Here is a 57671-nt window from a genome sequence, read left to right on the forward strand (position 1 = left end):
CGCCAGAGCCGATGGTATTGCCGTAACAGGTGGGAGAGTAGGTCGGTGCCTAATTTTATACTAAAAGCCCTTGCATAATCGCAAGGGCTTTTTTGCGTTTATAGGCTTACGTTTCTATATTCATATTCTATTCGAATGATAGTAGTTACTAGCTAAGGCATGTTACCCGTAACAGAATTTACGAGTGACGTAATTTCGAGTGAGGGAGTGATTAGCGATCAGTTATGGAAATAAAACGTGCTTACTTATCAAGGTTCCTGCGTAACTTGCTACTTAGTACGCAATATTCATATCTATTTACTAACTGCTAGTTCCTCATGACTTCGATACTCCTTGTATAACCATTTTCTATATGTATCTTTGCATCCGAAGATGGCAACACTATTAGATACAGGGATTAAACCTTACAATCATTACGGTGCGTACTTGAAAGAAAAGTACAACGGGAAGAAAGTTTTTAAGGTTATTGTGGATGGAAACTTTACTTGTCCGAATAGGGACGGGAGTAAAGGTTACGGTGGTTGCACCTATTGCAATGTGGATTCGTTTACGCCAGATACAGCGCGAAAGATTCCATCTATCCGTGAGCAGGTAGAAAATGGTATTGAGCGTGCGCGGAATTCGTACGGCGCCGAGAAATTTGTAATTTATTTTCAGCCGAACACCAATACCTACGCGCCGACGCATTTATTGAAAATGATGTACGATGAAGCGTTAAGTATTTGTCCGGAACACACCGTTGGTCTATCCGTTGGAACGCGGCCCGATTGCCTGGATTTTGAAAAGATTGCCTTGCTGGAGAGTTATACAGATCGCTATGATGTGGATTTGGAAATGGGCATGGAATCCATTTACAACGAAACGCTCGAACGAATTAATCGCGGATGCTTGCATGATGAATTTTTGGACATCATGAAGCAGTTGGAAGGTTCTAAGTTGGAGCTTTGTGTGCACACCATTTTCGGTTTTCCTTGGGAAACGGAAGAAATGATGTTGAAGTATGCGAAGGAAATCAATAAGCAACCACATATCAAGTTCGTTAAACTTCACCATTTGCATATCGTGGAAGGTTCGATTATGGGCGTGAAATTCAAAAAGGAACCTTTCAAGCTTTTTAGTTTGGAAGAGTATACAGAATTTTTAGCCAAGTTTATTCCTTTGTTACGACCTGATATTATTATTCAACGTATTTTCGGAATTGCAGACAAGGAATTGTTAATCGCTCCTAATTGGGATATGCCAAAATCGAAAATTCAAACGGAAATTGATAAGGGATTAGAGGCGAGAGGAGTAAGACAAGGATCAGCATATCAAGCGTAGCTTTTCAGCCGATCCTTATCGAAAGTTTTTAATCAGATTTTGAGAAAAGTCTGATTTTTTATTTTTCTGCCAAGATGGATGTCAAATCCGCTGGCGAATAGTTTACGGATTTCAATGTTTTGTGATCACCTTCGCGGAAAACCAAAAACAAATCATCCACTTTCTTATAATACGATTCTACCCCTTTTTCGAGATAATGTGCTTGTGTTTGCAACGCTTCTTCCTCTGTTTTGCAAGCTTTGCTCATGTTGGAACGTTGTACTTCTTCGAACAACGCATTGAACTTATTCTGCAGTCCGAATTCCAAGATTGCTCCCGATAATACATATTGGATATCACACAGCGCATCAGCTACTTCTACTAAATCTTTATTTTGAATAGCTTCTTCCAATTCTTTCAATTCTTCAGCAATCAAAGAAACACGTAGTGCACTGCGATTTTCTGCAGGAATTTGAGGTTCTTCCAAGATCGGATGTTGGAATGTTTTATGAAACTCAGAAACGGATGTTAAGCATTTAGGATCTATCATTTTTCTATTTTAATTTCTTCAAAAATACGATTTAACAATACAATTTGCCAACTCATAAAAAAGGCGCTTTGCAGCGCCTCGGGTATTTTATTTCATTAAGTGTTTCAACTGAATCAACTCGCGTTCGTCTAGGTAGCGCCATCTGCCTCGTGGCAAATCTTTTTTCGTCAAGTTCGCATAAACTACGCGATCCAATTTAACGACGTCGTAACCTAGATGTTCGAAAATACGTCTAACAATACGGTTCTTACCACTATGGATTTGAATGCCGATTTCTTTCTTGCTCGCTCCAGTTACGTAGCTCACTTCATCCGGTTTGATCAAGCCATCTTCCAATTCAATACCAAATTGGATTTTGTTCATATCTCCTTGCGTCAAACTTTTGTTGAGTTCTACGTGGTAGATTTTGCTCATGTTATTTCTAGGATGAGATAGTTTCTCCGCCAGATTACCATCGTTTGTCAACAACAATAAACCTGTTGTGTTTCTATCTAATCTTCCTACCGGATAAATACGTTCTTTAGTAGCTTTCGATACCAACTGCATCACTGTGCGGCGTTCCTGTGGATCATCCGTAGTGGTAATATAATCTTTCGGTTTATTCAAAAGTACGTACACCATTTTCTCGCGCTTAAGGCGCTCATTGTTGTAACGGATTTCGTCTTTTGCCGGATCTACTTTTGTACCTAGTTCAGTGACTACTTCACCATTAACCGAGATTACACCAGCCCCAATTAATTCATCCGCCTTACGGCGAGAACAAATACCGGAGTTGGAAATGTAGCGGTTCAAACGGATTGTTCCGTCATCTTTAACTTGTCCGCTCGCCGGTTTTTTCGCTTGTGCGAATTTTCTGTTTGGGAAACGTGGCTTATCGTCGCCGTTATCCTCGCGTTTTACGAAAGGCTTTCTATCTCTGAAAGATGATCTTTTGCCGTCTTGAGACTGCTCATCGCGATCTGTGAACGAACGTTTTTTGAAACCATCGCGTTGTTTGAAATCCGGGCGGGACGAATTGCTGCGTCCGAAACCTTCTTTCTTGCCGAATTTTTCATTGCTTCTGCCTGTTCCGCGCTCTTCTGAAGAACGGCGGTTGTCGCTTCCAAATGGTTTGCGGTCATCTGCCGAACGGCGACCTTCGCTATTATATGGCTTGCGATCTTCCGCTCCGCGGAACGATTTTTTTGCAAACCCATCCCCTTGACTTCTTGATCCGCGCTCTTCGCCGCGATTATCTTTGAATCTTTTGTCGGATGAAGAAAAATTTGATTTTGGACGATCAGAACCGCGGGATGGGCGATCCTCATTACTTCTACCTCTTCTGGTGCTGTCGTCACGACTGTTCCTTTTGTTATTGAATGGCATATTGAGTTTTTTATTAGCGTGCAAAGGTACGATTATTTTTGTATTTATCTATTATTCAATGGATTTTGTAACCTTTATTTGTAGTGCTACAATGACGCATCGTTTGTAACTGTTTGTAAATTAAATAAATCGTTCGTATATTTGTCGGCTCAATTTACCAAGTTATCATTTTCCCCTGCATTTTAGTAGTTTTTGGGGACGGGTAACATTAAGGAAGTGGATGATTAAAATAAAAGCTTTGGCTTGTAGTGTAGCTCTTGTCGCTATTGTTCTGACAAAATTATACTCAAGCTCAAATGTCGAAACGGCGCAAAAAGGGACCAATCCTGTGGCGTGGGAGTTCGACAAAAAACAAAAAGTTGAGGCAACGGAAGATTCTACCGAACGCGACTCGTACTGGAGCGACGTTACATTTGCCGAAGAGGAAGTACCATTGGACGATCCAGCTGTGAAAAATAAGCTGACTACTTACCTCAAAAGATTTTCCTACAAGAAAATTCAATCGTACAAAATGCATCGCAAAGCAGATGAATATTTGCCGCGCATCGCAGCGATTCTAGCATCGTACGGTATTCCAGATGATTTTAAATACATTCCGGTTGTGGAAAGTGATTTAGATCCGAAAACGTCTTCGCATAAAGGTGCCGGTGGTTATTGGCAGTTTATTCCGTCGACCGCAAGGTTGTATGGTTTGCGCGTGAATGCGCAGGTGGACGATCGTTTGAACTTGGATAAATCAACACACGCTGCTGCAAAGTATTTGAAGTATTTGTACAACCAGTTTGGCGATTGGACGTTGGTAGCTGCGGCGTACAATGTTGGCGGAGGCAGTTTAAAGCGCTCTATTCGTCGCCAAGGAACGGAAAGCTATTATGCGCTTAATCTGAACCGCGAAACTGGATCGTACGTGTACAAGCTGATTTCTGTAAAATCTGTGATCGAAAATCCCGATCGCTTTGGTTACAGAAGATTAGCAAAAGCAGATACAGAAACACAAACTGCTGCAAACGGAATGCTCTAAGCATCCCAACAACAAAAACGGAGAAAGTCCGCAAGCCATTGGTTTGTGGACTTTTTTTGTTTTCGGAGAATTTGTGATATAGATCACCTTTTTCGGTATACTTCATCATTAGCGCGGTGTGCGCGGATATCTACTTTTGGATACACATAAATACGTAGAACCATGCACATTCAGCAATTTGATTATGACAACAAAATTGTCCGAAACTTTGGGGTAGCGACCATTGTTTGGGGTATTGTTGGCATGACGGTTGGCTTGCTCGTTGCTTTGCAGCTGATCTGGCCGGCAATGAATTTTTTAACCCAGTACACGACCTTTGGTCGGGTGCGCCCCGTACATACCAACGCCGTCATTTTTGCCTTCGTCGGCAACGGAATCTTTATGGGTGTTTATTATTCCTTACAGCGCGTACTCAAAGCGCGTATGTTTAGCGACGTACTCAGCAAAATCCATTTTTGGGGTTGGCAATTGATTATTGTGGCTTCGGCGATAACGCTGCCATTAGGACTAACCAGTTCCCACGAATATGCGGAAATGGAATGGCCGATTGATGTTGCGATCACTTTGATCTGGGTTGTATTCGGTATCAACATGTTCGGCACCATTATCAAACGTCGCGAAAAGCATATGTATGTTGCCGTTTGGTTCTACATAGCGACGTTGGTCACTATTGCTGTGCTCCACATCGTAAATTCGATTCAAATTCCCGTTAGCTTTTGGAAAAGTTATTATGTATATGCCGGTGTACAAGATGCCTTAGTGCAATGGTGGTACGGACATAACGCGGTAGCATTCTTCCTAACGACTCCTTATTTGGGGATGATGTATTACTTCCTGCCGAAAATGGCCAATCGTCCGATCTATTCTTATCGATTGAGTATTCTCCATTTTTGGTCATTAATATTTATCTACATCTGGGCCGGTCCACACCATTTGTTGTACACCGCATTGCCGGGTTGGGTACAGTCTTTAGGCGTTGTGTTTTCCGTGATGCTCATTGCGCCTTCTTGGGGTGGTATGATCAATGGCTTGCTTACCTTGCGCGGTGCTTGGGATAAAGTTCGCAAAGAACCTACCTTAAAATTTATGGTAGTAGCGCTTACTGCGTATGGGATGGCGACGTTCGAAGGGCCGTTATTATCCCTAAAACAAGTGAACGCGATTGCGCACTTTACGGACTGGATCGTTGCGCATGTACACGTGGGCGCGTTGGGATGGAATGGTTTTATGACCTTCGCGATCTTATACTGGATTGTTCCAAGAATTTACAAAACCGAATTATATTCTAAAAAGTTAGCCAATGCCCATTTCTGGATTGGCACGTTAGGAATTTTGTTCTATGCTATTCCGATGTATTGGGCGGCGGTTGTTCAAGGCTTGATGTGGAAAGATTTTACGCCGGAAGGAGTATTGCGCAATCCAAACTTCTTGGCGACCACATTGGAAATTATTCCGATGCATATGATGCGTGCTTTTGGCGGAGCTTTATACCTCGCAGGTGCGCTGATGATGGCCTACAATTTGGTAAAAACTATGCGCGCTGGCAAGTTAGTGGCTAATGAACGTGCGGAAGCACCAGCATTAGATCATCATGCGCATGCCGAACGCTACCGTCACCGTCGGTTGGAACGTAAACCTATGCTGTTTATGGTGCTGGCATTGGTCGCTATTCTGATCGGCGGTATGGTAGAAATGATTCCGACGTTTACCGTCAGCAGCAACGTGCCAACGATTGCTTCGGTGAAACCATATAGCGCGCTCGAAATTCAAGGACGCGATTTGTATATCCGCGAAGGCTGTGTGAATTGCCATTCACAAACCATTCGGCCGTTTCGTTCGGAAACCGCGCGCTATGGCGAGTACAGCAAAGCAGGCGAATTTGTTTACGATCATCCATTCTTATGGGGATCAAAACGAACAGGACCGGATCTACAACGTATTGGAGGAAAGTACCCACATAAATGGCATTTCGATCACTTGCTCGATCCAACCATTACCTCTCCGGGAAGTATTATGCCGGCGTATCCTTGGCTCATTGAGCAAGAAATCAACTACGACGATTTATCCAAAAAATTGGCGGTTATGAAAACGCTCGGCGTGCCATACACGGATGCGGAAGTAAAAAATGCGGTTGCGAATGCTACGAAACAAGCACAGGAGATCACAACGGCGCTGGAAGCAAATGATGTAGAAGTGAGCAATGACCGGGAAATTATTGCCATCATCGCTTATCTACAACGATTGGGAACGGATATCAAAGCGAGCAAATAGCAGCGCAACAAAGAGAAGAGTAATTATTAATACTACAAAGACATGTTCAAGCAAATATCAAATCTTCACGGCGACGAAATCTATTTAATGGTTTCCCTTTGGATATTTCTCATCTTCTTCACAATGGTAATTGTGATGCTGCTAACCATGCGGAAGGATTTCACCAGTTATATGGAACAGATTCCATTGGATGAGGAGGATGCCGAAAAAGAGAATAATAACTTTTAGAACGTCGACTGATGATAACATATATAAACACGGCGATTGCTTGGCAAAGTTTGGCCGGCAACCTATTAAAAGGACAGGAAATTCACCATACCATATTTTTGATTTCTGTGGTGGTAGCCATGTTGATCATTTTGATTGCATTGTACATGATTCAGCGTGCCGTTCAAACGATGTACCGAACTACGTTTCCGGAAAGTTGGAAGGCGGAACAAACGAAGAAGATCGAAGCAACGCAGCAACGTGCGGAAAAGCGAAAACTTCAGTGGGCTGGATTGCTAGGCTTGCATAAGTTGGAAGAAGAGAAAGATTTAGTGATCGAAAATCACGACTTCGACGGTATTGCTGAGTTGGATAACCCGATTCCAATTTGGTTCAACTTTCTGTTTTACTCGACGATTATTTTCGGAATCGGCTATTTGTTTTCCTTCCATGTTTTTGGCTGGGGGCTTAATCAAGATCAAGAATACGTGCTTGAGGTGGCGCAAGCGGAGGAAGCGCGACAAGTTTATCTCAGTCAAGCAGCTAATTTGGTCGATGAAACTACGGTTACTGTGGATTCTACCGGAGCGTTAGCGGTTGCTGGAAAGGCAATCTTTTCTGCGAACTGTGCAGCTTGTCACGGTGGACAGGGAGAAGGCGGAATCGGACCTAATTTAACGGACAACCATTGGTTGCATGGCGGTAAAATTCGCGATGTTTTTAAAACGGTAAAATATGGTATTCCTGACAAAGGTATGGTGCCATGGGAACAAACCCTGACGCCAGGGCAGATTGCTGAAGTCAGTAATTACATCTTGTCTTTACGCGATAGCAAACCGGCAAATCCGAAAGCACCGGAAGGCATCGAAGTAACATACGAATAAAATAATCCAAGAACGCGTATATAATTAGTAGATCATGGATGCCGCAGCGAATACGACTAAGCGAAGTTGGATTTATGCGAAAATGCCCGCAGGAATTTGGTATAAACGCAGGCAATGGGTTGGCTATGGTTTGCTTGCTTTATTCATCCTGATTCCCTTCATCAAAATCGGACAATATCCGTTGCTGATGCTGAATGTGGTTTCGAGGAAGTTTGCAGTTTTCGGTATGTTGTTTTACCCACAGGATTTGTATCTGTTCGTATTCGGCATGCTGATCGCCATGATTGGAATCGTTTTCATCACGGCCAAATTCGGTCGGGTTTGGTGTGGTTGGGCTTGTCCTCAGACTGTATTTATGGAACTGATTTTTCGTCGAATAGAATACTGGATTGAAGGCGATTGGACACAGCAGCGTAAACTAAATGAAGGCCCGGATACCGATGAAAGAGCTTGGAAGAAATTTTTCAAACACAGTATTTTCCTCCTGATTTCATTCCTGATTTCAAATCTTTTTTTAGCCTACGTCATCGGCGTTGATGAACTTTGGCAAATCATCAGCGAGCCAATCGCAGCGCATACGGTTGGGTTTGTTTCCTTGCTCGTTTTTACGGCTGTATTTTATAGTGTTTTTGCGCATCTCCGCGAAATCGTATGTATTACGATCTGTCCGTACGGACGTTTGCAAAGCGTGTTGGTAGATGATTCAACGAAAACGGTGGCATATGATTATCAACGTGGTGAACCGCGAGGGAAAGTGCGAAAAGTGGCAACGGAAGCGAAAGGAGATTGCTTGGATTGTAAACTTTGCGTGCACGTTTGTCCAACCGGAATTGATATTCGAAATGGTTTGCAACTAGAATGTGTCAATTGTACAGCATGCATAGATGCTTGCGACGCGGTGATGGACAAGCTACAAAAGCCAATTGGCTTGATCGGATTTTACAGTGCAAATGAGTTAGAAACCGGCGTGCGGACGGAGAAGAAGTCAAATCGTCGATTGTGGGCTTATGCTGCTGTGCTCGTTGTGTTAACATCCGTCTTCGCCGCGCTAATGATTAATCGCTCTCCAATTGACGGCCGTTTGTTGCGCGCCAAAGGAAGTTCTTACCAAAAGCGCGAAGACAACACAGTCAGCAACTTGTATACCTTGGAGCTGACAAATAAGTCCGGCAATGCCATTCCTTTTACTTTACGTAGTGAAGATGAAAAGATGAAGGTACAAGTGATTAATCATATCGATATGTTAGCATCAGATGGAACCGCTATGATGAGTTTCTTCCTGATTTCGCCAAAGGCGAATATCAAAACCTACAAAACGGATGTGAAATTACAGCTTGTTTCAAATGGGGAGGTGGTTAAAACTATGAAAACAACGTTCGTCGCGCCCATTGCAAACGCGGTTACCAAACAGTAAAACAGACACAATTAAAATATTAAGAACATGAATTGGGGAAATTATTTGGTGGTAGGAATGATCGCATTTATGTCGTTCATTGTCGGCTCCGTGCTTTACATGGTCAATCAGGATACCGATTCTTTAGAACAAAGCGATTATTACGATAAAGGTTTGCATTACAGTGAAGAGTACACAAGAAAGGAAAACCTATCTCGCGATAAAGCTACGCCGATTTTAAGAATCAAAACGGACACCTTGCTGGTTCATTTCGCGAATTCCGAAAATAACGGTACAATGTGGTGGAAGCGTCCTTCTGACGGACGGTTGGATCGCGAAGAAAGCTTCCGTATCTCCGATGAAAATTTACTGATTCCAATTGCTACTTATGCCAGCGGTCACTGGCAAATTCAGCTCCGCTGGGAAAGTCATGGGGTGCAATATCAATCGGATCACAATCTATTTGTGCCATAAATCATTTCAGCGATGGGCTACGCTTATTTTGCTTTTTTCATGGGATTTTTTGGCAGTATGCACTGCGCGGTGATGTGCGGACCGCTGATGTTCAGCATCACGAGCCAAGGTAAAAGTGCATGGCACACTGCTATTTCTGTTTGCTTATATCATGTCGGCCGCGTTGTCGTTTACGGATTGTTGGGGCTGCTCTTTGGTGTGCTTGGACAAATTGGGAAGATGGCGGGATGGCAACAAGCGATTAGTTTGATAAGTGGAGCGCTGCTTATAGGAATTGGCTTATTTCAAGTACTTGGTATTAAATGGAACGAATTCCAAAAGATGCAGAATCGTTGGACACAACCATTTGTCAAGAGTGTTGGCAAGTGGATGTTTCGACCGGGCGGTTCGTTGGTTGTTGGTATGTTGAACGGATTATTACCATGTGGAATGGTTTATATGGCGCTCACTTCAGCGGTTAATGCCAATGGATTGTGGGGAAGCTTTCTATTTATGGTCGCATTTGGCCTAGGAACTTGGCCGCTCATTTTCCTCATGTCGGCAATCGTTCAAATCACTAATCGACGTATTAAGTGGCGCTTTTCATGGTTCCTGCCTAGTTTGTATATCTTGTTGGGCGTTTGGTTTTTGTTGCGCGGAGCAAATTTGGATATTCCATTTCTGAGTCCGATATTATTTCCTGAAGGATCATCGCATTGCGCTTAGCTTTTCAAATCGCTAAGATAAAATCCTTTAAAAAGTATTGACTATATTCGTTTGGTCGTCAGTTTCCAACTGATCGGATGAATAGCAGATGAAAGAAATAGTTTACCAAGTTTGGCCTTTTATACAAGAATGGTATTGGATACCGTTGTTCATCTTGTATCTCGGTTTAATTTCCACTATTCTTATCGAAAACAGAAACCCGACAAAAACCATCGCTTGGGTATTGGTTATCGTTTTTCTTCCGTTTGTTGGTATTGCGCTTTATTATCTGTTCGGACAGAAATTTAAAAAAGAGAAAAAACTCAAAAAAAGTAGTCAAATTCAATTGAAGAAAAATGCTGCTGCCATCCAGCGGTTAGCACCAAAAATCAATGCTTCCTTAAATCAACTTCGCGAAGATATCGGTGATTTGAGTCGCGTTTACGCATACCTGCGTAACGAACAAATCTGCATTCCATCGCTCAGCAACGATGTGCAATTAATGCTAAACGGCGAGCAGAAATTCGAATATATGTTGAAAGCATTGGAAAATGCGGAACATTCTATTCATCTAGAATATTACATTTTCGACTTGGATCAGATTGGCAAAAAGGTCATCTCGGTGCTCGAACAGAAAGCGAAAGAAGGGGTGAAGGTTCGTCTTTTAATAGATGCCTTCGGTTCGTCGGATGTGGTAAAATATCTCAAAAAGAGCGCTACAAATATCGAATACGAAGTTTTTCTTCCCGTCACATTCACGCAATTAGCAAATAGCAATTACCGCAATCACCGAAAAATCTGTGTGGTCGACGGCCGAACTGCTTTTGTCGGAGGAATCAATATTTCCGATCGATACATCAATCCTTATGCCGATGGAATGTATTGGCGGGATACAGCTGTTCGGATTGAAGGCGAGTCGGTTACGCTGTTGCAAGTGCATTTTTGGACGTTGTGGAATCAAGCTGGCGGAGCAGATTTTGCATTGGATGAGCGTGTTATCCAACCACCGAAATCGGATGTAGGCCATGCTGCTGTTTCTTTTGCTGTCAGCGATCCCGGATCCGACGCGCCATACAATATGGAGGCATTGCTAATTGCTATTGGCTCTGCGAAAGAAAGCATTCAGTTATGCACGCCTTATTATATTCCTAGCGAGGAATTAGAAACTGCCCTGATGATGGCTGCGGCGTCCGGTGTTCGCGTCGAATTGATGGTTCCGGCAAGTGGCGATTCGTGGATCGTGCAACATGCGTCATTTTCCTTTCTCAAACCTTTGCTACAACGTGGTATCCATGTTTACCTATACGAAAAAGGATTTTTGCACGCAAAAACGGTGTGTATCGATGGGACATTGAGTTTCATTGGAACCGTCAATTTGGATATCAGAAGCTTTTATATTAATTATGAAATTGCGGCCGTGATTGCAGATCGTGAGATGGGTAAGCAGATGAACGCACAATACGAAAAAGACAAAGCAGGTGGTCGATTACTAAGCTTAGCAGATTGGGCAGCGCGGCCGCGATGGAAGAAAGGTGTTGATTCGATTTGTAGGCTATTGGCGCCATTGTTATAGTATTTTTTAGTGTTAAAAAATGGTAAGCTTTCCCTCGATTCCATGAAAAAGCGATATATTTAGCTGTTCTGAATGCACAATACATGAAATCAAAGATCAGCTTCTATTTAACCGTTTTCTTATTTTCCGTTTCCATTTTATCTTTTGCGCAGCAAAAACCGACTGTTCCTATCAATGATGTGGTAGAAAAAGTACAAGGTTATTTCGGCGTCTATCCCGTGGAAAAAGTGCATCTTCATTTCGATAAGCCGTATTATGCTGTGGGCGATACGTTGTGGTTCAAATCCTATTTGAATTACAATTTGGGTAACTACGATCCAAGTAAAATCGTGTATGTTGAGGTGTTGAATAGCCGAGATTCGTTAATTCAAACCTTGCGCGTGCAGATGAAAAATGGTGTAGGTAAAGGGCAGTTGGTGCTGGATCAGGAATTCTGGAAGCAAGATAACTATCGCTTCCGTGCATATACCAAATGGATGGTAAACTTCAACCAAGATTATTTTTACAATAAAGTCGTTCCGATTGGAGATGCCATTAATAAAAAGCTTGGAGCGATCGTCAATTTTACACCGGACGGCAATAAAACAAAAGCAACTTTACAATTCCGCGATAAATCGGGTGCGATTTTGTCGAGAAAGAAATTGAATTGGGAAGCCAATGATGGATGGGATCAGTTTGATAAAGGGAGAGCGGAAACCGACGACATGGGTCGCGTCAGCATTTCACTGTCAGCGAAGAATAAGGAGCTGATGAAAACGGGACGATTGCTGATCCAAATTGACAACAACGAGGAAAAGCTCGTTGGACAGTATTCTTTATCATCCGCGATTTGGGATGTCGACGTGCAATTCTTTCCGGAAGGTGGTGATTTGATTTCCGGTTTAGCGAAAAATGTGGCTTTTAAAGCATTGAGCAACGACGGAAAAGGAGCGAAAGTTAAAGGAAAAGTAATTGACGGTAAGAAAAACGAAGTCGCTTCTTTCGCGGATTTGGGTATGGGGATGGGATATTTTTCATTCATTCCACAATCCGGTGAAAGCTATAAAGCGATTGTCACATTCGATAACGGACAAGAAAAAACATACGATCTACCGGCCGTGGTGGATGAAGCCGTGAACTTAGTTAGTTTGCCTGCCGATGATACGCACATGCAATTGGGAATTGTAACGAGCGATAATCATTATAAAAAGTTAGAAAATAGTGCTTTTTATGTGTTCGGACAATCGAACGGACATCTGGTGTACGCCGCACAAATCGCTATGAAGAACTCTTCCGTTTTAGTAAAAGTTCCGCGCGAAAATATGCCAAACGGCGTGGTTCAGTTCACGTTGTTTACTACCGATGGCACGCCGGTTAGCGAGCGTTTAGTTTTCTGCAATTCCACTACGGAAGATTTATTGGATATTGCGGTATCCAGCGATAAAGATTCTTATAGGAGTAAAGATCCTGTAAAACTAAAAGTTGCCCTAAAAAATGGAACGGATAGCGTTGCAAGCTCGTATTCAGTGACGGTGGTGGATGAAACGAAGGTGCCTTATGATGATGATCAAGAGTTAGGAATTTTAAGCAATTTGTTGTTGACTTCCGATTTGCAAGGATTTGTGGAGAAGCCAAATTATTATTTTAATCCGAAACACGAAAATAGGGCAGAAGCTTTGGAAGCTTTATTAATGACACAAGGTTTCAGCCGTTTTGATTATAAGAAATTATTGAAGGCGGAATACCCGCAGGTGATGTTTATGCCGGAGCAAGGTATTTCTGTTTCAGGAACGTTGAGAATGAATAACGGCCGCACGCAACCGAATGGTGGATTATTATTGTCCATTCCTGCTTTAGGAATGCGCAAAGATACCTACACGGATCAGCAAGGTCGCTTCTCATTTGATGAGTTGGTATTCCCGGATTCAGCGCAAGTAACGGTCAGTGCTCGAGGTAACGATAACTTCCGTTCGCTGGTTATCAATATGGATCAAACACATTTCCCGGAAATCGATGCAAATTCGCCTTTCAAAGGTTCGTTTATTCAGAATATTGATGAACAGTTGAATCCTTATTTGGCGAACAGCAAGAAGGAATTCCGTACTTCTATCGTCATCGATGAGGTGCAAGTGAATCGCACCGTTGTCAAGAAACAAAGCAGCCGTGATTTTGGTTCATTATCTGGATTAAACATGCCAGAACACCGCATTGAAGCAGATCGGATTACGGGATGTAACGTGTTAACGATGTGTTTGAACACCTTGCTGACAGGAATCACGTATGACAACAATACTTTGAAATACTACGTTTCGCGTAATTATAATCAAGGTAGTCGTGTTCCAGTGCAGTTCTTTTTGAATGGTATGCCGATAGATGAACCGTCGTTGAACTCAATTCAGCCAGCAGAAATTGAAGCGATTGAGATTTTCCTTCGTGATGAATTGGGAACAGTAAGCCGTACTTACCAGAATGATGGGGTGGTTTCCATCATCACCAAGAAAGATGATACGCCGAAACGTCCGCGTATGTCCTTAGCAGAGATCGAGGCGATTCTGCCAAAAACAAATATTGTCGATCTGTATCCATTAGGATACGTGAAGACTAGAACTTTTTACACGCCAAAATACGATACGCCGCAAAGCAAAAACACGTCGGATTTCCGTTCCACCATTTATTGGAATCCGGATGTGTTGATTGATGGTTCAGGCGAAATGACTTTAGATTATTTCAACGGCGACGGAAATGGTCGCTACAAAGTAATTGTCGAAGGTATGGATCGAATGGGAAGTGTCGGACGACAAGTGTATTACTATCAGGTAAAGTAGTTTTTGTTTGTGAGGTGGTAAGGTTGTTGATTTGTTATGGTTGAATTCGTTGAGTTGTTAATTCGCTAGATTACTTCAGCCTCGTTCCTCAGCTTCGTAATGACGTGTTGGCCGAGGTAGATGTAAAAACTACTCAAGCCGTCAGTGCGAGGAAGCATGAAGAAGCAGTCTATTTTTAGAGTTGATAGGGTGGAATTAGGTTGAGGAGGTTAAGGTGTTGTAAAGTCGTTGAGTTGTTAATTCATACAAGATTGTTTAAACCTCATTCTTTGGTTTTATAATGAAGTTCCAGTAAGAGCAAACAAAAAAAACGCTTCATCTTTTAATAAGATAAAGCGTTTTTTATATTACGAATTCTTAGCCGATCTATCTACCGAAATCATCTTGCACGCGAACGATATCGTCCTCGTCAGAAGGGTTTTCCGCATCGGTATGTTGCCAAATTTCTGCTAAAACGCCGTAGCCATCTAAACCTACCAAGCGGTGACGCTCGCCTTGGCTCAAACGAATCGTATCATTTGGTTTCAAAATTTTCAATTCGTGTTCTTCATCCGTTGGACTTGTAACCACGCCCACTTCACCTTGAACCACGCGCCAAATTTCAGCACGACGGTGGTGATACTGCCAAGAAAGTCTTTTGTTCGGGCTTACCACCAAAATCTTCGGACTAAGTTTACCAGATATTTTTAGCTCCTGTACGTCTAATCCATCGAAATAAGTATTCGCAAATTCCTGCGCCTGATCTTCATTGATCACAAAGAAACCTCCCCAAGGACGGGTTTGATCTTCCTTGTCGATGCCGAAGCCTTCGCCAGTAAGTTTTTCCTCAATTTGTTTAAAAAGTTCGCTTTTATCAATATATGTTGCCATCTAGTATTTATTTATCTAGTGAATATAGGGTTTATCAATAATACCGCCAAAATTATATGAAAACTCCCCGCTGGAATGATTTATTTGTAGCTTTGTAACTTATGGCCACACAAAGTTTAGATACCGAAAATCCATCTTTTTTACAGGCAGTAGCCTTTGTCAACCAAACCAATCAGCCACTATTCCTTACCGGAAAGGCAGGTACGGGTAAAACAACATTTCTAAAATACATTCAGCAGAATTGCTATAAAAAAATGGCGATCACCGCGCCGACCGGTGTGGCGGCGATGCACGCTGGAGGAACGACGCTGCACGCACTATTTTGGTTGCCATTCGGAACTTTTATCGAAGATTATCCCTTACTTTGGGATCAGGAAGATAGCCATATCTACAACAAAAGCAGGTTGTTCAGTACGATTAAGTTGACCAAACAACGTCGAGCTATTTTGCAAGAATTGGAGTTACTGGTGATCGATGAGGTTTCCATGGTGCGCGCTGATACGTTGGATGCTATTGATGTGATTTTGAAATCTGTGCGCCGAGATATGCGACCGTTTGGTGGCTTGCAAGTGCTTTTTATTGGCGATTTATATCAGTTGCCACCTGTAGTGCGCGATCATGAATGGCAGGTGCTTCGCGATCATTATTCCAGTCCGTTTTTCTTTGATGCGAAAGTGCTGCGCGAATATCCGCCTGTTATTTTAGAATTGCAGAAAATTTATCGGCAGAAAGACGATCACTTCATCAACGTGCTCAACAACATTAGAAATAATAAGACGACGTCGGAAGATTTAGCGCAGCTGAATGCCTATTATCGGCCGGATTTTATTCCGTCGAAAGACGAACAATATATTACGTTAACTTCTCATAATCGCTTAGCGGATCAGCTTAATCAAGAAGCTTTGCAACATCTTCCCGGGAAAATGTTTAACCTCAAAGCGGTCGTTAAAGATGAATTTCAACAAGGATCGTATCCGACCGAAGAATTGTTGACGCTGAAAGAAGGTGCGCAGGTAATGTTCATCAAAAACGATGTCGGCGAAGATCGCAAGTTCTACAATGGAAAAATCGGTACGGTAAAAGAACTGAAAACCGATAAGCATCAGATTATCGTCAGTTTTGCTGACGGATCGGATGATGTTACCGTGAAGCGAGAAACTTGGGAGAACATCAAATACAGCTATAATAAAGGCGACGATAAGATCGAGGAGGAGGTAATGGGTACATTTTCGCAATATCCGTTGCGGTTGGCCTGGGCAATTACCATTCATAAAAGTCAGGGCTTAACCTTCGACCGAGCCATTATTGATGCAGGAACTTCCTTCGCAGCTGGACAAGTTTATGTAGCGCTGTCGCGATTGCGCGGTTTGGAAGGTTTGGTGCTGCGCAGTCAGATCGCTCCGCATTCGATCCGAACGGATGGACAAGTGGTCAATTATATGGCGCAAGCTTTAGCTAGTGAGCAGTTGCGAGATGTACTGCAGAAAGGACAACGCCAGTATTTAGGACAAATTTTACTGCAAAGTTTTCGCTGGACGAACTTGGTGGAGGTAACCGAAGCCCAAGCAAAAGCTTTGGAGGAAAGAAATATTGATTCGAAAGAAACGGCGTTATTATTCTTTGCCACGCTGTTGGATGATGCGAAAGCGCAAGAGAAAGTGGCTAATAAGTTCGTTACTCAATTATATAATCTATTCCGAGATGCGGCCAATATCGATTACAGTGAAATACATAATCGCACAAAATCTGCGGTAAATTGGTTTCTGCCAAAGATGACAGATGAATTAATTGATCCGTTAGAAAAACATATTGCGGAATGGCAAATCAAAAAACGAACTAAAAAGTACATTACCGAACTGAAAGCGATTTTATTGGATTTTAAGCGGAAGCATGAGCAAATTAAGCATAGCTTAACTATTGCTGAGGTGCTCAATGGCGATTTGGCGACATTACCTTCCGACGTGTTGAAAACCGACAAGGTAACAGATGAGAGCATCAAAAAAGATACTAGCGATGAGGTGCCGATGGATACGAAAGCAATCAGCTTGTCGATGTTTCAAGATGGATCTTCCATTGAACAAATCGCGCAAAAACGTGGGATGGTTGCTGGAACGATTTATGGGCATCTGATTAATTTCGTAGGTGAGGAAATCGAGGCAGAGGATCTGATTGATAAGGATAAGCTGGATCGTGTTGTGGCCGTTTTAAAGGAACACGACGGCAAATCATCTTCGGAAATTAAAGTTATTCTAGGTAAGGATTTCGATTATCCGGATATCCGCATTGGACAAAAAGTATTGGGATTAGGCTAGCCAATGACAATAGCTTATATTTGTCGACTGATCTAAAATTAACATGTCCACCAACGATAAAAAGAAGGCGAATAAATGGCTGGTATTTTCCACTATGCCCTTCCAAATGGGAGCTACAATTTATGCGTTTTACTGGGTAGGGCAGTGGTTAGATCATCAATATAATGTCACTGGAGAATGGTGGATGAAAGGTTTTACCTTGTTGGGTGTGGCCGCATCCTTATACCATTTTATCCGCATGGTAAACTATTTAAATCGTGATGAGTAAACTTTTGAAACCTGTCTTGTTTGTTTTGTTGTTCGCTGGAGTGGCTTATGCTGCGCACTACGGCATCAGTACGGCGATGGGGTTCTCCGAAAGATGGATCGCATTGGGATATTCTTTAGAAGGCATGTACGCGTTGCAGGCAGGGGCTTCTTTGCTTGTGGTTGTGATGATCGCTATGGCGCAATTCGCGATGCCGAAGAACGTCGGATTTATTTTTCTGGGATTGGTTTTGTTGAAGGCGATTGCAAGTTATGTTTACATCAACGCAGGTTTGGAAGCATCGGAGGATAAGTTTCTTGCTTTGCAGTTCCTGATCGTCTTTTTCCTCTTTCTTTTTGTAGACGTGTACATGGCGTATCGTGCTATAAATCAGGCTGAGCCGGATGTGGAAACTAAAATTTAATAAAAGTTCTCGGAAATGGTATGTTATGCCAAAGAAAGTTGTATTTTTGCGCAAAATTTTTGTTTTTCAATCGAAATCTAAAATGCTAAATTTGAAGAAAGCACTTATCTGTTTCACAGTATTTTTACTTACTGTTAGCCCATTTACACTGCGTGCAGCCGATGCGCATCAGGAAGGTTCAAAAACTGAAGCGGAAGAAATTTCCGAATACATCAACCATCACTTGCAGGACGATCATTACTTTTCGTTGTTCACTGACAAGAAGGCTGGTAAGCATTATGGGTTTCCATTGCCGGTTATCTTAATTGATAACGGTTTCCACATCTTCTCTTCGGGTGAGTTTCACCATGGCGAGCACGTGGTAGAGAAAAACGGTCAGCATTACGCATTGTACCACGGTAAAATCTATAAAACAGATGCTGCTGGAACCATCAATTACGACGAAGATCATCACGCAACAAACGAAAAACCTTTAGATTTCTCGATTACGAAAAACGTTGTAGGTCTTTTATTAGCAGCTTTGTTGTTGTTCGTTGGTTTTACTTCATTAGCAAAAACCTACAAAAAAGGCGCGAACAACTTACCAAAGGGAGCAGGTCGCTTCTTGGAGCCATTAGTGTTGTACGTTCGTGACGAGATGGCCATTCCTAATATCGGTCATCGCTATAAAGAATTTATGCCGTATTTATTGTCGGTATTCTTCTTGATCTTCTTGTTGAACTTATTGGGCTTAACGCCGCTTGGTTTCAACGTAACGGGTAATATCACGGTAACGTTGTGTCTAGCGTTGTTTACATTCGTAATCACGAACGTGAAAGCAAATAAAGATTATTGGAAACACATTTTCTGGATGCCAGGTGTGCCTGCGCTATTCAAGGTGTTTTTGATGCCAATTGAACTGTTAGGAATATTCACGAAGCCATTCTCGTTGATGTTGCGTTTGTTCGCAAACATCACAGCAGGTCACTCCGTCGTGATGGGGTTGATCGCGATCGTATATTTGTTCCAAAACCAATTGACAGTTGGTGGTAGTATCGGTGTATCCATGGCGTTAACTTTATTGTTATTTATCTTGGAATTATTGGTGGCGTTCTTGCAAGCGTTCATCTTTACGATGTTATCATCATTATTTATCGGTATGGCGGTTGAAGAACACGCTCATCATTAATCAGCATTTTTTGTTAAATTTTATAAATTCATTATTATGTACAACTTAATTGGAGCAGGTCTTATCGTAATTGGAGCAGGCTTAGGTATGGGTAAAATCGGTGGTTCTGCTATGGAAGCAATCGCTCGTCAACCAGAAGCAGCTTCTAAAATCCAGACTGCAATGATTATCATCGGTGCCTTGATCGAAGGTTTGGCATTCGGTGCGTTGATCTTGGGTAAATAAGCTCAGATCGCTTTAAAAGTACAGACATAGGCTGCAACGGTTGGTTGCAGGCTATGCTTTGTTAAATTCAACAAAAAGACAAAAAATTAACCCTTATACTACGCATTATAATGGAAGCACTTATTAATCAGTTTTCGTACGGTCTGTTCTTTTGGCAGCTAATTATCTTGATCATCGTTATCGTAATCTTAGGTAAATTTGCTTGGACGCCAATTGTAAACGCCTTAGAAGAACGCGAAAACGGTATCGCTGATGCGTTAGCTTCTGCGGAAAAAGCAAAGTTGGAAATGGCGCGCCTAACCAACGAAAACGAGCAGCTGTTGAAAGAAGCGCGTGAAGAACGTGATTTGATTTTGAAAGAAGCGAAAGAATTGAAAGATAAAATCGTTAGCGAAGCAAAACAACATGCACAAACAGAAGGTGCGCGTTTGATCGAAGACGCGAAACGTGAAATCGAAGAGCAAAAGCTACGCGCATTAGCAGAAGTGAAATCTGAGGTTTCTTCTTTATCTTTGGATATTGCACGTGTCGTGTTAACGAAAGAATTTGAAGATAAATCAAAACAAGAGTCTTTAGTGGCTGACTTGTTGAAAGACGTAAAATTAAGCTAGTACACGTATTCATTAAAGAATTTCTATGTCAGTATATACTGTTGCTTCACGATACGCTAAATCCCTAATTGATCTCTCTAGGGAGCAAAATAATTTGGATGCGGTGAAAACCGATATGGAGCAATTTCTTGCTTTAGTAAAGCAAAACTCAGAATTAGCGGCCATTCTTCGAAATCCAATTATCAAACAAGATAAAAAGAAATCGATCTTATCTGCTTTGTTTGCAGGTAAAATACAGCCATCAATTCTTAATTTCTTTAATATATTGGTGACAAAAGGTCGTGGTGAAATTTTGGTAGATGTTGCACAAGAATTCATCCGTGAATACCACATCGAAAAAGGCATTGTGCACGCTACGGTTACTTCGGCGACGGCACTTTCGCCAGAAAGCTTATCGCAACTTGCTACGCAAATTGGTCGCGAGATCAACGCGGAAGTGGTTTTGAGCAACAAAGTGGATGCGACGTTAATCGGCGGTTTCGTGGTTAAAGTAGGTGATCGCCAAGTAGATTTGAGCATCGCCGGAAAATTAAATAAATTGGAGAAACATTTCGCAGCAAGCGTTATCTAAGGACAACGGTAAGCATAGCGGTAAGTATAATTAAATTCAAAAACCCCTTATAATATTAAAATGATAGAGGTAAGACCAGATGAAGTTTCGGCAATTCTTCGCGAGCAATTGTCAGGCTTTAAATCAGATGCGGAACTTGAGGAAGTAGGTACCGTATTGCAAGTCGGTGACGGTATCGCGCGTATCTATGGATTGACTAAAGTTCAGTCCGGTGAATTGGTTGAATTTGAAAATGGATTGCAAGGTATCGTATTGAACTTGGAAGAAGACAACGTCGGTGTTGTAATCTTGGGTTCATCAGACGAAATCAAAGAGGGGGATACGATCAAACGTACGAACCGCATTGCGTCGCTAAAAGTTGGTGAAGGTTTGTTGGGTCGTGTAGTAAATACGTTGGGTCAGCCTATCGATGGTAAAGGTGCGATCGTTGGTGAGACGTACGAAATGCCGATCGAGCGTAAAGCGCCAGGTGTAATCTACCGTCAGCCAGTAACGGAGCCATTGCAAACAGGTATCAAAGCGATTGACGCGATGATTCCGGTTGGTCGTGGTCAACGTGAGTTGGTAATTGGTGACCGTCAAACTGGTAAAACTGCCGTTTGTATCGATACCATCATCAATCAAAAAGAATTTTATGATGCAGGAAATCCTGTTTTCTGTATCTACGTAGCTGTTGGACAAAAGAATTCTACGGTAGCGAACATCGTTCGTACGTTGGAAGAAAAAGGTGCAATGGCATATACAGTAGTTGTTTCGGCGTCAGCGGCAGATCCAGCTCCAATGCAATTCTACGCGCCAATGGCTGGTGCTGCAATTGGTGAGTTCTTCCGTGATACAGGTCGTCCAGCGTTAATCGTTTATGATGATTTGTCTAAACAAGCGGTGGCTTACCGTGAGGTTTCTTTGTTATTGAAACGTCCTCCAGGCCGTGAGGCATATCCAGGTGACGTATTCTACCTTCACTCTCGTTTATTGGAGCGTGCAGCGAAAATCAATGCAAATGATCAAATCGCGGCTTCTATGAATGATTTACCTGAATCGATCAAACATTTGGTAAAAGGTGGTGGTTCATTAACAGCATTGCCGATCATTGAAACACAAGCGGGTGATGTTTCTGCTTACATCCCAACCAACGTAATTTCCATTACGGACGGTCAGATTTTCTTGGAGTCCAACTTATTCAATGCCGGTATTCGTCCAGCAATTAACGTGGGTATTTCGGTATCTCGTGTTGGTGGTAACGCGCAAATTAAGTCGATGAAGAAAGTTGCTGGTACCTTGAAATTGGATCAAGCACAATACCGTGAATTGGAAGCGTTCTCTAAATTTGGTTCGGATTTAGATGCGGCTACCAAAGCTGTTTTGGATAAAGGTGCACGTAACGTGGAAATCTTGAAACAAGGTCAGTTCTCCCCAGTTTCTGTAGAGAAACAAGTTGCTATCATTTACATCGGTACAAAAGGTTTGTTGCGTAGCGTTCCTGTAAACAAAGTTCGTCAGTTCGAAGAAGAATACGTAATGCAATTAGAGCAACGTCATCCAGAAGTGTTGGCTGGCTTGAAAGCAGGTAAATTCTCGGATGAGCAAACAAGTGTATTAGAAACAGTAGCTAAGGAATTAGCATCTAAATATTAATTTTTAGATAGGAGATAAAAGATAGGAGAATTGAGAATTTTCTCATTTCTCCTATCTAATTACTCAAATCTTACATCTAAATATGGCGAATTTAAAAGAGGTTAGAAATCGTATTGTATCGGTAAGTTCTACACAGCAGATCACCAAAGCCATGAAAATGGTTTCGGCTGCGAAGCTGAAAAGAGCTACCAATGCTATTGTGCAATTACGTCCCTACGCGGAAAAACTGAAAGAAATCTTAACGCAGGTTTCAGCTTCGGTAGAAGGAAATGATTCTCCGTTTACGGAAGATCGTATCCCGACCAAAGTGTTGATCGTCGTGATTACTTCCAATCGTGGTTTAGCGGGCGCGTTCAACGCGAATGCAATCAAAACTGCGAATAACTTAATTGCAGCGAAATATGCAGATCAGTTTGCTCGTGGCGATGTAAGTATTGTAGCGATTGGTAAACGCGGGCACGACTTCTTTAGCAAAAGAAACTTTAATGTGATTGGTAACAACAATGAATTGTTTAGCGATTTAAGTTTCGAGAACGTTTCTTTGATTACATCCATGATCATGAAGGAATTCAAAGAAGGCAATATCGACCGCGTAGAATTGGTGTACAACCAGTTCCGTAATGCGGCCGTACAGATTTTGACGTCCGAACAGTTGTTGCCATTAGTGGCGGAGAAATCCGAAGATGAGCCGGTTCAAGAATTGGATTACATCATTGAGCCGTCTAAAGAAGAGATCATCGAAGAATTAATTCCGAAAACGATCAAAACACAATTGTATAAAGCAGTTTTAGATTCTCACGCTTCGGAACATGGTGCACGTATGACAGCGATGGATAAAGCGACAGATAACGCAGGTGATTTACTTCGCCAATTGAAATTGTCGTATAACCAAGCACGTCAAGCAGCTATTACCACGGAACTTACCGAGATCGTTTCCGGTGCAGCGGCATTGTCAAGCTAGTTTATCAAACAACAAAGTATATTAAAAAGGTAGAAATTGATCGATTTCTACCTTTTTTGTTTTTGTGAATATGGGAGTTATGATAGTGTTTAATGAGTGATGAAGCTATTTTACTTCAAACTTTTCTTGATAAAAGTTTGGCAAAACCACGAAGTGCTCAGCGAAGCTAAATCAAGACTGCATTCCTCGCTGCTATCCGTCCAACGAAATCCTAAGCAAAAAATGAACTCGTTTCGCTTAAACAGATTTTTGTTTTTGACGGATTTGCTTTTGGCCGAATGGCCGCAGTCGGAACACTAGGTCGGGTTTGGACTTATAAATGTGCTCTTGTGAAAATGTAGCGAGCGTTGAAGCGATTTTATTTCAATTTTTTGTTATCGTTAGATTGCTTCGCTATGCTTCATCGCAACGACGGAGAATCTTCATCGCGAACCCGAGGTAAGAGGTTTTGGAAACCAATTTAAAGACGTATAATTTTGTGTTGTGCTTGCCCTTGCGTTTGAATCTAAATGCTTATCTTTTATAATTACGTTTAGTGGATTATTTATGTTCATATTTTCAAGAAAATTACATATTCAATTTCATTATGTTTATTTTTGTCATTGATGCGTTCACGATGAGTTTCGCAAGATGTTTTAATGGCAGCGACTCCCATGTGTTTATGTTTTATTCTTTTATATATCAAAATATAGTTAAGGAAGATAAGAGTCAATCATAGGATAAATTTGACTCAATCATTGTTGAAATGATCAACCAAATCTGAAACCAAAATGAAAAAAATATTACTGACAGTATGTGCATCTATATTTTTCGCGAGTTGCCAAAAATCTGATGACGCGATTGGAATGGTGGATGTAGAATCGCAAGATTCTGTTTGGATGAAACTAAGTATTCCCACCGACGGTCGTGGTGTTTCTGCTATTCATGGAAGTATTGATGACACACTTATCGTAGCCACAATGTTTAATATATACATCACCACGGATATCGGTAAATCTTGGAAAAAGGCAATTGACGCAGGTTTAGGTATCGCCGGATTTAGTCTTTATGATGGTGAATTAATGGCGCTGGGAAGTTTTCGTGGAAGTGGGGATAAAGAGTTTGGCGAACGTCCGTTTCTATTTTCGTACAATAATGGAGATACATGGAGTCGTAAGGGACGATTTACCTATGAACATTATGACACGGTTCGCGTAGAACGAGATCGCGTTGTTCATAGTGACGGAATTACTTACCGGATCGACAATAATTTAAAACCGATTGCTGGAAGCACATCTTTATTACACGGTCCTAATAAATTATTCAGAGTTTCGAATGATACGGAAGAGGAATTATACTTCCCTTCGAAAAGATATTTTAATTATCTGCACTTAGACGATAAAAATCGTCTTTATGTAGGAGCAGATGGACAGCGATTTGAAGGTGAGGAAGAAAAGTTTGTATATAGTGCATCCGATTCCTCACTTGTTTACGTTAGTCGACAGCCAGTTTCTGATGTGAGGACAAAATAACTTATCAGCACGGTCGGCTTTACTATCGTTTCAACCAAAGTTTTCCCAATACCTTTTCCGCTTCCTTAGCGGACGTATTACGTCGGATTTGGATGGATTTTTTATCGCTATAAGCCAACGGAACCGCAATCGTGCGGATGATCCCATCGCGAGCGATTAAAATTTCTATAATTTGACCTAATTCACCATGTTGAAGAACTTGTTCTAATTCGCGCCCTGCTGGATCCAAACGAACACCGTTGATGCCGATAATTTCGTCGTTCACGTTTAAGCCTGCTTTCCAAGCTGATGAGTTACGATCGACACCTTTAATGATAATGCGTGTATCGTTGTTTGCGGTGCGAATACCTAAGCTCAACGTTTTGTTTTCAGCTAATAAATCAATTAGCTCATAACCTACGCTGTTAAAGTATTTGTTGTAATCCAATTCCCCATTGGCATAAACAGCACGGAATATTTCTGACAAATCGACACCGGAAACTTCTTCTGCTAAGGCCTGAAATTCCGCTTCTTCAAATCCGCGTTGTTCTTTCAAGTAAAATTGTTCGTAGGCAGCTTTCAAGACATCATCCAAACGTTTTTCACCTTTGCTCTCCGCGATAATTTTCAAATCTAAAGCAACGGACAGTATTGCGCCTTTGTTATAATAGGATATGCTGGTGTTCGCTGAGTTTTCATCGGGGCGATATTGCTTAATCCATGTATCGAAGCTAGATAATCCGGCAGATTGTAGCGCATAACCAGGTCGGTTGTACACCAAATTAAATTCCTGAGCCAGCGTTTGCAAGTAATCTTCTTCATCGCGGAAATCACAGCGATACGTAATCAAATTATCGTAATAAGATGTGAAACCTTCCATGATCCACAGCAAGGAGGTGTAATTCTCTTGCTCGTAATCGAACGGGCCGAGTGGCGCTGGACGTAATCTTTTCACGTTCCACAAATGGAAATATTCGTGAGCAACCAGCGTCAAGTAATTGTTGTAGCTTAATTTCTGTTGGTAAGCATTTCGGCTGGACGCTAATATGGTGGAGTTCAGATGCTCTAATCCACCATAAGCTTGTTGATAATTGTGCGTGACAAAAACATAGCGGTCATTAGGGTTTGATCCCCAAATGCGTGTTTCCTCAGCCACTATTTTCTGTACATCTGCGGTAAGCTGGTCTTTATCATAGTTTCCGCCACCGACCATTGCAAATTCGTGTGGAATTCCATTGCAATCAATCGTCCAAACATCTTGATTACCAATTTCGAATGGAGAATCATATAAGATGTCGAAATTTTCAGCCTTAAATGTATGATGCTCGATTTCAGGTAATCCCGTTGATATTTTTGTCCAATAACCTGGTAAATCAATATGTACCGTAGAAGCATGATCTATCAATCCATCAACGTAGAAAAATGTTCCAGCAGGACTGATAAATGCGTGCGAATCATCTATAAAGTTCGTGCGAACGGATGTTTCAAAGCCGTAAAGTCGATATTTCACGACAGCGTTTTTTCCGTTGTTAAATATTCGCCACGTATTTTTGCTGATTTTTTCGTGTTGAATGGATGCTGCGTCCGAAGTTTCAGTATGAAAACCTTCTACGTGACGCGAAAACTCCCTTACCAAATAGGAACCCGGTGTCCAGACTGGCATCTTTAAATCTAAAAAATCGGTTTCAAAACCGTTCAATGTTAGTGTTACCTCCGCATAATGCGCTTGCGGTTCGATAAAGGAAATTTCGTATTTGATAGTGGTTTTGCGCTGTTCGGTCATTATACTGCTTCGTGGTAAAGAAAAAAATTAAGATTGAATGCGTTCGTACACTTCAAAAGTGAATGAAAAAGCGTGTTTTTCGTCGCTGTCGTGGAAAGTTGAATCAGTCAATTTCCATTCCGATAGATCGAACGTTGGAAAATAAGCATCTCCATCAATTTCGGTATGCACACGCGTTAAAAGAATCTTATTCGCATAAGGAAGTGCCTGCTTGTAAATTTCAGCACCGCCAATAATGAAAATTTCGCGTTCATCACGGCAGTAAGTAAACACTTCTTGCAAAGAATTGGCGACGTCCACATCCGGCGCATTCCACTTTTGATCACGTGTGATTACGATATTTCGACGATCCGGCAAGGCTTTACCCATGGAATCAAAGGTTTTGCGCCCCATAACGATGGAATGCTCCTTCGTTGTATTTTTAAAATATTTAAAATCGTCGGGAAGATGCCAAGCTAAATCGTTGTCTTTTCCTATGACGTTATTTTCTGAAGCGGCTGCTATTAAAATGATTTGCGTATTGTTCATGCTTTTGTGTTTTGGCGTTAGCCAATGGAATTATTAAACGGCAACGGGCGCCTTGATGTGTGGATGAAATTCGTAGTTCTCCAAGGTGAAATCCTCAAATTTAAAGTCGAAAATATCCTTCACATCCGGATTGATTTTCATCGTTGGAAGCGGTTTCGGCGTTCTTGAAAGTTGCAATTCGGTTTGCTCGAAATGATTGCTGTAAATATGCGCATCGCCCAAAGTATGGATAAATTCAGCGGCCTCCATATCGCAAACTTGTGCTACCATCATCGTTAAAAGTGCATAAGAAGCAATGTTAAAAGGAACGCCCAAAAAGATGTCCGCACTGCGCTGATACAACTGACAAGATAATTGCGGTTTGTGAATGCCTTTTTCTGGCTGCGCTGGAGCAACATAAAATTGGAAAAATGCATGGCATGGCGGCAACGCCATATTACCGATTTCAGCTACATTCCATGCCGAAACTATAATTCGTCGAGAATCCGGACTATTTTTAAGTTGCTGAATGATTTGGGCAATTTGATCAATATGCTGACCATCCGGAGTTGGCCAAGAACGCCATTGTGAACCGTAAACCGGACCTAAATTACCATGTTCATCTGCCCATTCGTCCCAAATACTTACACCATTTTCTTTCAAATAGCTGATATTTGTTTCGCCTTTCAAAAACCAAATCAATTCGTGGATAATCGAACGCGTGTGAAGCTTTTTTGTGGTTACCAGTGGAAAACCTTCCTTCAAATCGAAACGCATTTGATAGCCAAAAACGCTTCGTGTGCCCGTTCCGGTTCGGTCTGTTTTTTCTACGCCGTTTTTGTAAACGTGCTCCAGTAAATCCAAATATTGCTTCATATTGTGTTTTCCTTTGATGAGAAGTGTTTGAGGTGCCGATTTTGCTGTTTTCTGAAACTTGAAATTCGATGGAATTAGCTGTTTTTTAGCGTCAGCAAGCACTATATGCGAAGATAGCGGTTTTTGTGCTATTTCCCTTAAATTATGTATTTTTGCAAAATCTTAAGCACATGGATTTTATCTAAATGGGCTGAGATACAGAAGCAGGGATTGCACATGGATGAGATAATGACAAACAAAAAAGTAGCTTTTTACACGCTCGGATGTAAGCTGAATTTCTCGGAAACTTCATCTATTGGACGTTTGTTCAAGGATGCGGGATATGAAAGCACGCCATTCAACAGTGCTGCGGACGTGTATGTCATCAACACCTGCTCTGTGACCGACAATGCGGATAAAAAATGCCGTAAAGTGGTCAAAGAAGCGTTGAAATATTCACCAAACGCATATATTACTATCGTTGGTTGTTACGCACAACTAAAGCCAACGGAAATTTCCGAAATTCCGGGTGTGGATATGGTGCTTGGCGCTGCGGAGAAGTTCAATATCATTGAGCACATCAACGATTTGACGAAAACGCAAAAAACGGTGGTTCACAACGCGCCGATTGAAGAAACCCAACAATTTGTTTCCGCTTTCTCCATTGGCGATCGCACACGAACCTTCCTAAAGGTTCAAGATGGTTGTGATTATTCGTGTACATTTTGTACCATTCCGTTGGCGCGCGGCGCAAGTCGTTCCGGCAAAATCGAAGATTTGGTGAAACAAGCTGCCGATATTGCTGCTTCTGGTGTAAAAGAAATTGTACTTACAGGCGTCAATATCGGGGATTTCGGGATTCGCGATGGAAAACGTCAGGACAAGTTCTTGGATTTGGTAAAAGCGTTGGACGAGGTGGAAGGTATTGATCGTATTCGCATCTCCTCGATTGAGCCCAATTTGCTTTCCAACGAAATTATTGAGTTCGTTGCGCAATCCAAACGATTTGTTCCGCATTTTCACATGCCGTTGCAGTCGGGTAATAACAAAACCTTGGCAGCTATGCGCCGTCGTTACAAACGCGAATTGTATGCGGAGCGCGTAGCTAAAATTAAATCTTTGATGCCCAATTGTTGTATCGGCGTGGATGTGATTGTCGGATTTCCTGGTGAAACTCGCGAAGATTTCATAGAAACATACAACTTCCTAAACGAGCTGGATATTTCTTACCTGCACGTTTTTACCTATTCGGAACGCGAAAATACCATTGCAGCCCAAATGGAAGGTGCTGTACCCGGTGCGCAACGTAGTGATCGCAGCAAGATGTTGCATATTCTCTCCGAGAAAAAACGTCGTGCATTTTACGAAGAGCAAGTGGAGGCTATCGGCGATGTGCTTTTCGAAGGTGATGAAAAAAACGGCTACATGCATGGTTTCTCCAAAAACTATGTAAAAGTGCGCACGCCTTACGATCCATTACTGGTCAACGAAATTGTTCCCGTGCGATTTACGGCGGTTACCGAAAATGGCGAAATGGACATGGAGGAACTTCCAGAATTGTTGGTACATTAATTTAACCTAGCTGCTTCTTTCTAATAAAATTTTAACCAGCACTTTATGCTGAGTTAACCCCCTGCGATTAGTTTTGCTGCATTGTTAATCAACACTAATCGACATTTTATGACACAGATGAAGCTAACTATTGCGTACCCAATCTTGCTGTTGGTTGCGTTTCTAGTTACAGGAATCCAAGCTACTTTCGGACAGGGCACGCAGGCTACTATTAACGGACAGGTGATCGATCAATCGGGAAATCCGGTTGTGGGAGCTACTGTTCGTGTGAAAAATGAATCAACAGGTTTTACAGCAAGTTCCGTTACCAATGACCGCGGTACTTTTGATATTAAACAGCTGCCACTCGGCGGTCCGTATGTCGTCACAGCATCGCACATCGGAAGTGGCGAAGGCGCAGTTACTGGGATTCAACTGAATCAGGGTGATGTGGCGCGTGTAGAAGTGGAAATCATATCATCCACCTCCAACCTCGATGTAGTGGAAGTAAACGCCTCGGGGTTGGTAAATACCAAAGATTATTTAGGCGCCGCGACAGCATTCTCTTCGAAAGTAATTCGTTCGTTACCTGTTAACGGAAGGAACTTTACCTCATTAACTGAATTGTCGCCGTTGGCAACTCCGGGCGGTGCTATTTCTGGACAATTAGCATCCTCTACCAATTTTACAATCGACGGTATGAATTCGAAAAACCCGACCTCCGGCGGATCGACAACAGCGCGCAGTGGAGCGCCGTATTCGCTTTCTATGGAAGCGGTTCGCGAATTCAAAGTGGTTACCAATCAATATGATGTGATGTTTGGTCGTAGCGGTGGCGGAACGGTAAGTGCCGTAACAAAAGCAGGTACGAATACTTTCACAGGTTCTGCTTTCATGTTCGGTAGAACGGATTGGTCGACGAGTAAGTACGACATCGCGGGAAATCCACGTTTGGGAGATTATGCTACTTACCAATATGGATTTTCATTGGGCGGTCCGATTATTAAAGATAAGTTGCATTTCTTCGCTGTTTGGGATCGCCAACAGGATAACCGTTCGTTGTTGATCGCCGATCTTCGAGGAGGACTGAATCAAGAAATTTTTGCTATAACCGAACCAACTTTAAATCGTTATCTAGATATAGCGCGTAGTAAATATGGCGTATCAGCTGATCCTCAAACAGGTGCGATCGATAAGCGCAGAACTTCGGATGCCGGATTTTTACGTTTGGATTGGCAGATTAACGACAAAAACTTGTTAACTATCCGTAATAATATAACCTACGATTATAATCCACTTGGTTTAGCGGATAATACGAACATCAACTTGTTGGAGTCGTATGGTAACGATAAGAACTTTGATAATAGTTTCCTAGCAACATTGCGTACTTCTATTTCACCTCGTTTAACGAATGAATTAAAAGTACAACACTTATATCTATACCAGAATAGTACGCAAGGAAATCAGATTGCGCCAGGATACATTCCGCGCGCGATTGTGGAAGAAGTAGAATCTGAAATTGAGGGCAGAACGCTACGTACCAATTTGCAATTAGGCGGTCACCGTTTTGCACAAGAGAATTTTAGAAACAATATTATCCAATTGACCAATAATTTATTCTACGATTCCGATTGGGCGAAATATGTTTTCGGGGTTGATTTGATGACGACTACATCCAAATCCGTTTATGGTTCTGAGGTAAACGGACGTTTCCATTTCTCAGGCTTAGATAATTTTGAGCAAGGTAATGCATATCGTTATTATCGCGAAGTTCCTTTAAAAGATGATGTTGCCGTGCGCGGAACAATTATGAATCTTGGTTTGTATGGCCAAATGCGTAAAGATTTAGGATCCGGAATGGAGTTTACCGCAGGTTTGCGCATGGATTACGCAGGTTACCCGAAAGCACAATTCAATGATCTCGTTTTTCAAGAATTAGGGATTCGTACCGATAATAAATTGGCTTCTTTCATTGTTCAGCCAAGATTGCAGTTTAGCTGGGATATTAATCAAAACGGAACGGATTACTTGAGAGCTGGCGCAGGTATATTCGCTTCGGATATTAACAATTACATGATTATCAATAATCTTACGTTCGACGGTTCTAATTTCTCGACAGTAGATGTTCGCGGTGCTGATGTGCCAAATGTGGATTTTCCTGCATATCGCGCAAATATGAGCGCTATTCCTACGGTGTTGAATAGAGGTGTTCCAACCATCAATTACACGGGTGAAAATGCAGCCGTGCCAACGGTTTACAAAGCCAACCTTTCTTATACACGATTTATCACCGATCGCTTCAAAGTGAGTGCAACGGGTTATGTAACGCTAGGTCGTAACAATTACACGTACATCGACCGAAATATGGTTGCCGATCCATTCTTTACGTTGGCCAGTGAAGGAAATCGTAGCGTGTTTGTACCATTAGCGTCCATTCCAAATAATGGACAACCTGATTGGCAACAAGGTCGTCTGTCGGATAAATTAGGTCGCGTTTTAGAATTGACAAGTATCGGAAAAGTGAATAACTATGCGGTCGTTTTGGATGGTACGTATAACTATTTTAAAGATGGGACGATTACAGTGAGTTATACATGGAATGATACGAAGGACAATACTTCATTTAATGGAAACGTAGCAAATTCTGCAACGCTTTCTCAAGCCGTTGTAAATGATCCGCGCGATTTGAGTGCTTTCACGTATTCCACGAATCAGTTTAGACATAAATTAGTTGCTTACGGAAACTTACCAACATGGTACGGTGTTCAAGTTGGCTTACGTTACACGGGCGTTGGCGGTACAAGATATAGTTTGTTGGCCGGAGCGAATACCAGCGGAGATTTCGGCGGTGCAGCCAATAATTTAGCATATATCTTCGATCCCAACAGTCCAAACACACCGGAGAATATCCGTACCGGATTGCAGGCCATTTTGGATAATCCGGAAGCCAGCCAAAGCATGAAGGATTACATCACACAATATGCCGGAACTTTCGCGGAGCGTAATGGTGGTATCAATAGTTTCTACGGAACCTTCGATGTGCGTGTAGCGAAGAATTTCCGTTTCTACAAAACACATAGCGTCGAGTTGTCAGCGGAGATCTTCAACTTTGCCAATATGTTGAATAAAGAATGGGGGATTTTCTACAATCAAGGAAGCCGCGCATTGTATGCGTTACCACAGGAAAATGCATTTACCAACGGGCAGTTTAACTACAACGTGAATAGTATCGGTCGGGTGGCGCCATCAGGCAATCCGTACCAAGTGCAATTTGGTTTGCGCTACGCATTCTAACTCTTAGATAGCGTTTACTCAACTTTTCGAGGCTACGATCCAACAACGGTCGTAGCCTTTTTTGTTTTTTGTAACTGAATGAAAATAATCACTAACAGAATAAATATTACGCCAAACCATTGCCAGCCAGAGACATATTCGCCTAATACAAAATACGACATAGATACAGCAACCGGCAATTCTACCGCGCTTAGAATGCTTCCCAACGAATAGCCGGTTTTTGGCATGCCATACGCAAAAAGCAAAGGAGGAATAATCGTTCCGAATAAGGCTAATAATGCGCCGAAAGGGAGTAAACGTGTAATAATTTCTGTTTGCAACAAGCCTACAGGTCGAAGCACAGCGACAACCAAAATAAAAGCTCCGGTTACCATCAAGGCACTTTTTAGCACCGTTGGATAATCTTTACCGATGCGGCCGTTGAGCATGATAAATAGCGAGTAGGAGGTAGCTGCTCCCAGTCCATATAGTAATCCCGAAAAGGAAAGATCGCTCACTTCTTTCTCGAATATTCCAGTCGAAAATAGCGTGCCCACGATTACTAAAGTACATCCGATCAGTTGAGGTTTTGTCGGAGGAGTTTTAAAGAATACCCATTCGATCAACGCGCCGATCCATGTGTATTGCATCAGTAACACGATAGCGATAGAAGCGGGGAGGAGATTGACACATTGGTAATATAACACGCTGACCAATCCGGTGCTGAGTCCGGCGGCGACCAACAACCAAGGTGAATCTTTTTTCGGCTCCGCGTATGTTTTTGATCCGTTAAAAGAACGAAGAACCAAATAAAGCAACCACAAAGCCGCTGCGCCCAAAAGCGCCTGCGCGCCAGTTACCTCGCCCAGCGTAAACCCAGCCTTATATGCTTTCTTAACAAAAGTAGATAATACACCGAAGCTAGCTGCACCTAAAAAGACCGCCAAAGAACCCCAAATTTTTTCCATCAAAAGCAAAAGTAGATAACAATTGTGGAAAAATCTTACTTGCTAAATATCCATACAGAAATACTTTTGTAAGATGGTCACTCGTAACTTTTTCAAATCGCAATCCTCCTTGCAATACCTCGTTGTTTTGTTGTGCGCATCGTTAGTGTTAGGTGCTTGTGGAGCGAGAAAGAAGACGGCAGGGAGCTATCGACTGGAAAGTGGAAAACGTCCAGCTGGTGGAAAAGGTCCGGCTTCGGACGCCAGCAATTCGCGTTCGATCAGCTATTCTGGAAAGAAGTTCGATAATTATGCACAACTTCTGGGTGTAAGCAACCGCGAGATATCGAAAAGTAGCGATTTGTATTTATTTATCGATCATTGGATGGGAACGCCACATCGAACAGGTGGTTTCGATCGAAAAGGGATGGATTGTTCCGCTTTCGTTGGTCTGTTGTATCGCGAAGTTTTTCGCCAAGATCTTCCGCGTACATCGCGTGATATGGCGGATAACGTCAAACGGAAATACGAGAACCAACTGCGGGAAGGTGACTTAGTATTTTTCTCTTTTGGCGGTCGAGATGTCGATCATGTCGGTGTTTATTTGCATAACGGTAAGTTTGTGCACGTTTCCACGAAACGTGGAGTAATTATTTCCGATCTTAAAGACACCTGGTATTATCGCTATTTCAAACGCGCCGGCAGTCCGAAAGCTTAGCGAGTGCTAAATTCTGTGTAGAATTGCGTACTTTTGTGCGCACTTTACAATAAAATATTATGTCGGACAGAGGGAAGCGTATCTTTCTCGGAATTTGTATCATCGTTCCATTTTTTATTTACTGTTTTTACTACTATTCAGCGATGGTGAAAAATGCACCATTTCGCTTTTCGGATTTTGAATCGGTGGAACTGACTTTCGGAACCCCGGATTCATTGAACAATCATTACAGTTCGACCACGCAGATTTATCAGTTTGAACGTAAAAACGGCACGATTGCCAAAGATACCGTGAAGATGCGTGACAACGATTTGTTGTATTTGCACCGCAAAGCACAAGAATTAGGCTTTTGGAATGTGGATGATGACATGACAACGCCAGAGGGCGAACGTGAGCCTAATGCGCCGAGATTTATACTGAAGTTTGCGTATAAAGAAAAATCGAAAGAAGTGACCTTGGATACGGACTATCCCGGAAATCCTAAAATGAAAGAAGCTGCAAAAACAACAATCGACGAGGTAATGAAAATGATTGCGGAAGCGCAGGCACGATAATAGGTTTATCGTATTAGCATTTCCAAAAATTGATAAGATAATATGTGCATAACACAGACTTTAAACGCCAGCTATATCTTTGTACAAGTAGATTATTTGTTTTTATATACTTGTGTTTAGTTAGTTGAGTCTGTTGGGAAACATGCTTTCTGAGTTATCGAAAAGCCATCTTTGGATGGCTTTTTCCGTTTTATAATTTCGGGCTTTCGTATTGTGGGAGGTCAATTAATTACGTAACTTCGTGGCAATGGACAATTTCATTGTTTCGGCGCGAAAATATCGTCCGGCCACCTTTGATTCGGTAGTCGGTCAGTCGCATATTACCAACACGCTTAAGAACGCTATTCACAATCAACAGTTGGCGCAAGCCTTCCTGTTTTGTGGTCCGCGTGGTGTAGGTAAAACGACTTGTGCTCGGATTTTGGCCAAGACAATCAATTGCGAAAACATAACCGAAAATACCGAAGCATGCGGCGAATGTAATAGCTGTCGTTCCTTTCAGAATGGCAACTCATTCAGTATTCATGAGCTGGATGCGGCATCCAATAATTCCGTAGAAGATATTCGCTCCTTAATTGATCAGGTTCGTATTCCGCCACAAACCGGGAAATACAAAATCTATATCATTGATGAGGTGCACATGCTTTCGCAGCAAGCTTTCAATGCTTTTCTGAAAACGTTGGAAGAACCGCCAAGTTATGCGATCTTCATTTTAGCAACGACGGAAAAACATAAAATTCTGCCGACTATTTTGTCGCGCTGTCAGATTTTTGATTTCAACCGTATTCAGGTCGAAGATATGGCCAATCATTTGGCGCGTATCGCAAAAAACGAAGGAATAAGCTACGAAAATGACGGTTTGCATGTGATTGCACAAAAAGCAGACGGTGGATTGCGGGATGCCTTATCCATGTTTGATCAGATCGTCAGTTTCTCTAATAAAGAAGTGACTTATCGAGCGGTAATTGATAATCTCAACATTTTAGATTACGATTATTACTTTGATTTGATTCAACATATTGCCAAGCAAGATGCTGCGCAAGCGCTGTTGATTTTTGATAAAGTGTTGTCCAACGGTTTCGACGGTGGACATTTCATGGCTGGACTTTCTACGCATTTGCGTAATCTTTTGGTAGCAAAGGAGCCAGTCACTTTGAAGTTGCTGGAAGTCGGGGAAACCATTCGTAAAAAATACTTGGAGCAAAGTCAGCAATTGAATAACGGATTATTGCTTTCTGCCTTGAATATCGCAAATCAATGCGAAATCAACTACCGAACAAGTAAGAATCATCGATTGCAGGTGGAGTTGGCGCTCCTCAAAATGTGCCACATTTCTACCGCCATTCAGCTGAGCGCATCGGGAACATCAACGGAAGTTGATGTAAAAAAAAAACTAACGAGTAATCCAACTCCGGAAGCAAAACCGAAGAGCGATACGACGCCAATAACTAATGCGACAGTTGCTCGCGAAGCAGCTATTCCTCAGAAAAATGAAGAGGCTAATCCGCAAGTTTCTTCTTCAACAAGTTCTATTCCTACTGCAAGGCCAACTCCATCGCCAACAAGCGAAGAGCAAAAGCTGGCGACCGCCAGCAAAGGTTGGGGAGCCATGCCTGCTAAAAAGTTGTTGCCCAATTTGAATAGCATTCTCGAAGCGAAAGCAGATGAGAAAGAAGAAAACGAATTGGTTCAGGGTTCCGAGTTCGTTGCGGTTTCAGAAGACGAATTCTTGGCAAAATGGAACATTTATGCAGATCGAATTAAAAAAGATCATAAGATTACATTGTTTACCATTATGTCCGCCAATGTTCCGCGATTAATCGGAAATGTTATTGAAGTGGATGTGGAGAATATGGTACAGATGGAGGAAATGAAGCTTGGTAAAGTGGATATGCTGAATTATCTCCGTGTGCAGTTGAGAAATTACGCACTAGAAATTCGGGAGGTAATGATCGAAAGTACACAAATTAGGAAACCGTATACCTCCCAAGAAAAATATCAAGCAATGGTTTCCAAAAACCCTGCTTTGGAAACCTTGCGTAAGAAATTCAATTTAGGATTAAGCTAGTAATCCTTTTACTACCTGAGAAATCGTGCTTCCGTCGGCTTTACCTGCTAAGCGCTGATTTGCTAAGCCCATTACTTTTCCCATATCTTTCATCGAAGAAGCACCAGTTTCCGCAACGATTGCTTTAATTACTTCCTCTATCTCGGAACGATCCATTTGCTTCGGCAAATAGGCTTCAATCACTTCTTGCTCTTCTACTTCGATTTGATACAAATCTTCTCGGTTTTGCGTTTTATAAATTTCAGCAGATTCTTTACGCTGTTTTACCAGTTTTTGCAATACCTTGATTTCCGCATCTTCGTTGATTTCCTCTACGTGCGTTTTCTCTGTTTTAGCTAACAAAATAGCCGATTTGATCGCGCGTAAACCACGAAGTTTTACATTATCTTTTGCGATCATTGCCGCTTTGATATCTTGGTTGATGGTCGTTTCTAATGACATAGTTTTTATTTTCTATTTACAATAGTACCGGTTGCTTGTGCGGTCGGCATAATTAAAAGATCATTTATGTTAATGTGCGCTCGGCGCGATAAAACGAAAGCAATCACTTCTGCAATATCCTGTCCCGTCAATGCGTCCACGCCCTTATAAACAGCTTTCGCACGTTCCGTATCTCCATGAAAACGCACTTCCGAAAATTCGGTTTCTACCATGCCCGGGTTGATTGCGGAAACGCGAATTCCTTTTTCTAATAGATCAATGCGCATCGCTTTGTTGAGTGCATCCACGGCATGTTTACTTGCACAGTAGACATTTCCATTCGGATAAACTTCCTTGCCTGCAATGGAGCCGATGTTGATGATATGTGCGTTCGAACTCTTTTCCAGTAAAGGAATTACAGCCCGGCTTACGTACAATAAACCTTTTACGTTGGTGTCAATCATGGTGTCCCAATCGCTGAGTTTTCCGGCTTGAATAGGATCCAAGCCCTGGCTTAATCCGGCGTTGTTGATGAGTACGTCGATGTTTTTCCAAGCTTCCGGCAAAGCCGATATAGCATCTTGAACCGCTGCAGCATCGCGAACATCTAGCGTGAACGTATAAACGTCTGTACCTGGATGTTCATTTTTTATCGTTTCTTCAAGCTCCTGCAATCGCTCAGTACGGCGCGCGCACAGAATCAATCGATAACCTTCTTTTGCTAAAACAAAAGCGCAAGCTTTTCCGATGCCCGAACTCGCTCCAGTAATTAATGCCGTTCTTTTCATCTGCTCTCTTATTTTGTTGATTCGTAAATGGTGCAAAATCCGAAGGTTTGCGGACGCACTTTTGTTTCACTAAATCCTGCTTGCTGCATCATTCCGGCAAAAACTTTTCCGCTCGGAAACTGGGCAACGGATTCCGGTAGGTAGCTGTACGCTCGGTGATCTTTAGAAATCAGTCGTCCCATTGCCGGTGTGAATTTGTGGAAATAGAAATGGAATAGCTGTTTAATCGGGAATGCGGTAGGATTGGATAATTCCAAAACAATCGCTTTTCCGCCGGGACGAATTACTCGATTAATTTCATCTAAACCTTTTTGTAGGTGCTCGAAGTTACGCACGCCAAACGCCACAGTAACTGCATCGAAAGAATTATCTTCAAATGGCAGGCTTTCCGAATCGCCCAACATCACCTCAAATTGCTTGCTTAATCCTTTCTTTTGGATCTTTTCTTTAGCAACAGATAGCATGCCTTCGGATATATCCAAACCCACAATTTTTTCGGGATTCAATATTTTGATGGATTCAATAGCAAAATCTCCAGTTCCCGTTGCTACATCGAGAATGCGTTGCGGCTTGATACTACGAAGGGAGCGAATGGCTTTTTTGCGCCATATAATATCAATGCCCATCGTCATAAAGCGGTTTAGCATATCATACGTGCCCGATATGTTGTTGAACATATCTGCCACCTGCTCTTTTTTATTGCCGTCCGCCGAATAAGGTTTTACCGTAGGTTGAGGAACTGTCATAGCTACAAAGATACAATAATGTAAGACGTCCGGTAAACGTTTCGATGCTGATTAACAAACAAATTGCTATTGTCCGCTCAATTGTCTGATCATAAGAAGGTATTCGCTCCATGTTGGTAAGCCAAATTCAGTTCTTAGTTTATCAAGATCGTCCTCATTCTCTAGTAAATATGGTACTATTTCAATTTGTTTTTTGTTCGTATTATCGATGGTTTTTACGCGATATTCTACTTGAGTGCCGTAACGTTGTGGATTTCCAGTGTTCTTTGCGACGCGATCATACATGTAAGCATAGTCTTTCTTATTTGCGACTACAGCTCCTCGATCAATTGCCGCTTTCATTTCCTTTAGGTAACGCATTTGAAATTTTGTGTCGTGATCCGCGTGTTGAACCATCATCCAAACGACATGTGTGGCGTCGATCCCGAGATCTTTCTCCCATAGAAAACCATACAGCGAAAACAATCCTTTTAATATTTCCGTATTTGCCTCAAAAACTTTTTTTTGTTCCCTGGAAACGGAATCCATGGATAGATCTGGGTAAGCGTGCAGGTGATTGTTTTTAAGTTCAGATTTCCATTGCGCCAGTTGATCTTGATTACCCATCGAAAGGATGGAAAGTGCTAAATTTGGGAATTTAATACTTTCCACAATTAACATACTAGAAACTCGCTCTTGATGTTTGATAACGATAGTCTTCCAAATATCATTGGCTCTCAATTTGTCGAAACTTGGATTTGCAGTGAAATATTGCAGATCCATAAATCCCGAATCTAACGCGGTTACGATGTTGTCGGCACTTTTCGTCAAATCGCCTTTTTCCGCATACATTGTTGCCAAATTGAGCGTTAAATTATGCGAGTAATTTGTCTTTTCTCTGATGTGATGATAGAGCTTGATGCTTTCGTCAAGATTTCCGCAGAAATATAATGAGTCGGCTCGGTACAAGGATGCTTTTAATTCGGAATCACGGAGATGAACAGCGTAGCGCTGCGCGTGCAGGTGCTGAAAAATCAATAAGCTTAATGTTAGAAAAATTAGTTTTCTCATGTGATTATATGTTTTTTTCTATCTCCAAAATCTTATACATGTAGGTTGTTCTGGTAAGAACTCCATCTGGAGAAAATGCATAATCGGGAATGGATCCAGCGACTATCCAACCACATTTTTGATATAATTTCTGGGCATTGCTATCTGTCGCTGTGTCTAACACAATCAGCGATTTCTTGTTTACTTTGGCGATCTTTTCTATTGCGTCTAGTAACGCTACTGCTATACCATTTCTCCTATGATCGGCGTGAACCATCATTTTTGCGAGCTCTGTCCGATGCGTTTGGTTTTCCGGAAGATCAATATGCAGTTGAACTGTGCCGACTGTGAGATCCGTCGCCATATGTTTGGCTATCAATAAGACAGTTTCGTTATCGGCCACTTTTTTAAAAGTGCTGTTCCAAAGATCAACATACTTCTCATGACTTGTTTCGTTTAGGAAACCTATTGACGCGCCATGCTCGACGGTACTTTTAGTTAGTTTCACTAAACCTTCTAATATCTCATTCGTTGGTTCGAATATCTGTTTGATTTCGTATGCTGAATTCATTTTTAAAAGTAAAATTTTTAAAATCGTAAACTAAGATTTGCTCAGAAAATAAAAATAGCCATCTTATGCAAGTGATTCGTTAAAAATGTAAATAAACAATCGGTCAATTCTTTCAAGAGTGGATACTCGAATATGTCAGATTTTAGTCTGCAAATTTTGATCAGAGAAAAAGAGTCATTACGTTATTAACATTTCTAATGTGAATTAAACATATCTTTATCGACTTGTAAAGCAGTGAATTACAAACGTTGTGAACAAATGCCAATTTTAACCTGTGGAATACTTATTGCTTGTAGCATATATTAAAGCATACAGAAATGCGTTTGTAAATAAAGGTGTTTAAAACTTATATGATGGGCGGATTCTATTTTTCTTACTTTTGCTATCCGGCTCGAGATTTCCCAACAAGGGCATCCGACCAAGCGTGTAAAAATCCTACGAAATCCAATTAAAATATATGTCAGAACAAGGCGAATTCAATCCAAGCGATTCCGGGAAAACCGGTAGAGCAAATTTGAACAGAAAGCGGACAAGTGTAAGCAACTTGATCGGAGGACTGGGCAAATTACCTCCGCAAGCACCCGACTTAGAGGAAGCGGTATTGGGTGCGCTGATGTTGGAAAAGAATGCCTTAAGTGAGGTCATCGATATTTTAAAGCCGGAATCTTTCTACAAGGAAGCGCATCAAAAGATTTTTCAAGCGATTTATAATCTTTTTCAAAAAACTTCTCCCATTGATTTGCTGACGGTTACCACCGAGCTACGTCAAATGGGTGCGTTGGAAATGGTTGGTGGCGCATATTACATTACGCAGTTGACCGACCGTGTCGTTTCTGCAGCGAATATCGAATATCACGCGCGGATCATTTCCCAAAAGTACATTCAACGTGAATTGATCCAAGTTTCTACAGAAATCATCAATTCATCCTACGATGAAACCAGCGATATTTTCGATTTATTGGATCACGCTGAAAAGAGCTTGTTTGATATTGCTCAAAACAACCTGCGTCGCGATTCCCGCAAGATGGATGATATCATGCGGGAAGCGATTAATAATTTAGAATTATTGCGCGATCGCACAGATGGATTAACCGGAATTCCAAGTGGATTAACAGCTTTGGATCGTATGACTTCCGGTTGGCAACCTTCTGATTTGGTAATTATTGCGGCGCGTCCTGCGATGGGTAAAACTGCCTTCGTACTTTCCGTAGCACGTAATGCCGCGGTGGATCATCAACGCCCCGTTGCGGTGTTCTCTTTGGAGATGTCTTCCGTACAGTTGGTAAATCGTTTGATCGCCGGCGAAACGGAGATTGAGCAAGAGAAATTAAAAAAAGGAAATTTAGCAGATCACGAATGGCAACAACTGCATTCGCGAATCGGCCGATTGACCGAAGCGCCGCTTATTATCGATGATACTCCGGCGCTGAACGTATTCGAATTCCGTGCGAAATGTCGCCGTTTGAAAGCGCAGCACGATATTCAAATGGTTATCGTCGATTATTTGCAGCTGATGCATGGTAAGAGCGAAGGCAAAGGTGGCGGTAACCGTGAGCAGGAAATTGGTAGTATTTCCCGCGCATTGAAATCCGTAGCGAAAGAGCTCAATGTCCCCGTTTTGGCGCTTTCTCAGTTAAGTCGTGCGGTGGAATCCCGACCAGGAAATAGTAAGCGTCCGATGCTGTCCGATTTACGTGAATCTGGATCTATCGAGCAGGATGCGGATATGGTGTTGTTCTTGTATCGTCCGGAATATTATGGTATGACGGAGGATGAGGAAGGTCGCCCAACGGCGGGTGTCGGCGAAGTAATTATTGCGAAGCACCGTAACGGTGAAACCGGAATTGTGCCGTTGAAATTCGTTGGTAAATACGTGAAATTCGTCGATTTGGAAGATGATTTCTACGGCGCTAGCGGCGGCAACGATGATGGCTTTGGAGCATTTGGTGGTCCACCTTCGCCTTCGGCGATGGCTCCGTCAGATAGTTTTGGCGGTGGCGGTATCACGATGCCTTCGCGCATGAACGATATGCCGGACGATGCGCCGTTTTAGTGGTTAGCGCCTCGGACCCAAACCAACGGCTAGGCAACCTGCCGGATTTTTCTTATTTTTACACCTTGGTATCATTACTTTTCAACAACTAAAAAGGAAGTTATTTTGGATTATTTAGCGGGACTCAATCCCTCTCAACGTGGTGCAGTAGAACAAACTCAAGGACCTGTAATGATTGTTGCCGGAGCCGGCTCCGGAAAAACACGGGTAATTACTTATCGCGTTGCCCATTTAATTCGTCAAGGCGTGGATCCGTTCAATATTTTGGTGCTGACGTTTACCAACAAGGCGGCAAAGGAAATGCGAGAGCGGATTATGAAAGTTGTCGGTTCGGAAGCTAAGAATATTTGGATGGGGACGTTTCACTCGGTTTTTGCGCGTATTCTGCGTTCAGAAGCGGAGCTGATTGGTTATCCGCGGAATTTCACGATCTACGATACCGACGATACAAAAAGTTTGTTGCGCGCAATCTTGAAAGAGATGAACTTGGATGACAAGCTGTATAACGCCAACCACGTTTACGGCCGTATTTCATCTGCCAAGAATAACCTGATATCACCGCAAGAATACAATAAAAACGAAGCTATCATGGCGGAGGATCGTTCCAACGGTCGCCCGCAATTAGGTGAAATTTATATGACTTACGCCCAGCGTTGTTATCGTGCTGGGGCTATGGATTTTGACGATTTACTATTCAAAACCAACGTTTTATTAAATAAACATCCGGATACGTTGCATAAATACCAACATCAATTTAAATACCTGATGGTGGATGAGTATCAGGATACCAACTTTTCGCAGTATTTGATCGTGAAGCGATTGGCTGCGGTGCACGAAAACATTTGTGTGGTTGGTGATGATGCGCAAAGTATTTATGCATTCCGCGGAGCGAATATCCAAAACATCTTGAATTTCCAAAAGGATTACCCGGATGTGCAGGTTTTCAAGTTGGAGCAGAACTATCGTTCCACGAAAATGATCGTGAATGCGGCAAACAGCATTATTGCAAACAATAAAAACCAGCTTGAAAAGAACGTTTTCTCGGACAACGAAGAAGGGGAGAAGATCAAAGTCAGTCGTGCTTTTTCGGATAATGAAGAAGGTAAAATCGTAGCAGAAGCGATTACGCAGGAGAAAGCGTTGAAAAGCTTGAACTACAAAGATTTTGCGATTTTATATCGAACAAATGCACAATCTCGTTCTTTGGAGGAAGCTTTGCGCAAGCTCAACGTTCCTTACAAGTTATACGGTGGAACATCATTCTATCAACGGAAAGAGATCAAGGATTTAATTGCGTATTTCCGCATGACGTACAACCCGAATGACGAGGAAGCGCTCAAGCGCGTAATCAATTATCCGCGTCGCGGAATTGGCGATACTACGATCGAGCGATTGATGGTGGCTGCCGATAAAAACAATTATCGCTTGTGGGATGTCGTTGCGAATGCAGGCAGTTTTCTCGATGGCCGCAGCGCCACGGCGGTGGTTAACTTTGCGACAATGATCCAAAGTTTTCAAGCGGCTGCGAAAACAAATACGGCTTTCGATACCGCAATGCATATCGCGCAACATTCTGGAATTCTGAAAAGCTTGTACGAAGATAAGTCGGTCGAAGGATTGAGTCGCTATGAGAATATTCAGGAATTGCTGAATGGTATTAAGGAGTTTTCGGAGCGCGAGGATTTGGAAGAAAAAGGATTGGACATCTTTTTGCAGGATGTCGCTCTTTTGACTAATGACGATAACGATAAAGATCCAAATGCAGATACCGTTTCTTTGATGACGATCCACGCTTCTAAAGGCTTGGAGTTTACAGAGGTTTTTATTGTTGGGATGGAGGAAAATTTATTTCCTTCGCAACTGTCGCTTAACTCACGTTCGGAATTAGAAGAGGAACGCCGCTTATTTTATGTAGCGGTGACACGTGCCGAGAAGAAGTTGCATATTTCTTATGCGACGTCGCGCTACCGTTGGGGATCGTTAAATAACTGCGAACCAAGCCGATTTTTAGATGAATTGAATCCAAGTTGTTTGGAATTAGATTTCAAACCGCGGGTTGCGGCTTCGCAAGGAGAAAGTTTTCAGTCGGAACGCGTAGCTTGGCAACGTGAAGAATCTTTCAGCAAACCGAAGCCAAAAGTAGTAAAAACTACTTCTATTTTGCCAAAGGCGCACGTGCCAACGCCTGGTTTCGCACCGTCGGATACCAGCACGTTACAAGTTGGTATGGAAGTTGAGCATGAACGATTTGGTTTCGGTAAGGTGGTAAACCTTGAAGGCAACCGTCCGGATATTAAAGCAACTATTTTCTTTAAAGAGTTGGGACAGAAGCAATTGTTGCTTAAATTTGCAAAACTTAGAATTGTATAACGTAATACGTAAAAACTTAAAATAGACGCTATCCACTTCATTGCTAAGCGTTTATATACAAAATAACACTATGAATTTTGATTATAATAGTACTCGGTCGCACCTGATTTTGGCCGAATATGGCCGTAATGTGCAGAACATGGTCGACTATATTTGTACGATTTCCGATCGGGAAGAGCGCAATCGCTTAGCGCAGGTCGTAATTGATATGATGGGCGTGCTGAATCCGCATTTGCGAGACGTTTCGGACTTTAAACACAAATTATGGGATCATTTGTACATCATTTCTGATTTCAAGATTGATGTGGACTCTCCATATCCAATTCCCGATCGAGATCAAATCCGCCAAAAGCCGGAAACCATCGCGTATCCGCAACGTAGCATCCGTTACAAACACTACGGTCGCACCGTGGAGGATATGATCAAGAAAGCCATTGAGCAACCTAATCCTGAACATGCGGAACGTATGGCATTGTCCATTGCAAACTTTATGAAAATGGCGTATTTGTCATGGAATAAAGATTCGGTTTCGGACGATCATATCATTCAAGATTTACGCGAATTATCGAAAGGTGCACTAACGTTGCCAAGCGATACCGTTTTAACGAAATTGGACTTCAAAACAGCGCCTCCAGGAAGTCGAACTAAAACTGCCACCAATAATCAGCAAAATAATAATCAGAAGGGTGCTGGATCGGGCGGTAAAAAGGTAATGAAGAAAAAGGTTGGTGGATATAGTAACAATAACAACAACAATAATTACCGGAGCAACAACAACAATAACTACAATAATAACAGAAAGAAATTTCAATAAGTCAATTCAAGAATAATGCGCCCCAGAAGGCGCATTATTCTTGAATTGCTAGAAGGATGTGTATATGAATGCATTTGAAATACGTGGCGGGAAGCCATTGAGCGGGGAAATTGTTCCACAGGGGGCAAAAAATGAAGCGTTGCAGATTATTTCTGCTGTTTTATTATCAGCAGAAAAAATTACTATCAGTAATATTCCGGATATCAAGGATGTTAACAAGTTAATCGATTTATTGATCGCATTAGGCGTTTCCGTAAATCGTATTAACGATGATACCTACGAATTTGAAGCAAAGGATATCAATATCGATTATTTCCAATCCGAAGAGTTCAAGAAAAAAGGTGGAAGTCTACGCGGATCGATTATGATTGTTGGCCCTTTGTTGGCGCGATTCGGTAAAGCTGCTATCCCGAAACCGGGAGGCGATAAAATTGGTCGTCGTAGGTTAGATACCCACTTTTTAGGTTTTGAAAAACTAGGTGCAAAATTTGTTTACGACGCCGAGAAGCATTTCTTTAATGTGGATGCTACGCAATTGAAAGGGACGTACATTTTAATGGATGAAGCTTCCGTGACCGGAACAGCAAACATTGTGATGGCTGCGGTTTTAGCGGAAGGAACCACAACCATTTATAACGCAGCTTGCGAACCTTATTTGCAACAATTGTGTAAAATGCTTAATCGCATGGGCGCAAACATTTCCGGAATTGGATCGAATTTGTTGACGATCGAAGGCGTGAAATCTTTGGGAGGAACAACGCACCGTATGTTGCCGGATATGATTGAAATCGGGTCATTTATCGGATTAGCAGCCATGACGGGTTCCGAGATTACTATTAAGGATGTTTGCTTTAAAGAATTGGGAATCATTCCATCGGTTTTTTCACGCTTAGGAATTAAGTTTGAATTGCGTGGTGATGATATTTTCATTCCTGCTCAAGATAGTTACGAGATCGACACGTTTATCGATGGTTCGATTCTGACCATTTCTGATGCGCCTTGGCCAGGATTTACACCGGATTTATTGAGTATCGTGTTGGTGACCGCTATTCAGGCTAAAGGAAATGTGTTGATCCACCAGAAAATGTTTGAAAGCCGTTTGTTCTTTGTCGATAAGCTGATCGATATGGGTGCGCAAATTATTCTTTGCGATCCGCATCGTGCAACGGTGATCGGGCTGAACAAACAAAATACCTTGCGTGGTATCGAAATGACCTCACCAGATATTCGTGCTGGCGTGTCTTTATTGATTGCCGCATTGTCCGCTCAAGGAACGTCATTGATCCATAATATCGAACAAATTGAGCGCGGATATCAGCATATTGAGAAACGTTTGAAAGCTTTGGGAGCGGATATACGTCGTGTAGAAGCTTTACCTCAAGGGCATTAAGCTTTCTATTATTTTTTTAGATATTTGATAATACTTTATATCTTTGTTTCAAATTTAGATGTTTAAACATTAATTTAAATAACCATGAAAAGAATGACCGTAGTAGCAGCTGCAGCTGCACTTATTTTGTCGGCATGTGCTGGCAATCCAGAAGGTAAAAAAGCTGAAACAGCAGATGCTATCGAAAGTGGCGAAGCAGTAGGTACCGCTTATCAAGTAGATACCACACAATCCACAGTAAAGTGGACAGGTACTAAAATGACCGGCGCGCACGAAGGTACGGTAAACATTAAATCTGGTGAGCTTTTCGTTGATAACGAAGCGATTACGGGTGGTAGCTTTGTGTTGGATATGAACACAATTAGTTCAACTGATTTGGACGGTGAATACAAAGAAAAATTGGATGGTCACTTGAAAGCAGAAGATTTCTTCAACGTTGCGGCGAACCCTGAAGCTTCTTTCCAAATTACAGAAGTGAAAGCTGGTGCATCGGCAAATGAAGTAAAAATCTCTGGTAACTTAACGATCAAAGGTATTTCTAAAAACATCACTTTCGATGCGAAAGTGGATGAATTAACTGAAACTACGGTTAAAGCTAGCGCTGATTTCAATATCGCTCGCGAGGACTGGGGAGTTAATTACTCCGGTAAAGAAGATGATTTGATCTCTAAAGAAATCAACTTCAAAATCGCTTTAGTTGCTACAAAAGCATAGTTATAAATGATAGCCGACTTTGTCGGAAATAAGGAAAACCTACGGATGAAAATCTGTAGGTTTTTTTGTGAAATAACGGGTTCAGACCTTTTATAAATGCCCGTTTTTTGTATATTTAGGGCTTAAAGTTTGAGCTATGAAAACTATTGATGATTTAAATTTTTCGGGTAAAAAAGCCCTGATTCGTGTGGATTTCAATGTGCCATTGGATGAGGATTTCAATATTACCGATGATAACCGTATTCAAGGCGCTTTGCCAACAATACAAAAAGTATTAAAAGACGGCGGTTCTGTTATCTTAATGTCGCATTTGGGTAGACCAAAAGAAGGACCAACTGATAAATATTCGTTGAAACATATTGTTTCTCATCTTTCATCTGTTCTGGGTGTTGATGTACAATTTGCGAACGATTGTATCGGTCAAGAGGCAACTGATAAAGCAGCTGCTTTGCAAGCCGGACAAGTTTTGTTGCTGGAAAACTTACGTTTTTACAAAGAAGAAGAAAAAGGAGACGAAGCTTTCGCGAAGAAATTGGCGGATTTAGGTGATGTGTACGTGAATGATGCATTCGGTACTGCGCACCGTGCACATGCTTCTACAGCGATTATCGCAGCAAATTTTCCAGATGCGAAATGCGCAGGCTTTTTGATGGCCAAAGAAATTGAGAACGCAGAAAAGGTACTAAACAAACCTACGCGCCCTTTCACCGCAATCATGGGCGGAGCGAAGGTTTCCGATAAATTGGAGTTGATTGAAGCTTTATTAGAAAAGGTGGATAACTTAATCATTGGTGGCGGTATGGCTTATACATTCGTGAAAGCGCGTGGTGGCGAAATTGGTCAATCGTTAGTAGAACTAGATAAACTAGATTTGGCGAACGAACTAGTGAAAAAAGCGGAAGAGCAAAACGTGAATTTGGTGTTGCCAACGGATGCTCAAATTGCAGATCGTTTTGCCAATGATGCAGTAGTTTATGACGGTGCGAATGATCAAATTCCAGCAGATAAACAAGGTTTGGATATCGGTAAAGAATCAGCAGAACATTTTGCGGAGGTAATCAGTGCTTCTAATACATTGTTGTGGAATGGTCCGATGGGTGTTTTCGAAATGGATACATTCGCGAAAGGAACACGCGTTGTTGCTGATGCGGTTGTTGCGGCGACAGAAAAGGGAGCATTCTCATTAATTGGGGGAGGTGATTCAGCAGCGGCAGTTTCCAAATTTGGAATGACGGAGCACGTAAGTTACGTGAGTACTGGTGGTGGTGCTTTGTTGGAATACATGGAAGGCAAGACGCTTCCAGGCGTGAAAGCTATCTTAGATTAATCTAGGGGAATATATGATAACGAAAACTCCGATGGATTGTGATCCTTCGGAGTTTTTTGGTTTTTGGGTTTATGGCTTCAATAAATCCGTCTTTGCGAAGCTTAGGTACGAATGGCTACATAATGTCAACAACTTTACGTGTTTACCTCTCAACATTTTAATCCTATCAACTCCATAAATAGATCACTTCGTCGTGCCTTCTCGTGATGACGGAGAAAGTTGTAGATTTTGCGTAAAAGAACTTCACGACTTTACAGCTTAACCCTTATCAACCTGAAATGAAACCTAATAACTATAACTCAAACTAAAGACCGGAACAACACGTTGTGTCGCGCGGCTATCATTGATATAAATTCCTTCCACGCTGACGTTTATATCCGGCAATACATAACGCAGCAAGTTGAAATCGGCTGATATGCCTAACCCGAACGTTTTTGGTGCAATCGACGAGTTTTGTAGGTTTTGATAATCGGAGAATGCTTTTGCTTGAATGCGTTTGATATAAGCTAAAGGACCAATAGTCCAGTCTGGATAGGCAATTGGCATTCGGTATGTTAAAAGCAGTGTGTTGTCGATTCTTGGTGATGGAAAATAACCAAATCCGCTAACTACAGGAATGTCGTTGCTGAATTGATACACGCCATTTTTATGCTGAAAACTCAATCGGGCTTGTAATCCATGATTGGTAAACAATCCCGGGAAGTAGAATCCAGTTCTCAACGAAAGAATTGTTCCGGCGCGTGTTCCTTCCATAAACGGTCGATGGCGATACGTCGCGCTGATTTGTTGTCCCCAGCGTGGTTGTAAATCCATGTGGCTACGACGACGATTTCTATTAAAATATGCTTGATAATTTAATGGAAAAGCAATCTCATCCTGAAAATTATTGACCAGAACACTAACCTGATAGCGCTGTAAATACGATGTTCCGACCTGAACACCATAGCTGTAAATCATATTCTGGCGATAGATGGAAAAGGGGATGAGGACGTTTGCTGCGTAATAATTTTCTCTCCAATCAAATCCAATAATTTGATCATCAGCTGTTCTTGCTTGTCCTAATTGCCCTCTGTTTTCGTAACGCAAGTTGAATTTTGGGAAGTATTTTGCATAGGTAAAATCAGCGCTGTAAATACTTTTTTGAATGTCCGTATCATATTCATACCCTAAAGTAATTTGCGAGGTGTTTAGCAAATCGTTAGCTAACCAAAACACTCCCGGACGAAAGTTGTCTAAACTCTCGAAGTTGTTGTTGCTGATGGATAAACTATGAAAATTGAACAGTCCGGATAAGCTAGTATATGGCCTAATGATCGTGGAATCAATTACGTTTTCTGGTAGTACAGAATCGCGGAAAGCATAGTTTTTACCAAGTCGGAAATCGGTAAGATAATTTCTATTCCTGTTTTGATTTGGTAATCGATCGTAATTGATTTCTTTTATTTCGTTGCGATTAATCGTTTGATTCGATTTAGCCGATATCATAGCGATGCGATGTCCATCGGGTGTATAATCGTTAATTAAAAGTGAGTCGGAGTTGATCGGAGTGGGATTAAAAGCGCCATAAAGAACGTCACTCAACGCATTGATCTTGCCCTCGGAGTCGAGGCTATAAATGTTGTCAATACCGTTGTAATGCGCTTTGTAGATAATGTTTTCGCCATCGTAAAGAGGTCTTTCTAAAGTCTGACTTCCCCAAGGGAGAAGGAATTTATAGTTTTTCGTACTTAAATCGAACTCCATCAAGGTCGTTCCTTGATCGCTAACGGCAATACAAACGATTCTTTCGGAAGCAGCATTATATTGCGGTTGCTGAATGTGCAATCCGTGAGGTAGCCGTATCTCTATTTGCTTCACTCCATTAGCGGTATCATAAACAGCAAGCGCACTCTGTCCGGAATTATTAACTTGAACTACAACGAAATGTTTATTATTTGGCGATAACGCTGGCGTGTAAGCGAAATCTTCTAGTTTAAAAGTTTTATGCACATCAGTTTTCAAGTTCTTGATATGCACAACTTGGAAAGTATTTTTACCATATCGCGCATCTTTCCTTACCTCATCCCAAATTAAGATATTGTCGTTGACATGGAAGTAGGGCATAAGTTGCTGTCCGGTGTAAGCAACGCGGTGAGCTGTTCCGTTTTGAATGGACACAATATGCGGAATGTTTTGTGGTCCTTGCCACAATGCATAAATCGTATCGCTATGAGCATTACTTTTCTGAGGTAGCAAATAGTGAACAGGATATTTTGAATTAGGAGTTTCTATGTGTGATAAAAGAGATTTTCCAGTCGCTTCGGAACGCCAAATTTGCGTGATAGAATCTATGGCTCCTTGATACAAGCGACGACTGTTATAGCCATTGCTATGTTTGCGAAGTGCCTTGTAAAAGTTGAATGGTCGGAACAATTTTCCGCGCATATCTTCTAACATTTCTTCCTTGATTTGACCTCCAAATTGATTAGTCAAATGGGTGTTCATTAAGTAGCCCGTCAGGTAAAAACTTGGTGTAATGTCCTTGAAAGATCCGAGGATATTTTTATCAAACCCATACCTTCTTCCGGCAAGTTGATTCGCTCGAATCGGCATGAACCAACTCGGCATCCGGCCTCTTCCTCCACTGGAAAAATGTGTTTCGGTGAATACGGCATCGCCTTCAAAATACCAAGCTGGGAGATGAATTCCGAACATAGCATACGAAAACTGCTCGAAAAATGGACCACGTAAACGGCCTGTCAATTTGTCTATTTGTGCTACGTGTCGCAATTCGTGTTGCGCTAAATTTGGTAACCATTCCACGTTGCTCGCAATTCCGCTAGGTAAGGGAAAGAACTCCGTTTTTCTTGGAGCGAGCTGAACAAATCCATTTTGGATGATGTGATTTGCATGCAAAATCACGGGTATCTTGCCAGTATATCCCTCTATAAATGTGTTTGCGTTTTGCCTCATCGAATCTAATTGCTGGGCTAGGGTAGAGGCTTTGTCACGATATGTTTTAGGGAAGATGATACGGTGATTTTTAAGCTGAATTTGTTCCCATTTTACGCTTGGATTTACCTGATCATTTTCAATAATTTGTCCAAATAGATTTGATGAACAAAAAATGGATATGGTAATACATAATAGTCTGGTAATTATATTTTTATTCAATGTGTTTGTCGGTTAAAATTTTAATACTAAATATTTTAGTTTTATTTCTTTGTGTAAGCTTAATTTTTTATTAATATGATTATTTTAAATGTCTGATTTTTAAAATAATATAAAAACAAAATTAAAGAAATATATCAGTTAATTTATGTTGGTAATTTTCATTTTATCGCTTGTTCTCACTTCGGTTAAGAATGTTTTATAAAGCTAAGTTTTTTTAAGATATCACCAAATGGTATAGGAAATTTTTAGATATAATTTTCTTGAAAATATTTTGAGGTCGACAAGCTTAGTAGATTTTGTATTTGCATATAATGTGACGCAAATTTCCATCTTCATAATCCATCGAAATTTCTCTGCTGAGTTGAGAGCAATGCAAAGCATTTGCGAATCCAGATTCTAAAATTGAGCGTGAGGAATATATGCGAACTTCGGGGCAACTAATTTAATATTGTCGTTTTTTTAAGATGTGTCATTTTGGCATTTTAGAACGCCGTTTATTCAGGTTGATCATTGAAATCCATTAAAGAATTCAATATAAACAGCTGTTAAAATTAATTAGAGATTTTCCCTAAAATAAACGACTTTTGCAAGCAAATTAGCATAACACCAATGTAGCGATATTAAAAGAGAGGGACTATGGAAGAACTAGAAATGCAAGTCGAGCAAATCGAACAGTTCATTGAACAGGGAGATATGCTCGCGTTGGAAGAATACTTAAACGAGTTAAACATTTCTGACGTCGAAGAACTCATCGATGAACTCCCAGAACATGGCCCTTTGTTTTTAGAAACGCTTACGATTAAGCGTGCCGTTAACGTATTCCGAATTCTCGATTTTCCAACCCAAGAACGGATCATTAAAAAGCTGCCTGCCTCGAAAGTTAGGGAACTGATTAATGAAATGCCGCCGGATGACCGTACCTCCTTTTTAAGTGATTTAAAAGGTGATGCGGTGAAGCGAATCATTATTATGCTTTCGCCCGAAGAGCGAAAAGAGGCTTTATCACTTTTAGGCTATCCTGAAGACTCTGTTGGGCGTTTGATGACGCCGGATTACATTACCGTGAAATCGCATTGGTCTATTCCCCGCGTGCTTGATCATATTCGACGTTACGGCAAGGCTTCTGAAACTATCGACGTCCTTTACGTTATCGATGGGGAAGGGAAGTTGATCGACGATATTCGGATCAAAGATATTCTTTTGGCGGAGCCGGAAATATTGGTGAGCGATCTCATCGATAATCGCTTGATAAAACTATATGCCAACGATCCACAAGAAGAAGCGGTAACGATATTCCGTATGAATAACCGAGTAGCGCTTCCTGTAGTAGATGATCAGGACATCATGTTAGGAATTGTGACGATCGACGATATCCTTTGGGTTGCCAACGAAGAATATACAGAGGATATGCAGCGTTTTGGGGGTACTGAGGCGCTCGATGAGCCATACTTGGATGTGTCGATCTATCAACTTGTAATGAAGCGCGCAGGATGGCTTGTCGTGCTATTCTTTGGGCAGTTGTTGACAGCCTCGGTTATTGAACACTATGAATCTCGTTTAACGGTGGCGCTATTGGCGCTTGTTCCGGTAATTATGTCTAGCGGAGGGAATAGTGGTTCGCAAGCTTCCACTTTGATCATCCAAGCGATGGCGATGGGCGAGGTGACCTTAGGCGATTGGTGGCGAGTAATGAAGCGTGAAATTCTTTCGGGTTTAGCGCTAGGGATTATTCTGGGTATTCTCGGTTTTGCGCGCATCGGTTTTTGGCAAGCATTTACTTCCGCTTATGGCGACTATTGGCAACTGATGGCGGCGGCCGTTTCATTGACATTGGTGTCAATCGTATTGTGGGGTTCGCTTATCGGTTCGATGTTGCCTTTCATTTTGCGTAGATGCGGTGCTGATCCTGCTAGTTCTTCGGCGCCATTCGTATCCACTTTAGTGGATGTTTCTGGCTTGTTACTATACTTTACGTTCATTTCCCTAATCCTGAAGGATGTTCTGATGTAATTATTCTTATTGGTACTGAATAACTTGTGATTTTTTGCGTTTTAATATTTTGATAAGTCCATTTATCTTCCGAATATTGTGTCACCGAAGACAAACGGTTGACATTCCTGAATAGCTCAGCTGGTTAGAGCATCTGACTGTTAATCAGAGGGTCGCTGGTTCGAGCCCAGCTTCAGGAGCAGGATAAAAAATCGCTTTTCATAACGAAAAGCGATTTTTTTTTTGCCCGTATACTTAGCCGATTGATAACTGACATTTTTTTGTTTTTGAAATGTTGGTGCTATTTCGTGTAAATTAACTTTCCGACAGACCAATTTTGCCGTTTTTTCATATTGTATTGTTGAAGGATGGAGTTTGTTATTGTCAATGAGCAATTTCCGTTAAAACAAATAGATATTTGGCTATATTTTTTGTTGAAATTTTATCGAAATAGGTATTTTATTATTTTATTGACTTATTTGGGCGGTTGTTGATTAAATTATCTTAATATAATTTCTGTTTTTATGGAGATATGATAATTTTATAGTGTCAAAATCGTACGAAATCAGCGTAAAAGTTAAAATCAGGAAAGAGTACGGCAAAATCCAGCCGATTCCGCTTTGCATATCGGTTAAATTTGTAAAACCTAACACGGATTTTACAATTAACTAACCCCAAGAATGCAGAGATGAGTTATCTAAAATTAACAATGATTTTTTGCTTATTCCTATATGGAAACGCGCTTTATGCGCAGCAAAAAGAACTAACAGGAAAAGTCACCAATGCGGCAAATGAACCTCTGGTAGGTGCTTCTGTCAGTATTGAAAATGGTGGCGCAACCTCCACAAACAGCAACGGTCAATTTTCTATTAATTACACATCAGGAAATCGTCTCCGAATTTCGATGATTGGCTATGCAACACAAACGATTAGTTTGGTTGCGCAAACCACTGTCAATATCAAGTTGGAATCCGGCGATCAGGAAATTGGTGAGGTAGTCGTTACGGCGCTCGGAATTAGCCGGGAGAAAAAGGCGCTTGGTTACGCTATACAAGAGATAAAAAGTGAAGAACTTACCAAAACAAATCAACAGAATGTGCTGAATAGCATGTCCGGTAAGATTTCCGGGATGCAAGTTACTGCGGCTAGTGGTGCTGTGGGAGCCGGAAGTCGTGTTGTGCTACGTGGAAACAATTCCTTCGGCAATAACCAACCGCTTTTTGTTGTAGATGGTGTTCCGGTGAGTAATTTTTCTACAGATGTAGGTTCCGGCGGTTCTGTAGATTACGGAAGTGGAATTGGTGATATCGATCCAAGTAACATCGAATCTATTTCCGTGTTGAAAGGCGCAAATGCAGCCGCATTGTACGGCCAGCTTGCAGGGAACGGTGTTATCATCATTACGACAAAAAATGGTAAAGGTGCTACAACGCCAGTGATTAGTTACAACGGTGGGATTTCAGCAGAAAACCCATACATCCTTCCGAAATACCAAAACAGTTACGGACAAGGTAAATATGGCGAAGAATATTTGTGGAACCTATACCGAGAAGGCAATCTACAGTTGTCTGATATTGGATATTCCAACAATCTGAATCCAACAACGTATCAGGAATGGGCAGAAATGATCGGTTTCAAATACGTGGATGGTTTGGGTAGTGGAATCAATGATAACGTGGATGAAAGTTGGGGACCACGCTTAGATGCCGGATTACTACTTCCACAATATAGCAGTCCGCTGGATGCACAAGGTAATCGTACGCCGACACCGTGGATATCATATCCGAATAATGTGCGTGATTTCTTCCAAACCGGACATACTATGGATCATTCACTTTCTTTAAGCTCCGCGGTCGGAAAAGGCCATGCGCGCTTAAGTTTGAGTACGCAAAATCAAGCAGGTACGGTTCCGAATACAGATCAGGATCGCTACACCTTATCATTAAATACCAGTCAGCAATTGACCGATCGCTTGGAAGTGAATGCAAGTATGAACTACGTTCGCTTGGAGAATGATAACCTTATTGGTCAGGGATACAACAGTTTCAATCCGATGCAGTCGATCGGAGGTTGGTTTGGTCGTCAAGTCGATCTAAATGGACTGAGAGATATGCGCGACGCGGAGTTCGAAAATGGTTTTCCTTATAACTGGAACAGTAACTACAGCGATAATCCCTTCTTCACGACATTCAATAATCTGAATTCACGGGATAAAGACCGCATGTTTGGTAATGTTAGCGCAACGTATACGGTTCATCCGTGGCTCAAAGTGATGGGGCGTGTAGGTAATGATTGGTCTTATGAGAAGCGTATGCAGATCACGCAAAATAAATCTAATTCTACCTTAACAAGTGCGGCAAATCGTACCTGGGGCGGTGGTAAATTTCGTCAGACTTCCATCGGACTTAATGAATTAAATGCTGATTTAATCTTATCCGGACAAGGTAATATCACACCTGATTTGAATTTGAGCTATATCGCCGGAGCGAATTATCGTGATTATAAATATGCTTACGATCTTTTGGGTGCCGACCAGTTGACGGTTCCAAACTTGTATCGCATTGGGAATGCAAAAGGATCTCCGGTAACCGGTATGTCGACGCAACATCTTCGCTCGAATAGTGTGTTTGCGCAAGCATCACTTGGGTACAAAGATGCACTTTACTTGGATTTAACGGCTAGAAATGACTGGAACTCGACCTTGCCCGCTAACAACTTATCCTATTTCTTTCCGTCGGCAAGTTTAAGTTGGGTATTCACGAATTCATTGCCAATAAACGAAGGTATTCTGAGTTTTGGTAAGTTGCGCGCAAGCTGGGCTTCTGTAGGTAAAGGTGCAGGTAATGCATATTACACACAGGGAACTTACGTTCCGAATACTGCAGCATTCAACGGGGTGACTTTGTATAGCATCAGCCCGATCCTTCCTCCGCTGAATCTATTGCCGGAAAAAGCGCAGAGTACAGAGGTGGGTGCCGAATTGCGATTTCTTAACAACCGAATTGGTTTAGA

General features: G+C 41.8%; 46 protein-coding genes and 1 tRNA gene (1 of these 47 running past the window's edge). 34 read left to right on the forward strand and 13 right to left on the reverse strand.

The features are described from left to right. The first annotated feature begins 372 nt into the window (after nt 1–372). Nucleotides 373–1320, forward strand: coding sequence for a TIGR01212 family radical SAM protein (locus tag ACFSQ3_RS06090; RefSeq protein ID WP_380868490.1), 948 nt, complete (start codon nt 373–375; stop codon nt 1318–1320). A 58-nt stretch (nt 1321–1378) separates the two neighbouring features. Here the strand turns inward: ACFSQ3_RS06090 and ACFSQ3_RS06095 are convergent, their stop codons facing one another. Both ACFSQ3_RS06095 and ACFSQ3_RS06100 read right to left on the reverse strand, forming a co-directional pair. Further along, the gene (locus tag ACFSQ3_RS06095; RefSeq protein ID WP_380868492.1) at nt 1379–1849 is read right to left on the reverse strand and encodes a pyrophosphohydrolase domain-containing protein; all 471 of its coding nucleotides are present in this window, start codon (nt 1847–1849) and stop codon (nt 1379–1381) included. A gap of 87 nt (nt 1850–1936) precedes the next feature. After that, nucleotides 1937–3214, reverse strand: a complete 1278-nt coding sequence (locus ACFSQ3_RS06100; RefSeq protein WP_380868494.1) for a pseudouridine synthase — start codon at nt 3212–3214, stop codon at nt 1937–1939. A 220-nt stretch (nt 3215–3434) separates the two neighbouring features. Here ACFSQ3_RS06100 and ACFSQ3_RS06105 point away from each other — a divergent pair, with 220 nt between their 5' ends. The 9 genes from ACFSQ3_RS06105 (at nt 3435) to ACFSQ3_RS06145 (ending at nt 14525) form a co-directional block, all read left to right on the forward strand. Then, on the forward strand, nt 3435–4235 hold the full coding sequence (locus ACFSQ3_RS06105) for a lytic transglycosylase domain-containing protein (protein ID WP_380868496.1): 801 nt from the start codon (nt 3435–3437) through the stop codon (nt 4233–4235). Nucleotides 4236–4397: 162 nt separating this feature from the next. Next, nucleotides 4398–6506, forward strand: a complete 2109-nt coding sequence (gene ccoN / locus ACFSQ3_RS06110; protein ID WP_380868498.1) for a cytochrome-c oxidase, cbb3-type subunit I — start codon at nt 4398–4400, stop codon at nt 6504–6506. A gap of 42 nt (nt 6507–6548) precedes the next feature. Continuing rightward, nucleotides 6549–6734 (forward strand): hypothetical protein, encoded by a 186-nt coding sequence (locus tag ACFSQ3_RS06115; protein WP_380868499.1) that lies wholly within the window; start codon nt 6549–6551, stop codon nt 6732–6734. Nucleotides 6735–6745: 11 nt separating this feature from the next. Next, nucleotides 6746–7597 (forward strand): cbb3-type cytochrome c oxidase N-terminal domain-containing protein, encoded by an 852-nt coding sequence (locus tag ACFSQ3_RS06120; protein ID WP_380868501.1) that lies wholly within the window; start codon nt 6746–6748, stop codon nt 7595–7597. 34 nt (nt 7598–7631) lie between these two features. Continuing rightward, nucleotides 7632–9011, forward strand: a complete 1380-nt coding sequence (ccoG, locus tag ACFSQ3_RS06125) for a cytochrome c oxidase accessory protein CcoG (protein WP_380868503.1) — start codon at nt 7632–7634, stop codon at nt 9009–9011. A 27-nt stretch (nt 9012–9038) separates the two neighbouring features. Beyond that, a complete protein-coding gene (locus ACFSQ3_RS06130; protein WP_380868504.1) occupies nt 9039–9464 on the forward strand; it encodes a FixH family protein in 426 nt (141 codons plus the stop codon). Between the two features lie 12 nt (nt 9465–9476). Beyond that, complete coding sequence (locus tag ACFSQ3_RS06135) at nt 9477–10169, forward strand: sulfite exporter TauE/SafE family protein (RefSeq protein ID WP_380868506.1); 693 nt, start codon at nt 9477–9479, stop codon at nt 10167–10169. Between the two features lie 88 nt (nt 10170–10257). Next, nucleotides 10258–11721, forward strand: a complete 1464-nt coding sequence (gene cls / locus ACFSQ3_RS06140) for a cardiolipin synthase (protein WP_380868507.1) — start codon at nt 10258–10260, stop codon at nt 11719–11721. A gap of 83 nt (nt 11722–11804) precedes the next feature. Next, the gene (locus tag ACFSQ3_RS06145) at nt 11805–14525 is read left to right on the forward strand and encodes a carboxypeptidase regulatory-like domain-containing protein (protein WP_380868509.1); all 2721 of its coding nucleotides are present in this window, start codon (nt 11805–11807) and stop codon (nt 14523–14525) included. A 366-nt stretch (nt 14526–14891) separates the two neighbouring features. Here ACFSQ3_RS06145 and ACFSQ3_RS06150 read toward each other — a convergent pair whose 3' ends face one another. After that, nucleotides 14892–15395 carry a phosphoheptose isomerase gene (locus tag ACFSQ3_RS06150; protein ID WP_380868511.1) on the reverse strand — a complete coding sequence of 168 codons (504 nt, stop codon included), beginning with the start codon at nt 15393–15395 and terminating at the stop codon, nt 14892–14894. Between the two features lie 101 nt (nt 15396–15496). Here ACFSQ3_RS06150 and ACFSQ3_RS06155 point away from each other — a divergent pair, with 101 nt between their 5' ends. The 10 genes from ACFSQ3_RS06155 (at nt 15497) to ACFSQ3_RS06200 (ending at nt 25060) form a co-directional block, all read left to right on the forward strand. Next, nucleotides 15497–17707 carry a helix-turn-helix domain-containing protein gene (locus ACFSQ3_RS06155; RefSeq protein WP_380868513.1) on the forward strand — a complete coding sequence of 737 codons (2211 nt, stop codon included), beginning with the start codon at nt 15497–15499 and terminating at the stop codon, nt 17705–17707. Between the two features lie 43 nt (nt 17708–17750). Continuing rightward, a complete protein-coding gene (locus ACFSQ3_RS06160) occupies nt 17751–17975 on the forward strand; it encodes an AtpZ/AtpI family protein (RefSeq protein ID WP_380868515.1) in 225 nt (74 codons plus the stop codon). Next, nucleotides 17968–18378, forward strand: a complete 411-nt coding sequence (locus tag ACFSQ3_RS06165; protein WP_380868517.1) for a hypothetical protein — start codon at nt 17968–17970, stop codon at nt 18376–18378. The genes ACFSQ3_RS06160 and ACFSQ3_RS06165 overlap by 8 nt, the downstream gene beginning before the upstream one ends. Before the next feature lie 91 nt (nt 18379–18469). Further along, entirely contained in the window at nt 18470–19546 is a 1077-nt protein-coding gene (gene atpB, locus ACFSQ3_RS06170; RefSeq protein WP_449329217.1) for a F0F1 ATP synthase subunit A, read from the forward strand. A 36-nt stretch (nt 19547–19582) separates the two neighbouring features. Further along, the gene (atpE, locus tag ACFSQ3_RS06175) at nt 19583–19771 is read left to right on the forward strand and encodes an ATP synthase F0 subunit C (protein ID WP_380868520.1); all 189 of its coding nucleotides are present in this window, start codon (nt 19583–19585) and stop codon (nt 19769–19771) included. Between the two features lie 110 nt (nt 19772–19881). Beyond that, nucleotides 19882–20382, forward strand: coding sequence for a F0F1 ATP synthase subunit B (atpF, locus tag ACFSQ3_RS06180; RefSeq protein WP_380868522.1), 501 nt, complete (start codon nt 19882–19884; stop codon nt 20380–20382). A gap of 25 nt (nt 20383–20407) precedes the next feature. Then, nucleotides 20408–20953 (forward strand): ATP synthase F1 subunit delta, encoded by a 546-nt coding sequence (gene atpH / locus ACFSQ3_RS06185; protein ID WP_380868524.1) that lies wholly within the window; start codon nt 20408–20410, stop codon nt 20951–20953. A 60-nt stretch (nt 20954–21013) separates the two neighbouring features. Further along, the gene (atpA, locus tag ACFSQ3_RS06190) at nt 21014–22588 is read left to right on the forward strand and encodes a F0F1 ATP synthase subunit alpha (protein ID WP_380868526.1); all 1575 of its coding nucleotides are present in this window, start codon (nt 21014–21016) and stop codon (nt 22586–22588) included. Nucleotides 22589–22670: 82 nt separating this feature from the next. Continuing rightward, nucleotides 22671–23549 carry an ATP synthase F1 subunit gamma gene (gene atpG, locus ACFSQ3_RS06195; protein WP_380868528.1) on the forward strand — a complete coding sequence of 293 codons (879 nt, stop codon included), beginning with the start codon at nt 22671–22673 and terminating at the stop codon, nt 23547–23549. A gap of 770 nt (nt 23550–24319) precedes the next feature. Continuing rightward, on the forward strand, nt 24320–25060 hold the full coding sequence (locus tag ACFSQ3_RS06200; protein ID WP_380868530.1) for a hypothetical protein: 741 nt from the start codon (nt 24320–24322) through the stop codon (nt 25058–25060). Between the two features lie 22 nt (nt 25061–25082). On the opposite strand, the gene ACFSQ3_RS06205 is transcribed toward ACFSQ3_RS06200, so the two are convergent. The 3 genes from ACFSQ3_RS06205 to ACFSQ3_RS06215 are packed head-to-tail and all read right to left on the reverse strand — an operon-like array spanning nt 25083 to nt 28205. Beyond that, the gene (locus ACFSQ3_RS06205) at nt 25083–26822 is read right to left on the reverse strand and encodes a M61 family metallopeptidase (protein ID WP_380868531.1); all 1740 of its coding nucleotides are present in this window, start codon (nt 26820–26822) and stop codon (nt 25083–25085) included. Between the two features lie 27 nt (nt 26823–26849). Beyond that, the gene (locus tag ACFSQ3_RS06210) at nt 26850–27350 is read right to left on the reverse strand and encodes a dihydrofolate reductase (protein ID WP_380868533.1); all 501 of its coding nucleotides are present in this window, start codon (nt 27348–27350) and stop codon (nt 26850–26852) included. Nucleotides 27351–27383: 33 nt separating this feature from the next. Then, nucleotides 27384–28205, reverse strand: a complete 822-nt coding sequence (locus ACFSQ3_RS06215) for a thymidylate synthase (protein WP_380868535.1) — start codon at nt 28203–28205, stop codon at nt 27384–27386. A gap of 216 nt (nt 28206–28421) precedes the next feature. On the opposite strand from ACFSQ3_RS06215, the gene mtaB reads away from it, so the two are divergent. Together mtaB and ACFSQ3_RS06225 are read left to right on the forward strand one after the other, a co-directional pair. Continuing rightward, a complete protein-coding gene (mtaB, locus tag ACFSQ3_RS06220; RefSeq protein ID WP_380870024.1) occupies nt 28422–29756 on the forward strand; it encodes a tRNA (N(6)-L-threonylcarbamoyladenosine(37)-C(2))-methylthiotransferase MtaB in 1335 nt (444 codons plus the stop codon). 108 nt (nt 29757–29864) lie between these two features. Beyond that, a complete protein-coding gene (locus ACFSQ3_RS06225) occupies nt 29865–33029 on the forward strand; it encodes a carboxypeptidase regulatory-like domain-containing protein (RefSeq protein ID WP_380868537.1) in 3165 nt (1054 codons plus the stop codon). A 32-nt stretch (nt 33030–33061) separates the two neighbouring features. Here ACFSQ3_RS06225 and ACFSQ3_RS06230 read toward each other — a convergent pair whose 3' ends face one another. Beyond that, nucleotides 33062–33976 carry an EamA family transporter gene (locus ACFSQ3_RS06230; protein ID WP_380868539.1) on the reverse strand — a complete coding sequence of 305 codons (915 nt, stop codon included), beginning with the start codon at nt 33974–33976 and terminating at the stop codon, nt 33062–33064. A 73-nt stretch (nt 33977–34049) separates the two neighbouring features. Here ACFSQ3_RS06230 and ACFSQ3_RS06235 point away from each other — a divergent pair, with 73 nt between their 5' ends. The 3 genes from ACFSQ3_RS06235 (at nt 34050) to ACFSQ3_RS06245 (ending at nt 37295) form a co-directional block, all read left to right on the forward strand. Next, nucleotides 34050–34673, forward strand: coding sequence for a C40 family peptidase (locus ACFSQ3_RS06235; RefSeq protein ID WP_380868541.1), 624 nt, complete (start codon nt 34050–34052; stop codon nt 34671–34673). 59 nt (nt 34674–34732) lie between these two features. Then, entirely contained in the window at nt 34733–35227 is a 495-nt protein-coding gene (locus tag ACFSQ3_RS06240; protein ID WP_380868543.1) for a hypothetical protein, read from the forward strand. A 247-nt stretch (nt 35228–35474) separates the two neighbouring features. Beyond that, nucleotides 35475–37295, forward strand: coding sequence for a DNA polymerase III subunit gamma/tau (locus ACFSQ3_RS06245; RefSeq protein ID WP_380868545.1), 1821 nt, complete (start codon nt 35475–35477; stop codon nt 37293–37295). Here ACFSQ3_RS06245 and ACFSQ3_RS06250 read toward each other — a convergent pair. The 5 genes from ACFSQ3_RS06250 to ACFSQ3_RS06270 form a co-directional block, all read right to left on the reverse strand. After that, a complete protein-coding gene (locus ACFSQ3_RS06250) occupies nt 37287–37736 on the reverse strand; it encodes a GatB/YqeY domain-containing protein (RefSeq protein WP_380868547.1) in 450 nt (149 codons plus the stop codon). The genes ACFSQ3_RS06245 and ACFSQ3_RS06250 overlap by 9 nt on opposite strands. 5 nt (nt 37737–37741) lie before the next feature. Continuing rightward, nucleotides 37742–38503 (reverse strand): SDR family NAD(P)-dependent oxidoreductase, encoded by a 762-nt coding sequence (locus ACFSQ3_RS06255; RefSeq protein ID WP_380868549.1) that lies wholly within the window; start codon nt 38501–38503, stop codon nt 37742–37744. Nucleotides 38504–38511: 8 nt separating this feature from the next. Then, nucleotides 38512–39249 (reverse strand): bifunctional demethylmenaquinone methyltransferase/2-methoxy-6-polyprenyl-1,4-benzoquinol methylase UbiE, encoded by a 738-nt coding sequence (ubiE, locus tag ACFSQ3_RS06260; protein ID WP_380868551.1) that lies wholly within the window; start codon nt 39247–39249, stop codon nt 38512–38514. Between the two features lie 66 nt (nt 39250–39315). Beyond that, nucleotides 39316–40299 carry a DUF6624 domain-containing protein gene (locus tag ACFSQ3_RS06265; RefSeq protein ID WP_380868552.1) on the reverse strand — a complete coding sequence of 328 codons (984 nt, stop codon included), beginning with the start codon at nt 40297–40299 and terminating at the stop codon, nt 39316–39318. Between the two features lie 4 nt (nt 40300–40303). After that, the gene (locus ACFSQ3_RS06270; protein WP_380868553.1) at nt 40304–40849 is read right to left on the reverse strand and encodes a GNAT family N-acetyltransferase; all 546 of its coding nucleotides are present in this window, start codon (nt 40847–40849) and stop codon (nt 40304–40306) included. A 457-nt stretch (nt 40850–41306) separates the two neighbouring features. Here ACFSQ3_RS06270 and dnaB point away from each other — a divergent pair, with 457 nt between their 5' ends. The 6 genes from dnaB (at nt 41307) to ACFSQ3_RS06300 (ending at nt 49517) form a co-directional block, all read left to right on the forward strand. Continuing rightward, nucleotides 41307–42902: a replicative DNA helicase gene (gene dnaB, locus ACFSQ3_RS06275; RefSeq protein ID WP_380868555.1), complete on the forward strand. Its 1596-nt coding sequence runs from the start codon at nt 41307–41309 to the stop codon at nt 42900–42902. Nucleotides 42903–43007: 105 nt separating this feature from the next. Beyond that, nucleotides 43008–45272, forward strand: coding sequence for an ATP-dependent helicase (locus ACFSQ3_RS06280; protein WP_380868557.1), 2265 nt, complete (start codon nt 43008–43010; stop codon nt 45270–45272). A 70-nt stretch (nt 45273–45342) separates the two neighbouring features. Then, nucleotides 45343–46086, forward strand: coding sequence for a DUF4290 domain-containing protein (locus ACFSQ3_RS06285; RefSeq protein WP_380868559.1), 744 nt, complete (start codon nt 45343–45345; stop codon nt 46084–46086). A gap of 64 nt (nt 46087–46150) precedes the next feature. Further along, nucleotides 46151–47476, forward strand: a complete 1326-nt coding sequence (gene murA, locus ACFSQ3_RS06290) for a UDP-N-acetylglucosamine 1-carboxyvinyltransferase (RefSeq protein ID WP_380868561.1) — start codon at nt 46151–46153, stop codon at nt 47474–47476. Between the two features lie 84 nt (nt 47477–47560). After that, nucleotides 47561–48190: a YceI family protein gene (locus ACFSQ3_RS06295; protein WP_380868563.1), complete on the forward strand. Its 630-nt coding sequence runs from the start codon at nt 47561–47563 to the stop codon at nt 48188–48190. Nucleotides 48191–48326: 136 nt separating this feature from the next. After that, nucleotides 48327–49517 (forward strand): phosphoglycerate kinase, encoded by a 1191-nt coding sequence (locus tag ACFSQ3_RS06300; protein ID WP_380868565.1) that lies wholly within the window; start codon nt 48327–48329, stop codon nt 49515–49517. A gap of 285 nt (nt 49518–49802) precedes the next feature. On the opposite strand, the gene ACFSQ3_RS06305 is transcribed toward ACFSQ3_RS06300, so the two are convergent. Further along, complete coding sequence (locus ACFSQ3_RS06305; RefSeq protein WP_380868567.1) at nt 49803–52469, reverse strand: hypothetical protein; 2667 nt, start codon at nt 52467–52469, stop codon at nt 49803–49805. A gap of 837 nt (nt 52470–53306) precedes the next feature. Between ACFSQ3_RS06305 and mgtE the strand changes: the two genes are divergently transcribed. The 3 genes from mgtE to ACFSQ3_RS06320 all read left to right on the forward strand — a co-directional run. Next, a complete protein-coding gene (mgtE, locus tag ACFSQ3_RS06310; protein ID WP_380868568.1) occupies nt 53307–54680 on the forward strand; it encodes a magnesium transporter in 1374 nt (457 codons plus the stop codon). A gap of 105 nt (nt 54681–54785) precedes the next feature. Beyond that, nucleotides 54786–54859: transfer RNA gene (locus ACFSQ3_RS06315), tRNA-Asn, on the forward strand. Nucleotides 54860–55368: 509 nt separating this feature from the next. Beyond that, a protein-coding gene (locus ACFSQ3_RS06320) for a SusC/RagA family TonB-linked outer membrane protein (RefSeq protein WP_380868570.1) crosses the window boundary here: on the forward strand, nt 55369–57671 show its 5' portion. 976 nt of this gene lie beyond the right edge of the window; the window shows 2303 of its 3279 coding nt (coding positions 1–2303); the start codon lies at nt 55369–55371; its stop codon lies beyond the right edge, outside the window.

It is taken from the genome of Sphingobacterium corticis (assembly GCF_042684745.1).
Classification (GTDB): Bacteria; Bacteroidota; Bacteroidia; order Sphingobacteriales; family Sphingobacteriaceae; genus Sphingobacterium; species Sphingobacterium corticis.

Bases quoted from the DNA above. Each gene is read 5' to 3' on its own strand.
- ACFSQ3_RS06105 (WP_380868496.1), top strand. From the start codon at position 3,435: ATGATTAAAATAAAAGCTTTGGCTTGTAGTGTAGCTCTTGTCGCTATT.
- ACFSQ3_RS06285 (WP_380868559.1), top strand. From the start codon at position 45,343: ATGAATTTTGATTATAATAGTACTCGGTCGCACCTGATTTTGGCCGAA.
- dnaB (WP_380868555.1), top strand. From the start codon at position 41,307: ATGTCAGAACAAGGCGAATTCAATCCAAGCGATTCCGGGAAAACCGGT.
- ACFSQ3_RS06205 (WP_380868531.1), bottom strand. From the start codon at position 26,822: ATGACCGAACAGCGCAAAACCACTATCAAATACGAAATTTCCTTTATC.
- ACFSQ3_RS06215 (WP_380868535.1), bottom strand. From the start codon at position 28,205: ATGAAGCAATATTTGGATTTACTGGAGCACGTTTACAAAAACGGCGTA.
- ACFSQ3_RS06150 (WP_380868511.1), bottom strand. From the start codon at position 15,395: ATGGCAACATATATTGATAAAAGCGAACTTTTTAAACAAATTGAGGAA.
- ACFSQ3_RS06135 (WP_380868506.1), top strand. From the start codon at position 9,477: ATGGGCTACGCTTATTTTGCTTTTTTCATGGGATTTTTTGGCAGTATG.
- ACFSQ3_RS06120 (WP_380868501.1), top strand. From the start codon at position 6,746: ATGATAACATATATAAACACGGCGATTGCTTGGCAAAGTTTGGCCGGC.
- ACFSQ3_RS06090 (WP_380868490.1), top strand. From the start codon at position 373: ATGGCAACACTATTAGATACAGGGATTAAACCTTACAATCATTACGGT.
- ACFSQ3_RS06155 (WP_380868513.1), top strand. From the start codon at position 15,497: ATGGCCACACAAAGTTTAGATACCGAAAATCCATCTTTTTTACAGGCA.
- ACFSQ3_RS06200 (WP_380868530.1), top strand. From the start codon at position 24,320: ATGAAAAAAATATTACTGACAGTATGTGCATCTATATTTTTCGCGAGT.
- ACFSQ3_RS06225 (WP_380868537.1), top strand. From the start codon at position 29,865: ATGACACAGATGAAGCTAACTATTGCGTACCCAATCTTGCTGTTGGTT.
- ACFSQ3_RS06115 (WP_380868499.1), top strand. From the start codon at position 6,549: ATGTTCAAGCAAATATCAAATCTTCACGGCGACGAAATCTATTTAATG.
- ACFSQ3_RS06160 (WP_380868515.1), top strand. From the start codon at position 17,751: ATGTCCACCAACGATAAAAAGAAGGCGAATAAATGGCTGGTATTTTCC.
- mgtE (WP_380868568.1), top strand. From the start codon at position 53,307: ATGGAAGAACTAGAAATGCAAGTCGAGCAAATCGAACAGTTCATTGAA.
- ACFSQ3_RS06240 (WP_380868543.1), top strand. From the start codon at position 34,733: ATGTCGGACAGAGGGAAGCGTATCTTTCTCGGAATTTGTATCATCGTT.
- ACFSQ3_RS06295 (WP_380868563.1), top strand. From the start codon at position 47,561: ATGAAAAGAATGACCGTAGTAGCAGCTGCAGCTGCACTTATTTTGTCG.
- ACFSQ3_RS06145 (WP_380868509.1), top strand. From the start codon at position 11,805: ATGAAATCAAAGATCAGCTTCTATTTAACCGTTTTCTTATTTTCCGTT.
- ccoN (WP_380868498.1), top strand. From the start codon at position 4,398: ATGCACATTCAGCAATTTGATTATGACAACAAAATTGTCCGAAACTTT.
- ACFSQ3_RS06100 (WP_380868494.1), bottom strand. From the start codon at position 3,214: ATGCCATTCAATAACAAAAGGAACAGTCGTGACGACAGCACCAGAAGA.
- ACFSQ3_RS06245 (WP_380868545.1), top strand. From the start codon at position 35,475: ATGGACAATTTCATTGTTTCGGCGCGAAAATATCGTCCGGCCACCTTT.
- atpA (WP_380868526.1), top strand. From the start codon at position 21,014: ATGATAGAGGTAAGACCAGATGAAGTTTCGGCAATTCTTCGCGAGCAA.
- atpH (WP_380868524.1), top strand. From the start codon at position 20,408: ATGTCAGTATATACTGTTGCTTCACGATACGCTAAATCCCTAATTGAT.
- atpF (WP_380868522.1), top strand. From the start codon at position 19,882: ATGGAAGCACTTATTAATCAGTTTTCGTACGGTCTGTTCTTTTGGCAG.
- ACFSQ3_RS06250 (WP_380868547.1), bottom strand. From the start codon at position 37,736: ATGTCATTAGAAACGACCATCAACCAAGATATCAAAGCGGCAATGATC.
- ubiE (WP_380868551.1), bottom strand. From the start codon at position 39,249: ATGACAGTTCCTCAACCTACGGTAAAACCTTATTCGGCGGACGGCAAT.
- ccoG (WP_380868503.1), top strand. From the start codon at position 7,632: ATGGATGCCGCAGCGAATACGACTAAGCGAAGTTGGATTTATGCGAAA.
- atpE (WP_380868520.1), top strand. From the start codon at position 19,583: ATGTACAACTTAATTGGAGCAGGTCTTATCGTAATTGGAGCAGGCTTA.
- ACFSQ3_RS06300 (WP_380868565.1), top strand. From the start codon at position 48,327: ATGAAAACTATTGATGATTTAAATTTTTCGGGTAAAAAAGCCCTGATT.
- ACFSQ3_RS06130 (WP_380868504.1), top strand. From the start codon at position 9,039: ATGAATTGGGGAAATTATTTGGTGGTAGGAATGATCGCATTTATGTCG.
- ACFSQ3_RS06305 (WP_380868567.1), bottom strand. From the start codon at position 52,469: ATGAGGCAAAACGCAAACACATTTATAGAGGGATATACTGGCAAGATA.
- ACFSQ3_RS06095 (WP_380868492.1), bottom strand. From the start codon at position 1,849: ATGATAGATCCTAAATGCTTAACATCCGTTTCTGAGTTTCATAAAACA.
- murA (WP_380868561.1), top strand. From the start codon at position 46,151: ATGAATGCATTTGAAATACGTGGCGGGAAGCCATTGAGCGGGGAAATT.
- ACFSQ3_RS06235 (WP_380868541.1), top strand. From the start codon at position 34,050: ATGGTCACTCGTAACTTTTTCAAATCGCAATCCTCCTTGCAATACCTC.
- cls (WP_380868507.1), top strand. From the start codon at position 10,258: ATGAAAGAAATAGTTTACCAAGTTTGGCCTTTTATACAAGAATGGTAT.
- ACFSQ3_RS06210 (WP_380868533.1), bottom strand. From the start codon at position 27,350: ATGAACAATACGCAAATCATTTTAATAGCAGCCGCTTCAGAAAATAAC.
- ACFSQ3_RS06165 (WP_380868517.1), top strand. From the start codon at position 17,968: ATGAGTAAACTTTTGAAACCTGTCTTGTTTGTTTTGTTGTTCGCTGGA.
- ACFSQ3_RS06230 (WP_380868539.1), bottom strand. From the start codon at position 33,976: ATGGAAAAAATTTGGGGTTCTTTGGCGGTCTTTTTAGGTGCAGCTAGC.
- atpG (WP_380868528.1), top strand. From the start codon at position 22,671: ATGGCGAATTTAAAAGAGGTTAGAAATCGTATTGTATCGGTAAGTTCT.
- ACFSQ3_RS06255 (WP_380868549.1), bottom strand. From the start codon at position 38,503: ATGAAAAGAACGGCATTAATTACTGGAGCGAGTTCGGGCATCGGAAAA.
- ACFSQ3_RS06265 (WP_380868552.1), bottom strand. From the start codon at position 40,299: ATGAGAAAACTAATTTTTCTAACATTAAGCTTATTGATTTTTCAGCAC.
- ACFSQ3_RS06270 (WP_380868553.1), bottom strand. From the start codon at position 40,849: ATGAATTCAGCATACGAAATCAAACAGATATTCGAACCAACGAATGAG.
- mtaB (WP_380870024.1), top strand. From the start codon at position 28,422: ATGGATGAGATAATGACAAACAAAAAAGTAGCTTTTTACACGCTCGGA.